The sequence below is a fragment of the Bacillus sp. SIMBA_154 genome (assembly GCF_046536015.1).
Classification (GTDB): Bacteria; Bacillota; Bacilli; order Bacillales; family Bacillaceae; genus Bacillus; species Bacillus pumilus_P.
The window spans coordinates 288358-346028 of sequence record NZ_JAWJBV010000002.1 but is presented as its reverse complement, the minus strand read 5'-3'; the positions used below and the strand labels follow the sequence as shown (position 1 = coordinate 346028).

Annotated in this window: 64 protein-coding genes and 1 pseudogene (2 of these 65 only partly in view); 49 read left to right on the top strand and 16 right to left on the bottom strand. The window is 40.6% G+C overall.

The window, feature by feature from the left end:
* The 14 genes from R0K30_RS05190 to R0K30_RS05125 all read left to right on the top strand — a co-directional run.
* Positions 1-1077, top strand: partial view of an EAL domain-containing protein gene (locus tag R0K30_RS05190; RefSeq protein ID WP_410609464.1) — the 3' portion only. 144 nt of this gene lie to the left of the window's left edge; the window shows 1077 of its 1221 coding nt (coding positions 145-1221); the start codon falls outside the window, past its left edge; its stop codon occupies positions 1075-1077.
* Between the two features lie 262 nt (positions 1078-1339).
* Positions 1340-2236 carry a manganese catalase family protein gene (locus tag R0K30_RS05185; RefSeq protein WP_034324437.1) on the top strand — a complete coding sequence of 299 codons (897 nt, stop codon included), beginning with the start codon at positions 1340-1342 and terminating at the stop codon, positions 2234-2236.
* A 184-nt stretch (positions 2237-2420) separates the two neighbouring features.
* The gene (locus tag R0K30_RS05180) at positions 2421-2663 is read left to right on the top strand and encodes a YkuJ family protein (protein ID WP_003212254.1); all 243 of its coding nucleotides are present in this window, start codon (positions 2421-2423) and stop codon (positions 2661-2663) included.
* A gap of 144 nt (positions 2664-2807) precedes the next feature.
* The gene (locus R0K30_RS05175; RefSeq protein ID WP_099728659.1) at positions 2808-3323 is read left to right on the top strand and encodes a ribonuclease H-like YkuK family protein; all 516 of its coding nucleotides are present in this window, start codon (positions 2808-2810) and stop codon (positions 3321-3323) included.
* Between the two features lie 149 nt (positions 3324-3472).
* Positions 3473-3664 (top strand): antirepressor AbbA, encoded by a 192-nt coding sequence (abbA, locus tag R0K30_RS05170; protein ID WP_003210802.1) that lies wholly within the window; start codon positions 3473-3475, stop codon positions 3662-3664.
* A 146-nt stretch (positions 3665-3810) separates the two neighbouring features.
* Entirely contained in the window at positions 3811-4254 is a 444-nt protein-coding gene (gene cbpB / locus R0K30_RS05165; RefSeq protein ID WP_034281593.1) for a cyclic-di-AMP-binding protein CbpB, read from the top strand.
* A gap of 97 nt (positions 4255-4351) precedes the next feature.
* Positions 4352-5233: a transcriptional regulator CcpC gene (gene ccpC / locus R0K30_RS05160; RefSeq protein ID WP_099728658.1), complete on the top strand. Its 882-nt coding sequence runs from the start codon at positions 4352-4354 to the stop codon at positions 5231-5233.
* A gap of 119 nt (positions 5234-5352) precedes the next feature.
* Positions 5353-5778 (top strand): DUF4275 family protein, encoded by a 426-nt coding sequence (locus R0K30_RS05155; protein WP_410609460.1) that lies wholly within the window; start codon positions 5353-5355, stop codon positions 5776-5778.
* A 182-nt stretch (positions 5779-5960) separates the two neighbouring features.
* Positions 5961-6437 (top strand): flavodoxin, encoded by a 477-nt coding sequence (locus R0K30_RS05150; protein WP_099728657.1) that lies wholly within the window; start codon positions 5961-5963, stop codon positions 6435-6437.
* Positions 6427-7320, top strand: a complete 894-nt coding sequence (locus R0K30_RS05145) for a WD40/YVTN/BNR-like repeat-containing protein (RefSeq protein ID WP_410609667.1) — start codon at positions 6427-6429, stop codon at positions 7318-7320. Before R0K30_RS05150 ends, R0K30_RS05145 begins: the two co-directional genes overlap by 11 nt.
* A 49-nt stretch (positions 7321-7369) precedes the next feature.
* Complete coding sequence (locus tag R0K30_RS05140) at positions 7370-7795, top strand: flavodoxin (protein WP_230031185.1); 426 nt, start codon at positions 7370-7372, stop codon at positions 7793-7795.
* Positions 7796-7904: 109 nt separating this feature from the next.
* A complete protein-coding gene (gene dapD, locus R0K30_RS05135) occupies positions 7905-8615 on the top strand; it encodes a 2,3,4,5-tetrahydropyridine-2,6-dicarboxylate N-acetyltransferase (RefSeq protein WP_099728654.1) in 711 nt (236 codons plus the stop codon).
* Positions 8616-8649: 34 nt separating this feature from the next.
* Entirely contained in the window at positions 8650-9828 is a 1179-nt protein-coding gene (locus R0K30_RS05130; RefSeq protein ID WP_099728653.1) for an N-acetyldiaminopimelate deacetylase, read from the top strand.
* Positions 9829-9878: 50 nt separating this feature from the next.
* A complete protein-coding gene (locus R0K30_RS05125; RefSeq protein ID WP_003211408.1) occupies positions 9879-10121 on the top strand; it encodes a YkuS family protein in 243 nt (80 codons plus the stop codon).
* A 23-nt stretch (positions 10122-10144) separates the two neighbouring features.
* On the opposite strand, the pseudogene R0K30_RS05120 reads toward R0K30_RS05125, so the two are convergent.
* Positions 10145-10841 (bottom strand): annotated as a pseudogene (locus R0K30_RS05120) (mechanosensitive ion channel family protein).
* A gap of 272 nt (positions 10842-11113) precedes the next feature.
* Here R0K30_RS05120 and ahpA point away from each other — a divergent pair.
* From ahpA to R0K30_RS05105, 3 genes are all read left to right on the top strand, one after another.
* The gene (ahpA, locus tag R0K30_RS05115; RefSeq protein ID WP_003211758.1) at positions 11114-11656 is read left to right on the top strand and encodes a biofilm-specific peroxidase AhpA; all 543 of its coding nucleotides are present in this window, start codon (positions 11114-11116) and stop codon (positions 11654-11656) included.
* Positions 11657-11935: 279 nt separating this feature from the next.
* Positions 11936-12394 carry a TlpA family protein disulfide reductase gene (locus tag R0K30_RS05110; RefSeq protein ID WP_327925459.1) on the top strand — a complete coding sequence of 153 codons (459 nt, stop codon included), beginning with the start codon at positions 11936-11938 and terminating at the stop codon, positions 12392-12394.
* 482 nt (positions 12395-12876) lie between these two features.
* The gene (locus tag R0K30_RS05105) at positions 12877-13458 is read left to right on the top strand and encodes a Rok-like winged helix domain-containing protein (RefSeq protein WP_099728736.1); all 582 of its coding nucleotides are present in this window, start codon (positions 12877-12879) and stop codon (positions 13456-13458) included.
* 63 nt (positions 13459-13521) lie between these two features.
* On the opposite strand, the gene R0K30_RS05100 is transcribed toward R0K30_RS05105, so the two are convergent.
* Entirely contained in the window at positions 13522-14439 is a 918-nt protein-coding gene (locus R0K30_RS05100) for a coiled-coil domain-containing protein (RefSeq protein WP_410609456.1), read from the bottom strand.
* Between the two features lie 83 nt (positions 14440-14522).
* Between R0K30_RS05100 and R0K30_RS05095 the strand changes: the two genes are divergently transcribed.
* From R0K30_RS05095 to moaD, 6 genes are read left to right on the top strand one after another with little or no spacing between them, the layout of a single operon-like run.
* Positions 14523-15104: a molybdenum cofactor guanylyltransferase gene (locus tag R0K30_RS05095; RefSeq protein WP_180275570.1), complete on the top strand. Its 582-nt coding sequence runs from the start codon at positions 14523-14525 to the stop codon at positions 15102-15104.
* 29 nt (positions 15105-15133) lie between these two features.
* Entirely contained in the window at positions 15134-16150 is a 1017-nt protein-coding gene (locus tag R0K30_RS05090) for a thiazole biosynthesis adenylyltransferase ThiF (protein WP_249704666.1), read from the top strand.
* Between the two features lie 9 nt (positions 16151-16159).
* Complete coding sequence (locus tag R0K30_RS05085; protein ID WP_410609453.1) at positions 16160-17437, top strand: molybdopterin molybdotransferase MoeA; 1278 nt, start codon at positions 16160-16162, stop codon at positions 17435-17437.
* A complete protein-coding gene (mobB, locus tag R0K30_RS05080) occupies positions 17419-17943 on the top strand; it encodes a molybdopterin-guanine dinucleotide biosynthesis protein B (protein WP_410609451.1) in 525 nt (174 codons plus the stop codon). Before R0K30_RS05085 ends, mobB begins: the two co-directional genes overlap by 19 nt.
* Positions 17940-18431 (top strand): molybdenum cofactor biosynthesis protein MoaE, encoded by a 492-nt coding sequence (locus R0K30_RS05075; protein WP_099728742.1) that lies wholly within the window; start codon positions 17940-17942, stop codon positions 18429-18431. The genes mobB and R0K30_RS05075 overlap by 4 nt, the downstream gene beginning before the upstream one ends.
* Positions 18424-18657, top strand: a complete 234-nt coding sequence (moaD, locus tag R0K30_RS05070; protein ID WP_041108823.1) for a molybdopterin converting factor subunit 1 — start codon at positions 18424-18426, stop codon at positions 18655-18657. Before R0K30_RS05075 ends, moaD begins: the two co-directional genes overlap by 8 nt.
* A gap of 46 nt (positions 18658-18703) precedes the next feature.
* On the opposite strand, the gene R0K30_RS05065 is transcribed toward moaD, so the two are convergent.
* Positions 18704-19081 (bottom strand): Rok-like winged helix domain-containing protein, encoded by a 378-nt coding sequence (locus R0K30_RS05065; protein WP_099728743.1) that lies wholly within the window; start codon positions 19079-19081, stop codon positions 18704-18706.
* 517 nt (positions 19082-19598) lie between these two features.
* Here R0K30_RS05065 and yknW point away from each other — a divergent pair.
* The 8 genes from yknW (at position 19599) to lepB (ending at position 27885) form a co-directional block, all read left to right on the top strand.
* Positions 19599-20225 carry a YknW family membrane protein gene (gene yknW / locus R0K30_RS05060; RefSeq protein ID WP_099728744.1) on the top strand — a complete coding sequence of 209 codons (627 nt, stop codon included), beginning with the start codon at positions 19599-19601 and terminating at the stop codon, positions 20223-20225.
* A 9-nt stretch (positions 20226-20234) separates the two neighbouring features.
* On the top strand, positions 20235-21344 hold the full coding sequence (locus R0K30_RS05055; RefSeq protein WP_099728745.1) for an efflux RND transporter periplasmic adaptor subunit: 1110 nt from the start codon (positions 20235-20237) through the stop codon (positions 21342-21344).
* Positions 21341-22042, top strand: coding sequence for an ABC transporter ATP-binding protein (locus R0K30_RS05050; RefSeq protein ID WP_249704673.1), 702 nt, complete (start codon positions 21341-21343; stop codon positions 22040-22042). Before R0K30_RS05055 ends, R0K30_RS05050 begins: the two co-directional genes overlap by 4 nt.
* On the top strand, positions 22029-23222 hold the full coding sequence (locus R0K30_RS05045; RefSeq protein WP_410609447.1) for an ABC transporter permease: 1194 nt from the start codon (positions 22029-22031) through the stop codon (positions 23220-23222). The genes R0K30_RS05050 and R0K30_RS05045 overlap by 14 nt, the downstream gene beginning before the upstream one ends.
* A gap of 309 nt (positions 23223-23531) precedes the next feature.
* Entirely contained in the window at positions 23532-24287 is a 756-nt protein-coding gene (locus R0K30_RS05040) for a DeoR/GlpR family DNA-binding transcription regulator (RefSeq protein WP_099728748.1), read from the top strand.
* Positions 24284-25195, top strand: coding sequence for a 1-phosphofructokinase (pfkB, locus tag R0K30_RS05035; RefSeq protein ID WP_410609444.1), 912 nt, complete (start codon positions 24284-24286; stop codon positions 25193-25195). Before R0K30_RS05040 ends, pfkB begins: the two co-directional genes overlap by 4 nt.
* Positions 25196-25208: 13 nt before the next feature.
* Positions 25209-27101: a PTS fructose transporter subunit IIABC gene (locus R0K30_RS05030; RefSeq protein WP_410609442.1), complete on the top strand. Its 1893-nt coding sequence runs from the start codon at positions 25209-25211 to the stop codon at positions 27099-27101.
* Between the two features lie 211 nt (positions 27102-27312).
* The gene (gene lepB / locus R0K30_RS05025; RefSeq protein ID WP_327925469.1) at positions 27313-27885 is read left to right on the top strand and encodes a signal peptidase I; all 573 of its coding nucleotides are present in this window, start codon (positions 27313-27315) and stop codon (positions 27883-27885) included.
* A 64-nt stretch (positions 27886-27949) separates the two neighbouring features.
* Here lepB and R0K30_RS05020 read toward each other — a convergent pair whose 3' ends face one another.
* Positions 27950-28225, bottom strand: coding sequence for a hypothetical protein (locus tag R0K30_RS05020; protein ID WP_230031175.1), 276 nt, complete (start codon positions 28223-28225; stop codon positions 27950-27952).
* Positions 28226-28368: 143 nt separating this feature from the next.
* Between R0K30_RS05020 and R0K30_RS05015 the strand changes: the two genes are divergently transcribed.
* Positions 28369-29988, top strand: a complete 1620-nt coding sequence (locus tag R0K30_RS05015; protein ID WP_034324367.1) for an ABC-F family ATP-binding cassette domain-containing protein — start codon at positions 28369-28371, stop codon at positions 29986-29988.
* Between the two features lie 36 nt (positions 29989-30024).
* Here the strand turns inward: R0K30_RS05015 and R0K30_RS05010 are convergent, their stop codons facing one another.
* The 3 genes from R0K30_RS05010 to mreBH all read right to left on the bottom strand — a co-directional run bounded on the left by R0K30_RS05010 (position 30025) and on the right by mreBH (position 32578).
* Positions 30025-31257: an aminopeptidase gene (locus tag R0K30_RS05010; RefSeq protein WP_410609439.1), complete on the bottom strand. Its 1233-nt coding sequence runs from the start codon at positions 31255-31257 to the stop codon at positions 30025-30027.
* A gap of 107 nt (positions 31258-31364) precedes the next feature.
* The gene (locus R0K30_RS05005) at positions 31365-31496 is read right to left on the bottom strand and encodes a protein YkpC (protein WP_003210922.1); all 132 of its coding nucleotides are present in this window, start codon (positions 31494-31496) and stop codon (positions 31365-31367) included.
* A 74-nt stretch (positions 31497-31570) separates the two neighbouring features.
* Positions 31571-32578: a rod-share determining protein MreBH gene (gene mreBH, locus R0K30_RS05000; protein ID WP_099728754.1), complete on the bottom strand. Its 1008-nt coding sequence runs from the start codon at positions 32576-32578 to the stop codon at positions 31571-31573.
* A 276-nt stretch (positions 32579-32854) separates the two neighbouring features.
* On the opposite strand from mreBH, the gene abhA reads away from it, so the two are divergent.
* The 5 genes from abhA to ade all read left to right on the top strand — a co-directional run bounded on the left by abhA (position 32855) and on the right by ade (position 38128).
* Positions 32855-33133 carry a transcriptional regulator AbhA gene (gene abhA, locus R0K30_RS04995; RefSeq protein WP_099728755.1) on the top strand — a complete coding sequence of 93 codons (279 nt, stop codon included), beginning with the start codon at positions 32855-32857 and terminating at the stop codon, positions 33131-33133.
* 145 nt (positions 33134-33278) lie between these two features.
* The gene (locus R0K30_RS04990; protein ID WP_249704678.1) at positions 33279-34571 is read left to right on the top strand and encodes an ATP-binding protein; all 1293 of its coding nucleotides are present in this window, start codon (positions 33279-33281) and stop codon (positions 34569-34571) included.
* A 22-nt stretch (positions 34572-34593) separates the two neighbouring features.
* Entirely contained in the window at positions 34594-35430 is an 837-nt protein-coding gene (locus R0K30_RS04985) for a gamma-glutamylcyclotransferase family protein (RefSeq protein ID WP_249704680.1), read from the top strand.
* Positions 35431-35467: 37 nt separating this feature from the next.
* Positions 35468-36136, top strand: coding sequence for a potassium channel family protein (locus tag R0K30_RS04980; protein ID WP_008345123.1), 669 nt, complete (start codon positions 35468-35470; stop codon positions 36134-36136).
* A 261-nt stretch (positions 36137-36397) separates the two neighbouring features.
* Positions 36398-38128 carry an adenine deaminase gene (gene ade / locus R0K30_RS04975; protein ID WP_410609435.1) on the top strand — a complete coding sequence of 577 codons (1731 nt, stop codon included), beginning with the start codon at positions 36398-36400 and terminating at the stop codon, positions 38126-38128.
* 263 nt (positions 38129-38391) lie between these two features.
* On the opposite strand, the gene rnjA is transcribed toward ade, so the two are convergent.
* The gene (gene rnjA / locus R0K30_RS04970) at positions 38392-40059 is read right to left on the bottom strand and encodes a ribonuclease J1 (protein WP_099725993.1); all 1668 of its coding nucleotides are present in this window, start codon (positions 40057-40059) and stop codon (positions 38392-38394) included.
* 5 nt (positions 40060-40064) lie between these two features.
* Positions 40065-40274: a DNA-dependent RNA polymerase subunit epsilon gene (locus tag R0K30_RS04965; RefSeq protein WP_099725992.1), complete on the bottom strand. Its 210-nt coding sequence runs from the start codon at positions 40272-40274 to the stop codon at positions 40065-40067.
* Between the two features lie 395 nt (positions 40275-40669).
* On the opposite strand from R0K30_RS04965, the gene R0K30_RS04960 reads away from it, so the two are divergent.
* Positions 40670-41449 (top strand): Cof-type HAD-IIB family hydrolase, encoded by a 780-nt coding sequence (locus tag R0K30_RS04960; RefSeq protein WP_230031179.1) that lies wholly within the window; start codon positions 40670-40672, stop codon positions 41447-41449.
* Positions 41450-41485: 36 nt separating this feature from the next.
* On the opposite strand, the gene def is transcribed toward R0K30_RS04960, so the two are convergent.
* Together def and R0K30_RS04950 are read right to left on the bottom strand one after the other, a co-directional pair.
* Entirely contained in the window at positions 41486-42043 is a 558-nt protein-coding gene (def, locus tag R0K30_RS04955; protein ID WP_099725990.1) for a peptide deformylase, read from the bottom strand.
* 112 nt (positions 42044-42155) lie between these two features.
* Positions 42156-42338 carry a YjcZ family sporulation protein gene (locus R0K30_RS04950; protein WP_142353653.1) on the bottom strand — a complete coding sequence of 61 codons (183 nt, stop codon included), beginning with the start codon at positions 42336-42338 and terminating at the stop codon, positions 42156-42158.
* Positions 42339-42571: 233 nt separating this feature from the next.
* On the opposite strand from R0K30_RS04950, the gene R0K30_RS04945 reads away from it, so the two are divergent.
* The 5 genes from R0K30_RS04945 to lpdA all read left to right on the top strand — a co-directional run bounded on the left by R0K30_RS04945 (position 42572) and on the right by lpdA (position 48613).
* Positions 42572-43240, top strand: coding sequence for a YkyA family protein (locus tag R0K30_RS04945; protein ID WP_410609432.1), 669 nt, complete (start codon positions 42572-42574; stop codon positions 43238-43240).
* 411 nt (positions 43241-43651) lie between these two features.
* Positions 43652-44767 (top strand): pyruvate dehydrogenase (acetyl-transferring) E1 component subunit alpha, encoded by a 1116-nt coding sequence (pdhA, locus tag R0K30_RS04940; protein WP_012009823.1) that lies wholly within the window; start codon positions 43652-43654, stop codon positions 44765-44767.
* A 3-nt stretch (positions 44768-44770) separates the two neighbouring features.
* The gene (pdhB, locus tag R0K30_RS04935; RefSeq protein ID WP_012009824.1) at positions 44771-45748 is read left to right on the top strand and encodes a pyruvate dehydrogenase complex E1 component subunit beta; all 978 of its coding nucleotides are present in this window, start codon (positions 44771-44773) and stop codon (positions 45746-45748) included.
* A gap of 107 nt (positions 45749-45855) precedes the next feature.
* Complete coding sequence (locus R0K30_RS04930) at positions 45856-47196, top strand: dihydrolipoamide acetyltransferase family protein (RefSeq protein WP_099725987.1); 1341 nt, start codon at positions 45856-45858, stop codon at positions 47194-47196.
* A 4-nt stretch (positions 47197-47200) separates the two neighbouring features.
* Entirely contained in the window at positions 47201-48613 is a 1413-nt protein-coding gene (gene lpdA, locus R0K30_RS04925) for a dihydrolipoyl dehydrogenase (protein ID WP_099725986.1), read from the top strand.
* 142 nt (positions 48614-48755) lie between these two features.
* On the opposite strand, the gene R0K30_RS04920 is transcribed toward lpdA, so the two are convergent.
* Entirely contained in the window at positions 48756-49136 is a 381-nt protein-coding gene (locus R0K30_RS04920; protein WP_230031187.1) for a hypothetical protein, read from the bottom strand.
* A gap of 316 nt (positions 49137-49452) precedes the next feature.
* Between R0K30_RS04920 and R0K30_RS04915 the strand changes: the two genes are divergently transcribed.
* On the top strand, positions 49453-49572 hold the full coding sequence (locus R0K30_RS04915) for a GapA-binding peptide SR1P (RefSeq protein ID WP_078061763.1): 120 nt from the start codon (positions 49453-49455) through the stop codon (positions 49570-49572).
* Between the two features lie 43 nt (positions 49573-49615).
* On the opposite strand, the gene R0K30_RS04910 is transcribed toward R0K30_RS04915, so the two are convergent.
* Positions 49616-51088 (bottom strand): aminotransferase class I/II-fold pyridoxal phosphate-dependent enzyme, encoded by a 1473-nt coding sequence (locus R0K30_RS04910; protein WP_410609428.1) that lies wholly within the window; start codon positions 51086-51088, stop codon positions 49616-49618.
* Positions 51089-51278: 190 nt separating this feature from the next.
* Between R0K30_RS04910 and R0K30_RS04905 the strand changes: the two genes are divergently transcribed.
* Positions 51279-51548, top strand: coding sequence for a UPF0223 family protein (locus R0K30_RS04905; protein WP_099725982.1), 270 nt, complete (start codon positions 51279-51281; stop codon positions 51546-51548).
* A 27-nt stretch (positions 51549-51575) separates the two neighbouring features.
* Here R0K30_RS04905 and R0K30_RS04900 read toward each other — a convergent pair whose 3' ends face one another.
* The gene (locus R0K30_RS04900) at positions 51576-52211 is read right to left on the bottom strand and encodes a DUF1054 domain-containing protein (RefSeq protein ID WP_410609425.1); all 636 of its coding nucleotides are present in this window, start codon (positions 52209-52211) and stop codon (positions 51576-51578) included.
* Between the two features lie 285 nt (positions 52212-52496).
* On the opposite strand from R0K30_RS04900, the gene R0K30_RS04895 reads away from it, so the two are divergent.
* From R0K30_RS04895 to R0K30_RS04885, 3 genes are all read left to right on the top strand, one after another.
* Complete coding sequence (locus tag R0K30_RS04895; protein WP_024424761.1) at positions 52497-52685, top strand: hypothetical protein; 189 nt, start codon at positions 52497-52499, stop codon at positions 52683-52685.
* Positions 52686-52818: 133 nt separating this feature from the next.
* Entirely contained in the window at positions 52819-53625 is an 807-nt protein-coding gene (locus R0K30_RS04890) for an inositol monophosphatase family protein (RefSeq protein ID WP_099725980.1), read from the top strand.
* 111 nt (positions 53626-53736) lie between these two features.
* Positions 53737-55278, top strand: coding sequence for a hypothetical protein (locus R0K30_RS04885; RefSeq protein ID WP_410609423.1), 1542 nt, complete (start codon positions 53737-53739; stop codon positions 55276-55278).
* A gap of 39 nt (positions 55279-55317) precedes the next feature.
* On the opposite strand, the gene R0K30_RS04880 is transcribed toward R0K30_RS04885, so the two are convergent.
* The gene (locus R0K30_RS04880; RefSeq protein WP_099725979.1) at positions 55318-55953 is read right to left on the bottom strand and encodes a hypothetical protein; all 636 of its coding nucleotides are present in this window, start codon (positions 55951-55953) and stop codon (positions 55318-55320) included.
* A gap of 275 nt (positions 55954-56228) precedes the next feature.
* Positions 56229-56408: a DUF5325 family protein gene (locus R0K30_RS04875; RefSeq protein WP_099725978.1), complete on the bottom strand. Its 180-nt coding sequence runs from the start codon at positions 56406-56408 to the stop codon at positions 56229-56231.
* Positions 56409-56521: 113 nt separating this feature from the next.
* On the opposite strand from R0K30_RS04875, the gene typA reads away from it, so the two are divergent.
* Positions 56522-57671, top strand: the 5' portion of a protein-coding gene (gene typA, locus R0K30_RS04870) for a translational GTPase TypA (RefSeq protein WP_034318093.1). Its footprint extends 689 nt past the window's final position; the window shows 1150 of its 1839 coding nt (coding positions 1-1150); it begins with the start codon at positions 56522-56524; the stop codon falls past the right edge of the window.

The window sequence follows — 57671 nt, the reverse complement described above, 5'->3', positions numbered from 1 at the left end:
TCCTTCTTTACGGATTCATCTATTCCTGACGAATATAAACTGGAAGTAGATCAAAAAGTACTTAGTCAAGCACTTGATCTCTTCACAACAGCTGATGAAGATTTGCTCATTTTTATTAATCATGATGCCAATGTTCTCATGCTTGATCATGGCGAAAGCTTTTTAGAGCTTTTAAAGGAATATGAAGCAAGAGGCATTCAGCTTAATCGGTTTGTCATTGAATTTACTGAACATACGTTTAGCGGCGACATTGAACAGCTTTACCATACGTTAACGTATTATCGTACATATGGGATCAAAATCGCCGTATCTAATATAGGAAAAGAAAGCAGTAACCTTGACCGGATTGGCCTGCTTTCACCCGATCTATTAAAAATAGATTTACACGCATTAAGGGCGTCCGCTCCTTCCCCTTCCTATGAGTATGTCTTGTACAGCATTTCATTGCTTGCGAGAAAAATAGGGGCGGCTTTAATTTATGAGGACATTGAAGCGAATTTTCAGCTGCAGTATGCATGGAGAAATGGCGGGAGATATTTTCAAGGGTTCTATCTGCATGAGCCTACGGCGGAATTAATCGACCGCAACAAACGAAAAGATCAGCTTAGAGAAGAATTTCAACAATTTATTGCCCATGAGAAAAAGAAGCTTCAAGCTGTTTACGAACATTCTGAAACATTTTATAAACGAATTCACCAAGCTGTTACGGCCTTGAAAAAATCATGCCGCACAAATGATGAACTCATACAAAAACTGGCACTCGAACTAACAGATTGCAGCTTTCGAATTTATATGTGTAATGAGGAAGGCTTTCAAATTACTGGAAATGTGTTTAAAAAAGAAAAAGAATGGCTGTTTCAGCCGGAGTATATAGAGAAAAACTGGAGCTGGCGCCCTTATTTCCTGGCGAATATTCTCCAAATGAGAATAAGCGGGAAAGGATTTTTCAGCGATATTTACAGTGATTTAGAAACAGGGGAGCGGATACGAACGTTTTCTTATCCGTTAGAGGGAGACATGTATTTGTTTATAGATCTTCCATATGCCTATCTATATGAGCAAGATGGATTAATTTAAAAGCAGCCAGAGCGGCTGCTTTTTTTGATAGAAAAAAGAAATAAAAAAATGGTTGACAATGAAACTGATAATCATTATCATTTAGTTATAGAGAGAAGCTACTCTCTGTTCCCCAACCCCTCTATCAGATCAAGATCCAAAAAACTTGGCGCTACCCCCGCCAAGTTTTTTTTGTGCTTCAATCTTTTCCTTTATGCATAGGACATCCCAAATCCTCCATACATCTTAAATGATGATAGTTAGACGGTAGGAGGGAAAAGTCATGATCAAACGTGACAAGCGGCTGCTGATTGATTTGCCAAGACCAGATCACCCAGATGCAAATGGGGCCGCTGCTGTGCAAGAATTACTCGGCGGGAAATTTGGTGAAATGTCCACATTAAATAATTATATGTTTCAATCCTTTAACTTTAGAGGGAAACGAAAACTCAAACCGTTTTATGACCTCGTATCAAGTATTACAGCTGAAGAATTCGGTCATGTAGAGCTTGTGACAACGGCTGTGAATCTCATGATTACGGGGACCACTCATGGCGGAGATCCAGATACGACACCGATGAAAGCGGCTGTCGATAAACGAAATACACAGCATTTTATTCAAACGGCACAAACAGGCTATCCGTTTGATTCAATGGCAAAACCTTGGACAGGAGAGAATGTGTTCTCAAGTGGTAACCTGATTCTTGATCTTCTTCATAATTTCTTTCTTGAATGCGGGGCTCGTACGCATAAAATGCGTGTGTATGAAATGACGGACCATCCTACGGCAAGAGAGATGATCGGATATTTACTTGTAAGGGGCGGTGTGCATGTTGTGGCATATGCAAAAGCGCTTGAGGTAGCCACAGGAGTAGATGTAGGAAAGATGCTGCCGATTCCAAACCTCGACAACAAATACTTTGACTCTGCGAGGAAATTTGAAGATCAAAACATGCATACGAAGCTGTACACATTTAGTGATACGGATTACAAGGATATCAATAAAATTTGGAAAGGCAGCCACCCGATTGATGGAAAGCCGCTGACAGTCATTGAGGGTACCCCGCAAGGTGCGCCTGTACCAGATTATAGAGAATTACCGGAAGAGTTTGCCCCGGGTATTTCAAAAGAGGATTTTGACGAAATTGCCAAACGGCTCATGAGATCTGCCGGTTTATAAAAAACATCGTGTATGAGATGAGAGAAAAGACTCAAAATAAAAAAACAGATTCTTTTTCTTTTTTTGAATTCAAGAGGAAAAATATCATCTGAGAACACTTTATGGTATGATGCTTTGTAGGACTTGTGTATAATCAATACGGGTTCATCTTGAGTTGTTTTTTTGAAAGGAGTCTTTTTTTAGAATGTCACAATTAATGGGTATCATTACAAGGCTGCAAAGTCTTCAAGAGACAGCAGAAGCTGCAAACGAGCCGGCACAGCGTTATTTTGAAGTGAACGGTGAGAAAATCTGTAGTGTTAAGTATTTCGAAAAGAATCAAACGTTTGAATTGACTGTTTTTCAACAAGGGGATAAGCCAAACACTTTCCCATTTGACAACATTGATATGATTTCGATTGAAATTTTTGAGCTTCTACAATCCTAAGCTGAATCGTATGAAATGTTTTTTCTGAGGATTCCTTCGCTTATTGCGGCAATATACACTTGTCATCATAGGTGATGTACAAATGGAAGATGATCAATCAGCGCATTTTTCGGAAAAGAGACCATTAAAAAGGAGTTCCTTTCTGTGAGTGATTCTTTTTTCTACAATCTTTCTGAAGATTATTTAGCGTTTTCTGATGTCGTCATGAGAATGAAAGACTTTATTCGAAAAGACCCTAGATCCGTCTATGTGTTATCAATCGGCACGGATTCTCAAGTCAATCAGAATATCACAACATTTATGACTGCAATTCATCTTCACCGGATTGGCAAAGGAGCTTGGGGCTGTCTCACACAACAAGTGATCAGCAGGCCTGTGCAAAGTCTTAGAGAAAAAATTTCATTAGAGACAGCGTTTACCCAAAAGGTATGTGCAGACATCCTGGAGGGTCCTTTAACAGAACTGATGGATTTGCTTCTTCCGTTTGCTGAGGAAGGGGCAGACCTTCGTTTTGAAGCCCATCTAGATATTGGCAAAAAAGGAAGTACGAAAGAGCTGATCCAGGAAATGACTGGAATGATCACAGCTATGGGAATTGAAGCAAAAATAAAACCCGACTCATATGCAGCATTTTGCTATGCCAATCGATACACAAAATAAATTCCGTCATTTTTCTCCAAACCTTGTCGAAACGTGCGGTTGACGATTCGATTCTAGTTCCTTATTCTAGCTGTATAGAGAGGAAGCAGACATTCAAAAGCCTGCTAATCAATATAAAAGCATATATGAAACAGGGGGCCTGATGTTGAATGAGCGTCATCGAAAATCGTTTTAATGAAGAAGAGAAAAAGCTATTATTAAACGTATTGCTGAATCAGGAATATGCTGTCGAATTACTAAGCAGTGAGATCAATGATATAGAATGTGGGACAAAAAATGTCGACGACAATACGTATAAGCAATTGATCACATTGTATGACAGAGTAAGGTTTGAGAATTAATATTGGTTTAACATTCTATTAGATACTCGAGGGCTGAGTATCTTTTTTATGCAGAAAAAATCTTTCGACAAATTTCGTTTTAGTTTATGCTTAATATTAAAGGGGAATGTATGATTGATGATCGAGAGAAAAGGGGTCGAAGAAACATGATAGAGATAGAACCGACTCAATTGCTTGAGTCAACAGTAGCGGAGCATATGATTGATGCAGATAAAGTGGCACATGTTCAAATTGGAAATAATCTTGAGCATGCCCTATTGGTCTTGACAAAAACAGGATATACAGCCATACCAGTATTAGATGCTTCTTATCATCTACACGGGTTAATCGGAACGAATATGATCATGGATAAAATTTTTGGTTTAGAACGAATTGAATTCGAGAAACTGGACCAGTTGAAGGTAGAAGAGGTCATGTTAACGGATATTCCAAGACTCAAAACAACTGATCCTGTGCTAAAAGGCGTTCACGCTGTGACGAATAATGGATTTGTTTGTGTAGAAAATGAGGAGCAAGTATTTGAAGGGATTTTTACTCGACGTGTTGTATTAAAGCGCTTAAATGAGGTCATTCATTCCGCGAAAAAATGAGCTGCAGCCCAGCTTATTTTTTTTTGCCTTCATAAGTTAAAATTTATATAATGATCATATGGAATAAGAAAAACTTATAGAGGGAGAGGGGACGCCCATGCAGCTTCAAGAGTTACATATGCTTGTTGTGCTAAGTGAAGAATTGAATATGAGAAAGGCTTCGGAGAGGCTCTTTGTCTCTCAGCCTGCATTATCTCAAAGGTTGCAAACGATCGAAAAGGAATGGGGAACTAAAATCTTTTTTCGTTCACAAAAAGGGCTGACCGTGACTTCAGCAGGTGAACAGATTATCCAGTTTGCAAAAGAGGTCACGACGGAGCAAGATCGAGTGAGAGAGAGAATCGATGAGCTTGAAGGAGAAATTCATGGCACACTCAAGCTTGCAGTTGCGTCCATTATTGGACAGCACTGGCTGCCAAAGGTGTTAAAGCGGTATGTCGAAAAATATCCAAATGCCAAAGTATCACTTGTTACCGGCTGGAGTAGTGAAATGCTCAAAAGCTTGTATGAAGACCATGTGCACATTGGCATTATTCGCGGAAACCCTGATTGGAAGGGGACAAAGGAATATTTGATGACTGATCATTTATATTTAGTTGATTCCGTGATCAAGGACGTGGATGAGTTAATTGAGACAGAACGGCCGTTTATTCAATTTAAAAGCGACAGCACCTATTATCAGGAAATCCAGCACTGGTGGCACCAAAAATTTAAAGTTTCCCCAAAGCAGACGATTCTTGTGGACCAAATTGAGACATGTAAACAAATGGCTTATCATGGCATCGGCTATGCCATTTTGCCTTCTGTCACCTTATATGACCACGAAAAAAGTGTTCATAAAACCCCGCTCGTTGATGTAAATGGAGAGCAAATTGGACGTGACACATGGCTTTTAGGCTATGAAGCATCTTTTCAGTTAAAACAGGTTCAAGCATTTGTTGGTGTAGTGAAAGAAATGCTTGAAAGTGATGCAGTGTAAGTACCTTCTGGAAGAGGAGGTGCTTTTTTAGGATAAGTGAACGTTCTTGGTTGAATTCAATTTCTGATAGATTCGCCTATTTATCATACTACGAAAAAAGCAGAAAGCTGGATCAAATGATGAGAAATAAACAAAGAAGAAAGATTGACATACCGAAGTGGGGAAAATATTTACGAGGGAGATGGCGTGAACGTTTTGCAAGCCATCTTTCATTAGAAGAACAAAAAGAGATCGGGATAGATGGTTTTCTATGGCACTTATGCAGCTGGAGAAAGGTTGCATGCCTTGAAAAAGAGGAAGCGATAAACGCATTTCTTCATCAAACAAAGCATAAATGTACAGTTTTTTATCAATTTGTGGACGAAGCATATCTTCTTGAAAACGCTAGTGCACTCTCAATGAATGAATTACCATATAAAGATGGTGATATGGATTACAGCGATATGTATGTCATGGATTGGGAGGGAAATTGGACATTTGTGATGACGCACGAAACCGATTGCGGTCCATATTTTATTCAGAAACATAAAACGAGTGAATCATAAAGCTATGATATCCTGATCATTTTAGAACCGCCTTCCAATTGGAATGAGCGGTTTTTTATGTGGGTTCTTTTTATCTTGAACAACGCTTATTCATAAAAACATTTGACAATGAAAATCATTATCATTTAAAGTGTACATATAATAATTGAAAATGATTATCATTTAGATGAGGTGACCAATAGATGAAAGCACTAATTGCATTTGCGAGTATGTCTGGCAATACGGAAGATATGGCAGCAATCTTAAAGCAAACATTTCAAGGAAAAGGGATAGATACAGAGATGATGGAATTTGATGATACGAGTGCAGAGGATCTTTCTTCATACGATTATGTATTGATCGGTTCCTATACTTGGGGTGATGGAGATTTACCTTATGAAGCAGAGGATTTTTATGAAGAGGTCTCTACTCTTGAACTTAGTGACATCAAAGCGGCTGTATTCGGATCTGGTGATTACAGTTATCCGAAGTTTTGCGAGGCTGTTCATACATTCCATGACATGCTGAAATCAACAGGTGCATCCGTATTTCCTGAAACATTGAAAATGGAGCTTGCGCCAGATACAGATGAGGATGTGGCGTGCTGTCAGGAATTTGCCACCAGCTTTTTAACGTGGGCCTCTTTGTCGGAGAAACGAGTTGAAAATCATGTTTCATAAAGGTGCAACGGCCGTTGCTGCATCTAAAAGTGGTGGATACTTTGTCGCGGTAAAACGAGAAGGTATTTTCCACTACAGTGTTGAGAGCGGGTGGCAGCAGCTGTTTAAGCTCAAGCATAAAATTCATGCCATCAGCTATATTGGGCCTTATTTATTTGGCGTTGGTGAAAATGGAACAGTGATCAGGTCAGGAGATGAGGGCAATACGTGGGCGCTATCATCATTTCCAACAAATGCAGTTGTTTGGTCTATTACAGGGCGCAAAGATGGTTTTGTGTGCGCACATGGAAAACACAGTATTTATGTGTCAGCCGATTTCGGGATTTCCTGGGAAATTATGAAGCCGTTTGCTCATGTGAATCAGCCTCCAGTGATTCGTTCGTTATGTGTTGCAGGTGATCACCTTTATATTGGAACACAGATTCATGAGGTTCATGGAGGAATATGGGTGTATGACTTGCAGAGTGAACAGATTTTTCTACTAAACAGAGAAGAGCATCGAATGACAGCTTCTATGCTGTTCTATGAGGAACATCTTCTTGTCTGTGCGTTAGGCTCAAAAAAAGGCAAGAAAGGATCAGTTCAAATTCTAGACTTACATACAAATATTCTACATGATATTCAATCACAGGCCTTCGCTAGAGAAGAATCGTTTTTGGATGTGTCAGAGGATAATGGCATTGTGTATGTGACCACCTCGCAAGACGAACACGGGTTTTCTAAAGTGTATCAGCTTGATATAGAGCAAAAAGAGCTCAAATGGTTTGATACGATCAAAGGACACGGTTTTCGTGTAGCCAATCAAAACGAAAATTTTTTCTGCGCGGGTTTATATGAAAGCAAGTTTGTCAGGCCTTATGAGGAGCCTGCGCTGATTCATTGATAAGGAGGAAGAAAAAGTGACAGAAAAGGTTTTATTGGTGTATGCCACGATGTCTGGGAACACAGAAGCAATGGCAGATTTAATTGAAAAAGGATTAAAGGATGCAGGAGCTAGCGTCGACCGGCATGAAGCGATGGATATTGATGCCGAGCTTCTGAATGATTACTCGCACATTATGTTAGGTGCGTATACATGGGGAGATGGTGATCTTCCAGATGACTTTATTGATTTATATGAAGAAATGGAAGAGCTTGATTTAACCGGAAAAGCGTTTGCTGTATTCGGTTCCGGAGATACATCGTATGAGCATTTTTGTGGAGCTGTTGACTTAATCGAAGAAAAAGTGAAGGATCTCGGCGGTGATATTGTCCTGCCATCAGTCAAAATTGAGCTGAATCCAGAAGGAGACGAAGAAGAGGAATTGATTTCTTTTGGCAAACAATTTATTCAACTTCACCAGCAAGAAGTGGGATAATCGGGCCCGCTTGTTTTATTTTCCATTGAAGAGTCAACTCTTTCACTTGTCATTAAAACTCTCCTTTGATACAGTAATGAAGTATAAATTAAGAGGAGGACATACATACATGAAACAAATGGACGCTAATGAAATTATTTCATTTATTCAAAATAGTACAAAATCAACACCTGTTAAAGTCTATATCAAAGGTGACTTAAAAGATATTGAATTTGGTGAACAGGCAAAAACGTTCATCACGGGCAACACAGGTGTTGTCTTCGGTGAGTGGAGTGAAATCCAAGAAGCTCTAGCATCAAACAAAGACAAAATTGAAGATGTTGTTGTGGAAAATGACCGCCGCAACTCTGCGATTCCTATGTTAGACTTGAAAAACATTAAAGCACGTATTGAACCGGGTGCAATCATTCGTGATCAAGTTGAAATCGGTGATAATGCAGTCATCATGATGGGTGCTTCTATTAATATCGGTTCTGTGATCGGTGAAGGTACGATGATTGACATGAACGTGGTGCTTGGCGGCCGCGCGACAGTAGGTAAGAACTGTCATATCGGTGCTGGATCTGTTCTTGCGGGTGTTATTGAGCCGCCATCTGCTAAACCAGTCGTCGTAGAAGATGATGTTGTCATCGGCGCGAACGCTGTTGTTTTAGAAGGCGTGACAATTGGTAAAGGAGCGGTTGTAGCAGCTGGTGCGATCGTTGTCAACGATGTTGAGCCTTACACAGTTGTAGCAGGTACACCTGCTAAGAAAATCAAAGACATTGATGAAAAAACAAAAGGTAAGACTGAAATTAAACAAGAACTGCGTCAGCTTTAATTCATACAATTCGCAGCAGAAGACATAGACGTGGATGATATATCCACGTCTTATTCGTATAGTGGAAAGGAAGCGAGTTCACTTGTTAAATCGTGAGCAATTAATATCCATTCGAAGAGATTTACACCAAATTCCCGAGCTTGGTTTCCAAGAATTTAAAACACAAGCGTATCTCATCAAGCATCTCGGCACGTATTCAAAGGATCGAGTAGAGATTGAAACATGGCGGACTGGACTTTTTGTGAAAGTGAAGGGAACAAATCCCGCGCGCGTATTTGCTTATCGTGCAGATATGGACGGTTTATCTATTCCTGAGGAAACTGGGTATCCATTTCAATCTGTGCATGAAGGGAAAATGCATGCATGTGGACATGACCTTCATATGACCATTGCCCTTGGTATCATTGATTATTTCGTTCACCAGCCAATCAAAGAAGATATCCTATTTATTTTTCAACCAGCAGAAGAAGGGCCAGGCGGAGCTGAACCGATGCTTGCAAGTGATGTTTTGAAAAAGTGGACGCCAGACTTTATTACAGCGCTGCATATTGCACCTGAGTATCCAGTCGGAACGATTGCAACAAAGCCTGGGCTATTATTTGCCAATACGAGTGAACTTGTGATCGATCTTGAAGGAAAAGGCGGACATGCCGCTTACCCTCATTTAGCGAATGATATGGTTGTCGCTGCAAGTGCACTTGTAGGTCAGCTGCAATCTGTCATTTCTCGTAATGTCGATCCACTTGATAGTGCAGTGATTACAGTCGGAACGATTACGGGAGGAACTGCTCAAAATATCATTGCTCACCATGCCAAACTTGACGGAACCATTCGCACGCTCTCACCAGAGTCTATGGAAAAGGTGAGAAAGCGAATTGAAGCGCTAGCAAAAGGAATTGAAATTGGCTACGAATGCAAGGCAACAGTTCGATACCCTTCATCTTATTACGAAGTGGATAATTCAAAGGACCTGACAGAAGAATTTATGTCATATGTAGCCAAAGAAGGGCTTGCGAATGTAATTGAATGTAGAGAAGCCATGACAGGAGAAGATTTTGGCTACATGCTGAAAAAATATCCTGGCTTCATGTTTTGGTTAGGGGTAGATTCAGAATATGGTCTGCACCATGCAAAACTCATGCCTGATGAAAAGGCCATCGAAACGGCTGTAAATGTCATGACGGCTTATTTTAAAAAGCAAGCGGGTGAATGAATAATCGTGCTTCCTCCTGTACACCTTATGACCAGGAGGTGTTCTTGATTATGACAAGAATTGGTGTAGAACCATCTTTATCCGATGTAGAAGAACTTTTGAAGCAAAAAGGGTATGACGTCGTACGTATTCAAAATGAACAACAAATGGATCAGTGTGACTGCTATGTGGTGACAGGACTAGATTCAAATGTTCTTGGCATTTCAGACACAACGACAAAGGCATCCGTCATTACAGCGTCAGGTATGACGGCTGATGAAATTTGTCAAGAAGTAGAACAGCGTGTTCAATAAAGCAAGCAAAAAGAACCGGTAGATTATGAACCCGGTTCTTTTTGCTTTTTCTCTATATCGAGTACTTCTTTCATTTTTTTGCGCAAGATTCGTTCTACCCGCCACTGCTCCATTGTTTCGGTTTTCGCAATGAGACGCAGCACGAGGGAAGACGAACCGAACGCCTCCACTCCGACCACTTGAGGTCATGGTCCCTCTTGAATGGTTACTAACATTCAGTATGCTTCGATTTGGAATGAAATGAAGGGTGCCATCAAAGCTTCGAAGCTGTGTAGTTCTAAGTCCGATTTGTTCTACGATGCCATCAAAGCCTGCAACCGTGATATACTCACCTACATCAAATTGTTTTTCTAATAGAATAAAAAATCCTGTCACAATATCACTTACTAGACCCTGTGCACCAAAACCGATTGCAAGCCCAACAACACCTGCTCCAGCTAGCAAAGCAGTCGGATTATAATGAAATAAGTCGAGGATCATGACAACTAGAATAAAAATCAATAAGTAGGCGAAGATATTTAACGTAAGACTTTGCAGCGACTGAGCTCTTGATAAAGAGACTTCATGCTTCTCAGAGAATGTTGAATAGGCACGCTTAATCATCTTGTTTCCTATAACTCTGATGATAAAATAAATCAAAAAAATAGCGATTAATTTTAGCGAAATTATACTGCTATTGAGGATGATGGAAACCCAATCTTCTTGTTCAAATGCTGTTATGATCTTCAAAATCTTTCTATGTATGCTCTAAAAGAGAAGCTAATCATTTGTTCCTTCGTGCAAGTCATGTTAAACTTTTGTTAGTTGGAGCGAGAGATTGTGACGAATCGTTAATTAAATTTATTATTAATTAATATTGACTAAAAATCGCTTAAGTATTATAATTATATTTGTGAAGTTATTAACTAAATGAGAATTTCATCTTTTGATTCTCATTTTATATACAGCTAAGAAGTCTGTATAAAGATATTATTTTATGGAGGGATTTACATATGGCAGAGCGTTTTGTAGGAAAACAAGCTCCACGTTTTGAAATGGAAGCAGTACTTGCTAACAAGGAATTTGGTAAAGTAAGTTTAGAGGAAAACATGAAGAATGACAAATGGACAGTTCTTTTCTTCTATCCAATGGATTTCACATTTGTTTGCCCAACTGAAATTACAGCAATGAGCGATCGTTATGATGAGTTTGAAGACTTAGATGCAGAAATCATTGGTGTATCTACTGATACAATCCATACCCATCTTGCTTGGATCAACACAGATCGTAAAGACAATGGTCTAGGTGAATTAAAATACCCGCTAGCTGCTGACACAAACCACACAGTATCTAGAGAATACGGCGTTTTAATTGAAGAAGAAGGAATTGCACTTCGCGGTCTATTCATCATTAACCCAGAAGGCGAACTTCAATATCAAACAGTATTCCACAACAATATCGGTCGTGATGTAGATGAGACATTACGTGTTCTTCAAGCATTACAAACTGGTGGACTTTGCCCAGCGAACTGGAAGCCTGGTCAAAAAACACTTTAATTGATAGCTGAAGAAACAGGAGGGTCTAACTGATGTTAGACCTCAGATTGTTGACAAAGGGCTAAAATGAACTTTATTTTAGCCCTTTGTCTTCTTTTCAGCGTGATAGAAAACCTTTGCAGTCTAGGAAGGACGAGTACCGGAGCAGAGCGAATGTGACATTCGTGAGCACCGGCACGCAGTACTGACACCGAATGCGAGGGTTTGTCTACACGCTGGGGTCTAACTGATGTTAGACCTTTTTGTTTCGACACATACAATGGATGGAGGCGCTTCATAATGAAATTACGTCAACCAATGCCAGAACTAACTGGTGCAAAAGAGTGGTTAAATGGAGAAGTAACAAAAGAAGATCTAATTGGTGATAAACCAACATTGATTCATTTCTGGTCAGTTAGCTGTCATCTTTGTAAAGAGGCAATGCCTCAAGTCAATCAATTCCGTGATGAATACAAGGATCAACTAAACGTTGTGGCTGTGCATATGCCGCGTTCAGAGGATGATCTCGATCTAGAAAAAATCAAAGAGGTTGCAAAAGAGCATGAAATCACTCAGCCAATCTTTGTGGACAGTGATCATCAATTAACAGAAGCCTTTGAAAACGAATATGTACCTGCGTATTATGTATTTGATAAAACAGGTGCTTTACGTCACTTCCAAGCTGGCGGAAGCGGTATGAAAATGCTTGAAAAACGTGTCAATCGAGTTCTTTCTGAGTCTGAAAAGACTGCAGAATAGGCTTTCCCCCCATGAATGGGGGTTTTTTCATGGGCAAAAATAGGCGACAGATTGCACAGGATGGACTGTTCATGTAGGTGTCTTTCCTAAGAAAAGAGAAAATGAGGGAGTTTATTAAAAAATATCCCTGAAACAAAAAGGTATTACGACCTATTTACATTTTTATTTTGAAATGAAAATGTAAAGATTTTAACTTTTTACTATTCAGAACGTTTTTGCACAAAAGAAATTTCAGTTTGGTAAATAACTATATAAATCAAGTAGTATAAGCATTTATTCAAATTTTTTACAATATTTTAAAGTTTGTCAAAAGCCTATAGTGGCAGTGAAATGGGTGCCGATTTTTCCTCTTTGGCAAAATTTTAGTTGAAAATACCTACCTGATAGCAAATTGTAAAATGATAAAAAAATAGTTGATAAAATTAGTTTTCTAATCTAATATTTACTATAGAATATTTTTTATATGATGAGGGGGAAATCCATTGTTTAATGAGAGGGAAGCGTTACGTTTACGATTGGAACAACTAAATGAAGCAGAAGTGAAGGTCATTCGTGAATATCAAATTGAACGAGATGCGATTTATGCAAAATTAAGAGAATTAGACCGTCAAGGAACAGGTCTAGTGGCAGATACAAAAAAAGAAGTGCGTACAGAGAGAAAGACGGATTCATTGCCTGTATTAGCTGAGCTAGCTGCACAAGAAATGAGAAGCTACCAGCAGCCGGCACAATCACAATCAAACGCTACATCACCTTTAGGAACAGGTCAGCTAAACGGTGCACCTGTAGGTATTCCTGAAGGATCTACAAGACGCAGAAGAGGCACAGCTCGACCTGGTTCAAAGGCAGCTAAGCTTCGTGAAGCTGCGATCAAAACGTTAAAGCGTCATAATGCGGCAATTAAAAGCTCAGAGCTTCAAAAAGAGATTGAAAAAGAGAGCGGTCTTGAAATCCCAAATATGACCACGTTTATGCAAAGCTTAATTAAAATGTACCCTGAAGTGAAGAAGCCTTATCGCGGACAGTATATTTTAGAAGGCGATATTCAAACAGAAGACGAATAAATAAAAAAGAAACTGCTGGGCGTAAAAGCCGGCAGTTTTTTTATTTCTTACATCATGAGCTGATCACTTCTTTTGATCAACTGTATAGACAACCTTTCGTTCTTTAGGCATGTGATCATGCTGTTTCTTGAATCCGTCGATCTTCACTGTCATGACTTCTCCATTACGCTGCACCGCATCGACTTGTGCCTGGAGTGTTTGAACTTGTTCATTTAGTTTTTTCAAAATAGGTTCAATTTCTTCCGTTGTTTGCAGGATGGTGTCTCGTGAGAATGGCTGTGGATTTGTTTGAGCTGACTGGTCAATATCAGCAAAATGAGATGCGATCCATTCCTCACTTTCTGCTAACTGTTTTTGATAGCTTGTGAGCGCTTCATAAAAAATCGCTTCCTTTGCCTTTTCAATTTGCAGTAATTTTTCTTGTGTTTCATAAAAACGCTCCTGAAGATGCCTGACGCCTTCCTGTAATAAATGGAGCTCTGCGTTTTTATCGTTTAGTGTTTGCTGCAGCTTTTCAATCACAGCTGATAATGTATTCCCTTTTTTCTCCTCTTTTGAAAGCAGCTGATCTTGATCCTGTAACCGTTCATTTAATTGTTGAGAGATTTCCTTATATTTTACAACTTTCAAATGCAGCCGGTGCTTTTCTTCTGTTTCTTTTCTTCTATGATAGGTTTCCTTTTGCAGCATCTCATGGAGAAGGACCATTTTATGTAATAATTCCGATTTACTATAGGAGAGATCCTGTATTTTAGATGCAGCATCGTCTTGATCAATGGTCATTTCATCCAATTGTTGTTTTAATTCAGTGAAATCCTTTTTCATCTCATGATATTCTTGAGTTAACTTCTTATTTTTAGAATACGTATATGTGGACTGTAAATCAGAAATCTTTTGTTGATATTTGGCAGTTTCAGCTTTTAAATATAAATTCTCTTGAGACAGATCATGGAATAGGGGAGAAGCATGGCGCCGGTTCATAGGTAGACCCTCCTTATTCATGTTACCAATAAAGTATGCGAAATGAGTGTAATTAGAACAACCATATCAAAGGGGATGAGATGATGAGCGTAGTGAATGTGATATTAGCTGGAGGAGCTTCCAGACGTTTTGGAGAACCAAAGGCAAGTCATATGTATCAAGGGAAACCACTGTATGAGCATGTTAAAAAGCAGCTATTGGATGGACAAACCATCATCATCAGTCATCCAGTGCTTCTGCCTTTTTTCGAAGCAAGAGGTGAACAAGCTGTCTGGTTAGATGATGAACAGATGCGCGGGTGCGGGCCGCTTGCCGGCATATATACCGCTATGCAAAAGCAAGATGCAGACTGGTATTTGGTGACTGCATGTGATATGCCTTTCATACGAAAAGAGACAGCCGAGGCATTATCGTCCTATTGCAACGAGCATACAGATGCCGTTGTCCCGCTTGTGCAGGGCAGGTTACAACCTTTGTTTGCGCTTTATCACCGCCGCTGTCTTCCGTTTATTCACGCGTGTTTAAAAGAGAAACAATTAGCGATTAAAGACTTGCTTCATAAGCTTAAGGTGCGCGTTGTTCCAGAGGACGAACTAAACGTGACATCAAACGAATTTCACAATATCAATAAAAGAAGCGATTTACCTGAAAACGGTATGATATGATACATAAAAACGGTGAGGAGAGAACAGCATTGAAGGAGCGATATTCAAGACAAATTTTGTTCCCTCCGGTAGGGGAAAAAGGCCAGCAGGCATTGGCTGAAAGTCATGTCCTGATCGTTGGAGCTGGTGCACTTGGAACGGCATCTGCTGAAGGGCTTGTCCGGTCTGGAATCGGCACTTTGACAATGATAGATCGTGATTATGTAGAGTTCTCAAATTTACAGCGTCAGCAGCTCTATACAGAACATGATGCAAAGGCGCATGTGCCAAAAGCGATTGCGTCAAAAAAACGTCTCCAAGAGATCAATCATGAAGTGACCATACACGCCCTTATTGAAGATGCTGGGGCCGAGCTGTTAAGACCATTATTTCAGAGAGCGGATATCGTCATTGATGCGACAGATAATTTTGAGACAAGAATGGTGATGAATGATTTATCACTAGAAACGAAGACGCCGTGGATATATGGCGCCTGTGTGAGCAGTCAAGGGATGTATATGACCATACTGCCGAATAAAACGCCTTGTTTATCATGTGTTTTCACAGCGATGCCTGTTGGTGGTCTGACGTGTGATACAGCGGGGATTATTTCACCTGCTGTTCAAATGGTCTCTGCTTATCAGCAAACAGAAGCACTAAAATATTTAACTGGGCATGAAGATCAAATCGAGCGGAAGTTTGTCACATTTGATCTATGGCAGTCCACATCGTTTAAAATGGATTTATCTCGTACTAAGCAGCAGGACTGTCCATCTTGCGGCACGAAAAGAACCTACCCATATTTACACGATCAGCGTAAAAAAGCGACGGTCCTTTGCGGGCGGGACACAGTTCAAATCGTGTCAAAGGATTTAACGAATCTATCATTTGAGCATTTAAAAGAACGTCTGTCCTCTATTTGTGAGGTGGAAGTGAATGATTTTTTAATCCATGTACGCTATGAAACATACCGTATTGTCTGTTTCAAAGGAGGACGTGCATTAATCCATGGGACAAATGATGAAAAAGTAGCAAATTCATTACTAGCAAGACTGCTAGGCGTATAGGAGTGAGACGTGATGGAAAGACGACAGCCAATTCCAGTAGAAGAGGCCATGAAAAAAATCAACCAATATCAAAAGCATGGAGAAGTAGAATGGCTCCCTTTAAAGAATAGCCTTGGGAGGTTCATTGCAGAGGATATTGTGGCAGACCATGATGTTCCTGCCTTTGATCGATCTCCGTATGATGGCTTTGCACTTCGGGCAGAAGATACAAAAGAAGCATCAAGCGAGCATCCGATTGAATTTGAGGTCATTGATCATATTGGGGCAGGAATGGTCTCACCAAAAACCATTGGCCCATTTCAAGCCATTCGTATCATGACAGGTGCAAAGATTCCAGATGGAGCAAATGTCGTCATCATGATCGAACTCACAAAGACCTTCGAAAAAGACAGGAAACCTTTTATGTCGTTAAAAAGGCCGCTTCAAAAGGGACATAATATTTCTCGTCAAGGAGAAGAGACGCTCAAAGGGAAAGTGATGGTCAAAAAAGGAACAAAAGTGACCCCAGGCGTTACTGCCATCCTGGCGACGTTCGGATATGCAGTGGTGCCAGTTGTCAAAAAGCCGGTCATCGGCATTATCTCAACAGGCACAGAGCTTCTACAGGTAAGTGATGCAATGATGGACGGCAAAATCAGAAACAGTAATCTCAGTATGGTCTTTGCGCAGATTTTTGAAGCCGGAGGAGAGCCGCTTGATTTAGGTGGTGTATCCGATGATTTCGATCAAAGCTATCATGCAGTAAAAGCAGCCTTGAGCAAGGTAGACATGCTCATCACAACAGGCGGTGTGTCAGTGGGTGATTTTGACTTTCTGCCTGCTATTTATGAAAAGCTAGGTGCAGAGGTTTTGTTTAATAAAGTGGCCATGAGACCGGGCAGTGTGACGACCGTTGCTGCGTTGCCAAATGGTCAATTACTGTTTGGGCTGTCAGGAAATCCAGCTGCCTGTTTTGTTGGATTTGAATTATTTGTGAAACCGATCATCTATAGATGGTGCTTGAAAGAAAATCCATATCCTTCTTTTGCTTTGGCGGAGCTGACACATGATTTTCCAAAGGCCAATCCTTTTACTCGATTTGTCAGAGCAGCACTTCAATTCACTGGCAGCCAGCTGAGTGTGACGCCAACTGGTCTTGATAAATCAAGTGCGGTGACTTCTATTGCTGATGCCAACTGTTTCATCGCTTTGCCTGGGGGAACAAGAGGTTTTCAAGCAGGTGATCAGGTCAATGTTCTGCTGTTTCAGCACGAAGGTGGTGGCTCTCCATGCTGGATGCCAAATTAAGCATATTACAGGTGGTTGGCTATCAAAATAGCGGCAAGACCAAACTGATCGAAAAGTTATGTCAGCTGGCTGAACATGAGGGGCTTAAGCTAGGCTGCTTTAAACATCATGGACATGGAGGGAAACCAGATCGTCTTTTTAAAGAAAAAGATACCGATCGATATGTTCAAGCGGGTGCATTTGCCGCAGGTGTCGAAGGAGAAGGTGAATGTCACTTTTCAATGCAGCACATGACGTTAGAACAATTGCTCATTATGTGTGAACATCTCCCGTTAGACGCCGTCCTGATAGAGGGATACAAACAGGCGCCTTATCGCAAAATCGTTTGCGTAAAGAATGAACAGGAGCTTATCGATCTTTCAACACTCTCCAATATACAAGCAGCCATTTATTTTTCTCAAGCGTTTCAGCTAACCGAAAATTACTCGTTTCCTGTGTTTTCAGCCTTTGAAAAGCGCGGGGTGACATGTGCTTTTAACTTATTGAAGGGGGGCAGCCTTGGTTGAATGAACTTTTTAAAATAACAAAAGGGCCAATTGATGTGAATGAATTGATTCAGCATGTGACAAGACGAAAGGCAGGAGCTATTACGACGTTTATCGGGACGGTCAGAGAGTGGACAAATGGCAAAAAAACATTGCGTTTAACCTATGAAGCATACATACCAATGGCCGAAAGCATGCTAAGTCAAATTGGACAAGAAATCAAGAAGCAATGGCCTGATACTGAAGTCGCCATTATGCATCGTATTGGGACACTTGAGATATCTGACATTGCTGTCGCGATAGCCGTTTCGTCTCCTCATAGGAAGGCCGCATACGAAGCCAATGAATATGCTATTGAACGAATCAAGGAAATCGTTCCAATTTGGAAAAAAGAATACTGGGAAGACGGAGAGGCCTGGATAGGTGATCAGCTTGAAACGGTTTCTTATCCAGAAGGAAAACCTAGCGATCTTCAACTGAACGAAAAAGAAGGTGATCGGCATGATTAACGTATTATTGTTCGCCGGCCTTGCTGAGAAGGCCGGTAAACAACAAATCATCATTCAAAAAGATCAAACAACGGTTGATGAGATTAAATTAGAATTACAGGAGGTATATGGTGTTGATGCTGCACAAAACGTGATGGTTGCAGTCAACGAAATATATACGAGGGAAAATGCTGAAGTGCGTAGCGGGGACACTGTTGCACTCATTCCTCCTGTAAGTGGTGGATAATAGTTATTAGAGGATTTGGTTATGGCCAGCGGCTGTAACCAATTTTTTATGTGTGAAAAGCTTGTAGAGGTACTTGGGTATGATCTTCGTAAATAAAACATCCCCTTCGTGCTTTAGAAATGTGAGGGTCGAGCTGCTGGATGAGATCATACAATTCGCTGATTCGTCTCACATTAAAATCTGTTTGGGCTTGAAGCTGTTCTTTTAATTCTTTTGTGCTCACAATGCTTCCCTTTTTCTCTTTAATAATATCTACACATCTTGCAGCGTAGTATATTTTGTCATTAGAGGGTCTGCTTTCTTTCATATCAAGTAATTTGAGCTCATGATAAATCTGTTCCCTTTCCTTTCGAAAGTATTGCCATGCTTCTTGTTCCTTTTCATAAAGTAAAATCAATTGCATTTTCAATTTTTCTCTTAACATTCACTTGACTCCATTTCCACTATCATTTAACCTACCTCTATTTTACATTATATGAAAAAATAACGTTTGATCAAGTAAAATCCCTTTATTTTTATTTTTTTAATATGAAAGTATTGATACTAAAGTCTCTGTTGTTCTGTAAAAGAAACCAATCATAGTCCTATAAAGCCGAGATTTGTCGAAATTACTAGGATTATTTTAACAAAAAATTGGTGTGTCTACCTGTGACCATCCGAATCCAAAGGAAAAGGATATTTATTCCGATAGGCATGTTGTTTATTTGATAAAATGTTTTTAGGTAAGTAAAATCAGCGTTTTTTGATATGAATATCGTCTGGTCATGGTGTCATTTGGAGGATGTCGTTCGTGAAAATAGAATAATAGAAATAGTCCTTCCTCTATGAAAATAAGAAAATCAAATGTTCTATTACTTATTGGCAATCTTTTGATAAAATAGAAAGAACAAGAGCGTGAATGTGCATTTCATACTTGCCTGACATAGAGAGGATGACATTTGATGAAAGAAAAAAGGCAAAAGCCCACGATCATAGGAGTGAGCACAAGACCAACAGAGCACCTGAAAAGAGTGTGGGAAAATCCGGTCGTTTGGCGGCCTTTATGCTGTGTGCTTGTTTTAACAGTCATTATCACTTATTTGTCTGAGCTGGTGAATGCAGGAATGTGGGCAGATTTAAGTTTGCCGATACCCGTTGTTTATGTGGTCACACTCATTGGTCTAATACTTGGGATTGTCATCAATGCTGCCATATATAGGTTCATCGTATTTTTAGCAAAAGGTGATGCTTCGTTTCAGCAGCTGTTTTCAGCGGTACTGTTTATTACACCAATTACGATCATTGGAACGATTATTTCTCATTTGGCGGTCATCCTTTTCCATGTTCCAAAAGATATCACTGTTACATCATTAAACGCACTGATTCAAGTCTCTGGTCCATGGCATGCTGTGTTAGCCAATTTCGATCTATTTGTGATCTGGAATCTTGTTTTAACAGGCTTTTTATTGATCCAAGTCGGCCGTATATCGCCGAGAATTTCTTGGATGATGATAGGAGTCTTTTATGTACTATCTTTCATTTTTCAATATGTAGGAACCACAATCAACATGTCAGTAAGCTGGGGGTAGAATGTCTTTATGAGAAAGAAAATCATCATCGGATCAATTTTTATCATTGTGATTGGTCTATTTATTGGATTTAACATTGCGAAAAATCAATCAAAGCCTGCTTCTACAGCAGCATTTAAAACAGTCAAACTCACGCCAAAAGAAATAACATCTACTGTGATGACACCTGGAACACTTTCATTCTCTGAAGAGCAATTCATTTATGTAGAAGAGGAAAAGGGAAAACTAAATGAAATTGCTGTTAAAGAAGGTGAAAAGGTAAAGGCTGGAACGCCGCTCCTTACATATGAAAATAAGGAACTGGAGCTTGAAGAGCAGCAGCAAGCACTAGCGGCTGAATCAAGTACACTAAAACGCGAACAACTGCAAAATAGGCTCAGTGAATTAGATAAAAAACAAGCAGGTGAGTCTGGCTCCAATTCCAAAAACGAGCGAGATCAGCTTGAATTAGAACTGAAAGCAGCTGAATTAGAGCAAAAACAAGCTGAGCTTAACCAAGAAAAAGTAAAAGCACAGTTAGAAGATTTAACGATACATAGTAAAATTGAAGGAACAGTCATAACCATTGAGCAAGAGGCTGGAGCAGGGAAGCTAGAAGAGAGACAGCCGATCATCCATATTGGCAATGAGAAAAAAATGATCGTGCGAGGTTTGATCTCTGAGTATGATGCCATAAAAATTAAAAAGAAACAAAAAGTAAAGGTAACATCTGATGTCATTCGCGGAAAAAGCTGGCAAGGAGTCGTGAAAAAAGTAGGGGCTGTTCCTGCACGGGCAGCATCCGATACAACTGATGGCAATCAAACTGTTCAATATCCAGTTGAAATAGAAATAAAGGGAAAAAAACCTGAGGCAAAACCAGGTTTTAAAATGATCATGGAAATTGAAACAGACAAGCGCCAAGCGCAAACGATTCCTGAAACAGCAGTAAAAAAAGAAAATGATGGACAACAATACGTTTATGTTGTTGAGAAGAATGTACTGAAAAAAGTAAAAGTAGGCCTGGGGGAAACGTCAGGTCATGTTCTTGAAGTAACAAAAGGTTTAACAACAGCCGATCAAATCATTGCAAATCCATCTGATGACATGTATGACGGAATGGAAGTGAATGCTGAATGATTCAGCTTTCAAACGTGACAAAAAGCTATGAGGTCGCACAAGAAACATTTGATGTATTAAGTGAGATTGACCTTGTCATTGAAAAGGGCGAGTATATGTCGATTATGGGGCCGTCCGGCTCTGGGAAGTCGACGTTAATGAATATCATTGGCTGTTTAGACCGCCCAACCTCAGGGCAATATCATTTTCAAGGAACAGAGCTGTCAGCAGCAAAGGATCAAGAGCTCGCAGTGATTCGAAATCAATCCATTGGGTTTGTTTTTCAGCAATTTCATTTGCTGCCTAGATTAAATGCGAGGAAAAATGTTGAACTCCCGATGATTTACGCTGGTATCGGTCAAAAGGAAAGAAAAGAACGTGCGGAAATTGCACTTCAAAAGGTTGGTTTGGCAGATCGAATGAAACATATGCCAAGTGAGTTGTCAGGAGGTCAAAAGCAAAGGGTGGCGATTGCACGTGCGATTGTCAATGAGCCTCAGCTTATCTTAGCGGATGAACCGACAGGCGCTCTTGACTCAAAAACAAGCTTCTCAATTATGGAACAGTTTACACAGCTGAATGAGGAAGGGACAACGATTGTGCTTGTGACTCATGAAGAAGAAATAGCTGCATATACAAACCGGACGGTCGTTGTGAGAGATGGCCGCCTTGTTGAAGATAGTTGGAAGCAAGGGGACGCTATGAATGAAACTCTTTGAAAATATCAAAATAGCGCTGAATTCTGTTTTAGCTCATAAATTACGTTCTATTTTAACGATGCTTGGGATTATTATTGGTGTTGGGTCGGTGATTGCAGTCGTTGCCATCGGTCAAGGCGGTGAGCAAATGTTGAAAGAATCGATTTCAGGGCCAAACAATACCATTGATATGACGTATACGCCTTCTGATGAAGAGTTAAATGCGAATCCAAATGCCTTATTTGAAGCCGTATTTACTGAAGAAGACATACAAAGCATTAAGACAATCGATGGGGTGAAACAGGTCGCCTCCTCGACTGCACAAGGAATGCAATTGAGATTTCAAGATACGACAGTTGATGCTACAGTTAATGGTATGAATGAAGGTTATATGAATGTGCATTCACTTCAAATAGCAGAAGGACAGGATTTAAAAGATATTGACTTTAGAAGCGGCAGAAGAGCAGCTATCATCTCAGGAGGTGTAAAAAAAGAACTGTTTCATGGACAAAAGGCATTAGGCGAGATGATTTGGATGAACGGACAGCCTGTTGAAGTCATCGGTGTTTTAGCAAAACAGAAAGGAATGTTTTCATTTGATATGAATGAAATATATGTCCCATTTGCGATGCTCACCTCAACATTTGGTTTAAATGAATATGATAAGTTGTCTATTCAAGTAGCGCATGCTGACCAAATGAAGGAAGTAGGGAAAAACGCCGCTGCTTTATTAAATGAAAATCACCATACAGAAGACGCTTACGAAATGATCAATATGGAAGAAATAGCTGCAGGCATCGGCCAAATTACGTCTGTTATGACAACGATCATTGGCTCAATTGCCGGTATCTCCTTACTTGTCGGCGGCATCGGTGTCATGAATATTATGCTCGTTTCTGTGACAGAGAGGACAAGGGAAATCGGTATTCGAAAGGCGCTTGGGGCAACCAGGGCTCAAATACTCGTTCAGTTTTTAATCGAGTCTGTTGTTTTAACACTCATCGGCGGGTTGATGGGGATCGCACTTGGCTTAGGCGGTGCCTCGCTAGTGTCACTATTTGCCGGCTGGCCGTCTCTTGTGTCGTGGCAAGTGGTGTGTGGAGGTGTACTGTTTAGTATGCTCATTGGGATTATTTTTGGGTTAATCCCTGCGAATAAAGCAGCAAGACTTGATCCTATTGAATCGCTCAGGTATGAATAATACTGAGAAGAAAAAGAGCAGCAAATAGTGTGACTTCACCATCTGAAGCTTTTATGCAAATCGCATAAAAGCTTTTTTTAGTTCCATTGAATGAAATGAAAAATGATAGAAATGCTAATACCATGACTTTCATCTTAATGTCACATATTTTTCAGTTTACAAATGGTACATATAAAGGTAAGATGACCATGGTGAAAGATTTTGATAGTTATTGAATGTATTTGATTGTTTTGTATTGATAATGTTGAAAAAAGCGATTACAATAAAGGTGCGCGCAAAATGAATACGTTTTCAAAAGGGGGTGTTTTCATGTTAACACCGGAAAGACATCAACTCATTATCGACTGTTTAGAAGAAAATGATGTCATCAAAATACAGGACTTAACGATTATGACGGATGCGTCGGAATCTACAATCAGAAGAGATTTATCAGCCCTTGAAGAAAAAGGATTCCTCAAAAGAGTTCATGGGGGAGCAGCCAAGATATCAAGTATCCGTCTTGAACCAGATGTATATGAGAAATCTGCCAAAAACCTTCAAGAAAAGTCATTGATTGCAGAGGCAGCTGCTTCACTTTTAAAACAAGGCGATTGTATTTATTTAGATGCTGGTACGACAACACAGCAAATGATTGAATATATCGATCCAGATCAAGATATTGTTGTGGTGACAAACGGTGTTATGCACATTGAAGCACTCATGAGAAAAGGGATTTCTTTTTACCTGATAGGCGGATCAGTAAAGCATCGAACAGGAGCCATGGTGGGGGCCGCAGCTTTGACAGCGATGGAAAATTACCGTTTTGACAAAAGTTTTGTTGGGACGAACGGCATTCATCCCGAGGCGGGGTTTACAACACCTGATCCAGAGGAAGCGCTCATGAAAAAAAGAGCCATGAAGCAGGCGAAAAAAACCTATATCTTATCAGATGCCTCAAAGTTTGGCGAAATATCGTTTTCAGCCTTTGCTAGTTTACAGGAAGCGACCATTATCACAAACGATGCAAAAGAGGATTCATTCGATAATTACCATGAAAAAACGGTTATAAAGGTAGTGAAAACATGATTTATACAGTTACTTTAAATCCATCAGTTGATTACATCGTACACGTGGAGGATTTTGCTGTCGGCGATTTAAATCGTTCAACCTATGACAAAAAATATCCAGGTGGTAAAGGAATCAATGTCTCAAGGCTTTTAAAACGTCACGGTGTTGAATCAAAAGTACTTGGATTCATTGGCGGATTTACAGGCACATATATTCAAAACTTTTTACAAAATGAACAATTACAAACAGCCTTTCACGAGGTGTCAGAAGATACACGAATCAATGTGAAACTAAAAACTGGTGAAGAAACAGAAATCAACGGACTGGGTCCAACTATTACGGAAGTGCAATTTGAGTCGTTTCTATCCCAATTTACTTCATTGACTGAAGGAGATGTCGTTGTATTAGCTGGCAGCATTCCTTCTTCATTACCTCATAACACTTATGAGCGTATTGCTGAAGTTTGTGAGCAGCAAGGTGTAAGAGTTGTCCTTGATATTTCTGGGGAAGCGTTAAAAAAAGCAGCACATATGAAACCGTTCTTAATGAAACCAAACCATCATGAGTTAGGTGAAATGTTTGAGACGAGTATTTCATCAGCGGCAGAAGCCATCCCTTATGGGAAAAAGCTGTTAGACCAAGGTGCTGAACATGTCATCGTATCCATGGCAGGAGACGGAGCCCTTTTGTTCAGTAAAGAAGGGGTCTATCAGTCGAATGTTCCGAAGGGTACACTCATCAACTCAGTTGGTGCAGGAGATTCAGTCGTTGCAGGATTTTTAGCCGGCGTTTCTAAAGGTCTTTCCATTGAAGAGTCATTTAAGCTTGGTGTTACATCAGGAAGCGCTACAGCGTTTTCTGAGGAACTTGGAACAAAAGAGCTTGTCGACACACTACTACCACAAGTAAAAGTCACACGCATTTAAAGGAGGAGTCATCATGAAAATTACAGAACTACTCACGAAGCATACGATTAAGCTTCAATTAGATAGCCAGCAGAAAGAAGCAGTGATTGAAGAGCTGGTGACTGTATTAGATACAGCAGGTAAATTAAATGATAAAGAAGGCTACAAAGAAGCTGTCATCAATCGTGAAAAACAGAGCTCTACTGGTATTGGCGAAGGAATTGCGATTCCGCACGCTAAAACATCAAGTGTGAAAGAACCTGCCATTGCATTTGGCCGCTCGACTGCTGGTGTAGACTATGAATCACTAGACGGACAGCCAAGTCATCTAGTCTTTATGATTGCAGCAACTGAAGGCGCAAACAACACGCATTTAGAAGCACTTTCTCGTTTATCAACACTTCTCATGCGCGAAGAAATCCGAAAGCAGCTGCTCGAAGCGGCTACTGAAGATGAAATCATCGACATCATCAATACGCATGATCAAGACGATGAAGAAGAAGAGGAAGTTATAGAAGAACCGGCAGCATCAGGAAAACCTGCTAAGATCTTAGCGGTAACAGCTTGTCCAACGGGCATTGCGCATACATTTATGGCGGCAGATGCTTTGAAAGAAAAAGCAAAAGAAATGGGCGTTGACATTAAAGTTGAGACAAACGGCTCTAGTGGAATTAAACATGCCCTTACAGCAAAAGAAATTGAAGAAGCGCCAGCCATCATTGTGGCAGCGGATAAGCAAGTCGAAATGGAACGCTTTAAAGGCAAACATGTCATTGAAGTACCTGTGACAGCTGGAATTCGCCGCCCGCAGGAATTGATCGAAAAAGCAATCAATCAGGATGCACCGATTTATAAAGGTTCAGGCGGAGGTTCTTCAAAAGACGAAAATGAATCATCAGGCATCGGAAGAAGTGGATTTTATAAGCACTTAATGAGCGGCGTAAGCAACATGCTTCCATTTGTTGTTGGAGGCGGTATCCTCGTTGCGATTTCATTCTTCTGGGGTATTAAGTCGGCGGATCCTAATGACCCTTCCTTCAATTCATTTGCAGCTGTATTAAAAGGAATTGGCGGAGATAATGCGCTTGCCTTAATCGTTGCTGTATTAGCTGGATTTATCGCCATGAGTATTGCAGACCGTCCAGGTTTTGCGCCAGGTATGGTCGGTGGATTTATGGCCTCTGCTGCAGGTGCTGGATTCTTAGGCGGACTAATTGCTGGTTTCCTTGCTGGTTACATCGTGGTGCTCTTGAAAAAAGTATTCACAATCGTACCGCAGTCGCTCGATGGCATTAAACCGGTTCTGCTGTATCCATTGTTCGGTATTTTCTTTACAGGCATTATCATGCATTATATTGTCAATACACCAGTTAAAATGGTGATGGACGGATTAACACACTGGCTTGAATCACTAGGTACTGGAAACCTTGTACTAATGGGCATTATTTTAGCTGGTATGATGGCGATTGATATGGGTGGCCCAATTAACAAAGCGGCTTACACATTTGGTCTTGCTATGATTGCTGCTGGCAACTATGCACCGCATGCTGCTATTATGGCAGGCGGAATGGTTCCACCACTAGGTATTGCTCTTGCGACAACGATCTTTAGAAATAAATTCTCAAAACGTGACCGCGAAGCAGGTATTACATGCTACTTCATGGGGGCCGCTTTCATCACCGAAGGGGCGATTCCGTTTGCAGCGGCAGATCCTCTGCGCGTGATTCCTTCAGCCGTCGTTGGCGCAGCAGTTGCTGGCGGATTAACGGAATTCTTTAGAGTCACGCTTCCTGCACCACACGGCGGACTATTCGTTTTCTGGGTAACAAATCATCCGGTTCTTTATATCATCAGCATCTTAATCGGTGCTGTTGTCACAGCGCTTTTACTTGGTATTTTGAAAAAACCAGTCAAACAAGAAGCGTAATTCAGAAGAGAAGCATCGTGAAGAGCGGTGCTTCTTTTTGTTTAATGATCAACAAATTAGGAAAAAATAGCTAAATGGATGGTTGTCTTGTGAATTTTTAATTGACATGTGATAAAGTAAAGTTATTCAATTCACGTTTCAAGTCTTTTAGCAGAAAGCCTTAGGAGGAAGCAGTATTTTGAACGAAGAAAACAAACAAAACGAAAATGACATTCAATCTGATGCGAAGCAAGCCAAAACAGAGAAGAAAAGTTCACTGTTTGAATGGATCAAAGCCATTTTGATTGCACTTGCACTTGTCTTTCTCATCCGTACGTTCATATTTGAGCCGTATGTGGTGGAAGGAGAGTCAATGGACCCAACCCTTCATGACGGGGAAAAGCTGTTTGTAAACAAAACCATTAACTATCTCGGTGGTGTCAAACGCGGTGACATCGTCATTATAAATGGAAAAGATGGTCAGAAAATTCATTATGTAAAACGATTGATCGGCCTTCCAGGCGACACGATTGAAATGAAGGATGATACCCTTTACATTAATGGCAAAAAAGTAAATGAGCCTTATTTAAAAGAGAACAAGGTGCATGCGAAAGAGTATGAGGTGCATTTGACAGGGGATTTTGGTCCGGTGAAAGTACCGAAAAACGATTACTTTGTGATGGGTGACAACAGACTTAATTCCATGGACAGCCGAAATGGACTTGGACTCATTGAAAAGGATCGTATTGTCGGGACATCAGAATTTGTTTTCTTCCCATTTGGTGACATTCGACAAACACAATAAAAGCACCCTTCTCAAGGCGTGAGAAAGGTGCTTGAATGGACGACCTTTAAAAGAAGGGTCGTTTTTAATTTGGCGTGAGCATCGTGACAATGATCACAATGGCCAAAACAGAAGCGAACACAGACCCGGTGATGGCTAAAACGGATCGAAACAATCCGATCTTTTGATTTTCTTTTCCCCGCTTTTGTAAAAAGCGTTTGGAAAAGAGGTGGACCAGAGTGTAAATGAGAACAAGCCCAATATAAAGACCAAAGTGCTTCGCGTTAAATCCTGTTGCAGATAAATAAATGCCCATAAAGAAAATCAATAAACAGTATTCCATGAGTGTGAGTAATCTCAAATTGCATGAACTCCTTCAACAAATCATTCCAACTTATTATACCATAATGGACAAAAAGCCTTTGTTCTGAGAGAGAGACGTTTCTATCAAACGTTATTCATGTTATACTTCATAATGATGAATGAGTGATGGAGGATTAATAAATGATTGCAGTAAATAATGTTAGTTTGCGCTTTGCTGATCGTAAACTATTTGAAGAAGTAAATATTAAGTTCACTCCTGGCAACTGCTACGGACTAATTGGTGCCAACGGAGCTGGTAAATCAACGTTCCTAAAGATTCTTTCTGGAGAAATTGATGCTCAAACTGGCGATGTTCATATGAGCCCTGGTGAACGTTTAGCGATTTTAAAACAGAACCACTTTGAATACGAAGAGTTTGAAGTGTTAAAGGTCGTCATCATGGGTCATAAACGTCTATATGATGTGATGCAGGAAAAAGATGCGATCTATATGAAACCTGATTTCTCAGATGAAGACGGGATTCGTGCAGCGGAGCTTGAAGGTGAGTTCGCTGAGTTAAACGGTTGGGAAGCAGAAAGTGAAGCAGCGATCCTATTAAAAGGTCTTGGCATTCCAGAGAGCCTTCAATCAAAGAAAATGTCTGAGCTTGGCGGTTCTGAAAAGGTCAAAGTATTACTAGCCCAAGCTTTATTCGGTAAACCTGACGTTCTTCTTCTTGATGAGCCAACGAACCACTTGGACTTACAAGCGATTCAGTGGCTGGAAGAATTCTTAATTAACTTTGAAAATACCGTTATCGTCGTATCGCATGATCGTCACTTCTTAAACAAAGTGTGTACTCATATTGCGGACCTTGACTTTGGAAAAATCCAAGTATATGTTGGTAACTATGATTTTTGGTATGAATCCAGCCAATTGGCACTCAAACTAAGCCAAGATGCAAATAAGAAAAAAGAAGAACAAATTAAGCAGCTTCAAGAGTTCGTTGCCCGGTTCAGTGCGAACGCTTCTAAATCGAAGCAAGCGACATCAAGAAAGAAATTGCTTGATAAGATCTCTCTAGATGACATTAAGCCATCGTCTCGTAAATATCCGTATGTTCATTTTGCGCCAGAGCGTGAAATTGGAAATGATGTCCTTCAAGTAGAAGGTCTATCAAAAACGATTGACGGCGTGAAAGTACTTGATAACGTCAGCTTTATTATGAACCGCGAAGATAAAATTGCGTTCTTAAGCCGTAATGAGCTTGCTGTGTCCACTTTATTTAAAATCCTTGCTGGTGAGATGGAGCCAGACAGCGGGACGTTTAAATGGGGCGTAACAACGTCTCAAGCCTTTTTCCCGAAAGACAATAGTGAATACTTTGAAGGAAGCGACTTAGATCTTGTGGATTGGCTGCGTCAATATTCCCCTAATGATCAAAGTGAAAGCTTCTTACGAGGCTTCTTAGGACGTATGCTTTTCTCTGGAGAAGAAGTAAAGAAAAAAGCAAGTGTCTTATCAGGAGGAGAAAAGGTTCGTTGTATGTTATCAAAAATGATGCTGTCTGGAGCGAATATTCTGCTGTTAGATGAGCCGACGAACCATTTAGACCTAGAATCCATTACAGCGCTGAATAACGGCTTAATGAGCTTTAAAGGGGCTATGCTCTTCTCATCTCATGACCATCAGTTTGTTGAAACGGTTGCAAACCGTATGATCGAAGTGACGCCAAATGGCATTGTTGATAAACAAACAACATATGATGAGTTTTTAGCAGATCAAGACATTCAAAAGAGACTCAACGAGCTTTATGCGTAAATAAGAAAAGACATCCACATGGATGTCTTTTTTTGATTAAAAAGCCCAATTTCCATTACGGAAGATCGGTTCACGCTTCCCGTCTTTTGTGATTCCATCAATATTCATTTCTTTTGAACCAATCATGAAATCGACGTGTGTAATGCTGCTGTTGACACCAGCTGCGTCTAATTCCTCTCGTTTCATCTCTTTTCCGCCTTCGATATTAAACGCATAACCGCTGCCGATGGCAAGGTGGTTCGATGCATTTTCATCGTAAAGTGTATTGTAATAGAGGATATTCGAGTTTGAAATCGGTGAATCATCTGGTACGAGGGCAACCTCGCCTAAATAATGAGAACCTTCATCTGTTTCAACCAGTGATGTTAAGATATCTTCGCCTGCTTTAGCTTTGACATCCACAATCCGGCCATTTTCAAAGGTTAATGTGAATTCATCAATGATATTTCCGGCATAGCTGAGCGGCTTTGTACTTGAGACAGTACCGTTCACACCATCTTTTTTAGGTACGGTAAATACTTCTTCTGTCGGCATATTGGCCATGAAAGATACACCGCGCTCACTCACGCTGCCAGCCCCTACCCAAATATGCTGCTCTGGGAGCTCGATCGTTAAATCTGTACCTGGTGCTGCATAGTGCAGCTTATGGTAGTGACGCTCATTTAATACTTTTACTTTTTCATTGAGTGACTCATCATGCTTTTTCCACGCATCAACAGGATCTGCTTGATCAGCACGTGCGACTTTAAAGATTTGATCCCATAATAAAGCGACAGCCTCTTCATCTGTATGGTCAGGGAAAATCTTTTTCGCCCAGTCTTTTGATGCAGCACCTACGACCGTCCAAGCGACTTTGTCAGATTGGACGTATTGACGGTATGTATGAAGTGCTGAACCAGCAGCCTTTTGCTGTGCAGCGATTTTTTTCGAGTCAATGCCTCGCAGAAGGTCAGGGCTTTCCGACAAGATGGTAATAAAAGCGCCGCCGCGTTTTGCGATGGTTTCCATCATCTGTGCTTCCCATTCCGGAAATTGCTCAAAAACATCCTGTGGTGCATGTTCGTATTTTAAACGGGTGAGAACACCATCACTCCAGCGGATATGTACGTTTTTCGCCCCGCGCTCATACGCGTGTTTTGCCACAAGACGAACAAGGTCTGCAGATTCCGTAAACGCCGATACGACCACTTCCTGTCCTTTTTGAACATTCACACCGACTTCAACGATGGTCTTTGCATATTGATCTAGTTGTTTTTTGAATGAACTCATAAAAAACCCTCCTTTAGTCATGTTTATCATATCAGATTTATGACCGAAAAGGAAAATGGGGATCCGCTTTGAAGCTAAAATAAAAAAGCCGCTTTCGTGCGGCTTTTTTAGCGGTTCAGTTGTTTCACAGGCTGTGCGTTAGAAGGGGGCATATGTGAAAATGACAGGCTCATTCCTCCTAAAATAATACCCGTTAAAATGACTGTGACAACGACCCGTTTACCTAAATCAAGCAACATGTTTTTCCTCCTTCACGTTTATCCATTTCTCACGATATGATCGAAATGAGGAAAAAAGAAGTAGAACAGGAAGATTATTTTAATGTTTTTTGCAATTTGTCGATGACTTCTAATGAACGCCCTGTTCCAATCGCTACACATTCCAGCGGATTTGCCGCAATATGAACCGGAACGACAATCTCTTGAGAGAGCCATTCTTGAATGCCATTTAAAAGAGCACCACCGCCAGTTAAAATCACGCCGCGGTCTACAATATCACCACTTAGCTCTGGAGGGCTGTCCTCTAACGTGGCACGAATTGCTTCTAAAATATGAAGAAGTGATTCTCGCAGGGCGCCTTGAATTTCATGAGAATCAAGCGTGATCGTTTTTGGAAGACCTGTGACAAGATCGCGTCCGCGCACTTCTAATGACTCAGGCTCATGTTCAATGAGTCCATACCCAATTTCCATTTTCACCTGTTCGGCTGTCCGCTCTCCGATCAATAGATTGTATTTCTTTCTTACAAACGTAATGATATCCTCATCCAGCTGATCTCCTCCAATTCGAATGGAATGACAAGAGACAACGCCGCCAAATGAAATGATCGCCACTTCGGTTGTTCCTCCGCCAATATCTACGACGACGTTTGCAACAGGCTCGTCTACCGGTAGATCAGCGCCGATTGCAGCTGCGACAGGTTCTTCAATTAAATGCACATGCTTTGCCCCGCAATTCTTTACAGCATCACTGATCGCGCGGCGCTCGACAGCTGTTGAACCAGAAGGTGTACATACAACGACGGTCGGCTTTCTAAAGGTAAATCCAATATTCTTTCCTGCTTTTTTCATAATTTGTTTTAGTAAATCTGTTGTCATATCATAATCAGCGATGACACCATCTTTCATCGGGCGGATCGCCACAATTTTCCCAGGGGTTTTCCCAATCATTTCTTTTGCCTCTGATCCGACTGCAAGTACAGTCTTTGTTTCTGTATCTACTGCCACGACGGACGGTTCATTTAAAATAATTCCCTTGTTTTTACTATAAACCAATATGTTAGCTGTTCCTAAATCAATTCCAATTTCGGCATTTTGAAACATGTTTTCACCCAATCTCTATTTTTGCTGTTTTAAACAATTTTACATTTAAAAGTTCAGAGGGCTGCTGTCATTTGTGGGGGTTTGTGATGACCTTGAAATGAATCTGTAAAATTCAAGTCTCATTTTGACAAACACAATAAATTTTCCCTTTGTTTTTTCTTTTATGAAAAAAATTTTTAAGCAGGAGAAACCTTTCGTGAATCTCTTACGTCTACGATATATCAATTGGTGAATACCAGATTGATCTTGAGCTAATGAAAGAAAGAGGGAACGAAATTGAAATCTATCGGAGTCGTAAGAAAAGTAGATGAACTAGGGCGTATTGTTATGCCAATCGAATTGAGAAGAGCACTTGATATCGCAATTAAAGACAGTATGGAATTTTTTATAGATGGAGATAAAATCGTCTTGAAAAAATATCAGCCTCAAGGTGTTTGTCTCATGACTGGTGAGATTACTTCTGAGAATCATGAATATGGAAATGGTCAAATTACATTAAGCGCTGAAGGAGCAGAACTACTGCTAAAAGAGCTGCAAGAAGCCCTTCAGCAGTAAATAAAAATAGCCTGCTCTCTTGCTTCGTGCTGAGAACAGGCTATTTTTTATGAAAAAAGTTCCTTAAAAATGCCCCATCTCCCTCAAAAAATAAGTGGAAAATGGTACAATTGACAAAGAATCTCAGGGCGGCAGGTGGAATCATTTGAACAAAACATATCAAGTGCGGATCGTGTTATCTGTTCTTGCATTTATATTAATCTTAAGCTGGGGTTTCTTTTATTATCTAGGCGGCTATCAAATTAATTGGCCGCTCGATCTAGCCTTTACAGTCGTTGTTTTAGCTGGTATTTGGGTCGTCTCAGGCTATGTGGACCGGTTAAATTTACTTGTGTCAGATTTAAACAAGCGAGAAAAAGAAGCACACGAACTGACGGAGCGGCTGAATCGAATAACAGATAACTTGCAAGAAATCGTCTTTGAAACAAATGAAAAGGGTCAAATCATTTTTTTAAATCAAGCATGGAAACAAATGACGGGCTACGATATAGATGAATGTCTAGGCACGATGTACAATCAGTACTTTGATCAAGAAGAGCGTGTTGTCAAGCATTTGTTATCTGTGATAAAAGAACATAAGGATGCGGGCCGAGTTGAACTGCAGCTCCTCCATAAAGAGGGAAAGAAGGTATGGGGAGACGTTCATTACAAGCTCTACTTTGATGAGCAGCACCAGTTTACTGGAGGTATTGGAACGGTTGCCGATATCACGAAACAAAAGCAGGCAAAGCTCGAGCTTGAAAAATCCAATCAACAATTGCAAATGCAGGCGCAAAAGCTCGCCGTTGCAGGACAAATAGCCGCTGGAATTGCCCATGAAGTCAGAAATCCGCTGACATCAGTAAACGGCTTTTTACAGCTGATGAAAACACAATATCCCGAAAGAACCGATTATTTTGACATTATCTTTTCCGAAATTAAACGGATTGATTTTGTTTTAAGCGAGCTGCTTGTGTTAGCAAAGCCTCAATCGGTCAATTTTCAAGAAGTCCGGCTTCATGAGCTGTTAGAACAGGTGATTACCCTGCTAAAAACAAATGCAGTTCTTTCTAATATTGACCTCAAGCAGCCATTTAAAAAGCAGGATGCTGGGGCTATCTTAGCAGATGCCAACCAAATGAAGCAGCTGTTCATTAATTTAATCAAAAATGCCATTGAGGCGATGCCTGAAGGCGGTAGCATATACATATCAACAGAGAAAGTGATGAATGAATGGAAAATCACCATTCAAGATGAAGGGAAAGGGATGTCTGAAGAGAATATTCAGAAAATATATGACCCTTTCTTCTCAACTAAAAAAGAAGGAACAGGGCTTGGTCTGACCATCTGTGCGACGATTTTAAAAGATCATCACGGAAGAATGGAAGTATCCAGTGAGCTGGGAAAAGGCACAGCTTTTCATATTTATTTACCTGTGTGTCAAAAGAGCAGACAGTAGCAAGGTGAGAGGACGTGATTTCATGACGAAGAAAACTTTATTTGTATATGGGGCGCTTCTAAAACATGAAGAGCACCATGAGGCGTATATGAAAGAAAACAGGCCATTAGCTAAATCAGCTTGGATAAATGGAAGGCTATACGATACTGGTGCAGGATACCCTGCGTGTATTCTCACGGGAAAAAGCACAGTATATGGGGAATTGTATGAGGTGACCGCTGAAACATTGAATAAGTTAGACGCGCTAGAGGAAGGGTATGACAAGCAGGAAATTGATGTCATGACGGATCAAGGACCAAAGGCAGCCATTGCATACACATTACCAGAGCAGATGGCATCAGGGCTGAAGGAAATTGAGAGCGGCAGCTGGAAAGAATACAGACTGTGGCAGCGTCAGCCGTCATCCTTCTATTATTTTGCCTATGGCTCCTGTATGGATGATGCAAGGTTTAAGCTAGCTAAAGTCGATCATTACTTCAAACGAATCGTCGGAGGCGGTGCACTTGACCGCTTTACAACTAGATTTACATTGGTGCGGCCTGATGGATCAAGAGCCGATATGGTAGAAGACGGCGGAGAAACAGAGGGCGTTTTATATGAGGTGCCTTTTGATGCCATTCGTTATTTGTACAAACGAGAGGGTGTATATGAGGGTACTTATCGTCCAGCTTTTGTCGATGTCAAAATGGGTGATCAAGTATATGAGGATTGTTTAACCTTTCTCGTCCTTCAAAAGAGCGAAGAAATCGCTCCGCCAGGTCATTATCGCAGTGAAATTGAAAAAGGAGCAGACCTTTACTTAAGTGAAGCGTTCCGCAAAAAAATTCGTTCGCATATGGATTCATTAACCAAATCGTAGTAAAATGCATGGTAAGTGATATAAAAGGAGTCTGAACATGAAAAAAGAATATGCAGTCATTGGTCTTGGACGCTTTGGCGGAAGTATTTGCAAGGCGCTGAGCGAAGAAGGACTTGAAGTGATGGCCATGGATATGAATGAAGATCGAGTGAACGAATACGCTAAAATTGCGTCACATGCGGTGATTGGTGATTCGACGGATGAATCTGTTTTAAAAAACCTCGGCATTCGCAACTTTGATCATGTCATCGTCGCGATTGGAGAAAACATTCAGGCAAGTATTTTAACAACGATTATGCTGAAAGAGCTTGGCGTCAAAATGGTCACAGTGAAAGCGCAAAATGACTACCATGAAAAGGTACTCAACAAAATTGGAGCGGATCGCATCGTTCATCCAGAGCGAGACATGGGCAGGCGGATTGCGCATAAAATCATTTCCAACAACGTGCTGGATTATCTCGAGCTGTCAGATGAGTATAGCCTCATTGAAATCGTTGCAAACAGCAGACTTGCCGGGCATTCTCTTTTAGATCTTGATATTAGAGCAAGATATGGCATCAATATTGTAGCGATTAAGCGCGGGAAAGAAGTCATTGTTTCCCCGCTGGCAGATGAAATGATCCAAAAAGAAGATATCCTCATTGTTATTGGGGCAGTAGCAGATATTGGACGCTTTGAAAAACGAGAAATGCAGAACGACTATTAAACACTCCGAGGGCGGGGTGTTTTTTTATGATTGTGTACACGACAGACGGACAGTGAAGAGGGGGAAGCAAATTGAAATAGGCTCATTTTGTTATGAATAACAGCAAAAGTGATCCCCAATATTTTTCATGCAATTATCACTATTCAGAAATAAAAATCAGTCCTTTTATATGGTTGATTTTCTCTAAATGTCATTGACTGGGCAAACAGATTCGTTTACGATAAGAAACATTATATTGTTTACTTGGAGGAGGCAGTGTCGTTGGATAAGGAGCTTTTCAGACATCAAATTGAGGTAGCTGCAAAGAGAAAAAAAGCAGCCCTAGTGATTAAACATGCGAAGGTTATGGACGTGTTTAACCAGGAATGGATAGACGCTGATGTCGCTGTTGAAAATGGAAAAATAGTAGGGATTGGAGAATACGAGGGAGAGCAGGAGCTGGATGCAGCCGGTCAAATGCTTATACCTGGCTTTATTGATGGGCACGTTCATATCGAGTCCTCCATGGTGACCCCTGCTGAATTCTCCAAAGCTGTCGTTCCCCGCGGTGTGACAAGTGTCGTAACAGACCCGCATGAAATTGCCAACGTTTCAGGTATAACAGGCATCCGTTTTATGCTGGAAGAAGCGAGAAAAGCTACCTTAAATATATATTTTATGCTGCCATCCTGTGTGCCGGCTGTCAGCTTTGAACGATCAGGTGCTACGCTAAAAGCGAAAGATTTAAAGCCTCTTTATCAAGAGAAAGAGGTTCTTGGTCTTGCTGAGGTGATGGACTATGTCGGTGTAGAGCAGGCAGAAGAAGATATGCTTCAAAAACTGCTCGATGCTCAAAACGAGAACAAATTAATTGATGGCCACCTAGCAGGCTTAACAGACCGATTAATAAACGTCTACCGGACAGCAAATGTCCAAACAGATCATGAGGTGACAACAGCTCAGGAAGCCCTTGAACGTGTAAAACGAGGCATGTATGTCATGCTGAGAGAAGGATCTGTTGCCAAAAACGTGAAAAATGTTTTACCAGCTGTCAATGAGAAAAATGCGAGACGCTTTTTCTTTTGTACCGATGATAAACATTTAGATGATCTCATGGCGCAAGGAAGTATTGATGAGCAGGTGCGTATGTCCATCAAAGAAGGATTGGATCCCTTTTTAGCGTATCAAATGGGGAGTTTAAATGCAGCGGAGTGTTTTGGTCTTAGCACAAAGGGAGCGATTGCGCCAGGCTTTGACGCGGATTTTATGCTCATTTCTGACCTTCATCAAGTAGACATCACAAGCGTATTTATTGCAGGCGAATTGGTCTCACAGCATGGAGATTACCAGCCAAGTGTTGAAAAGATATCACCGAGTCCTGCATTATTACAATCTGTCCATGCAGTGGATGTTCAAGATAAAGATCTTATACTGCCTATCACAGATGATCAAAAGATGAATGTCATTCGCATCATTCCGAATCAGCTTGAAACGAAATTAGAACAAGTATCTCCTTCAGAAATCAATGGACAATTTACTAGTGATACAGAAAGAGATGTATTAAAAATGGTGCTTGTCGAACGTCATCAAGGTTTATCTGAGATTGGGGTAGGGATTGTCAGTGGCTTTGGCTTAAAAGAGGGAGCCATTGCAACAACTGTGGCGCATGATTCTCATAACTTAATTGCTGTTGGCACAAATGATGCCGATATGATCAAAGCCATTGAGACGTTAAAAGAAGCAGGCGGCGGATTGACTGTTGTGAGGGACGGCCAGCCTCTTCATACACTTCCATTACCGATCTCTGGTTTATTATCAGATCAACCAGCACATCTAGTAAATGAAAGTCTTCATGCACTCCATGAAGCGTTGAAAGAAACAGGTTTTGCCTTAGATTTTAATCCATTTTTGACGCTATCCTTCTTGGCACTCCCAGTCATTCCTGATGTAAAAATGACGACAAAGGGATTGTTTGATGTCAGAAGCTTTCAGCATCTCCCAATTCAATCATAAAAGAATGAATGAGAAACCGCATGTATATTTGTATATATGCGGTTTTTTAATGCTGGACGAAAAAAAGAGACACAGCCAATGGCTTGTGTCTCTCAGCGTGAAGACAAACCCTCGCATTCGGTGTCAGTTCTGCGTGCTGGTGCTCACGAATGTCACATTCGCTCCGCGCCAGTACTCGACCTTCCTAGACTTCAAAGGTTTTCATATCACGCTGAAAAGAAGACAAAGGGCTAAAATAAAGATCATTTTAGCCCTTTGTCTGATTACACTTCCATAATGATCGGTAAGATCATTGGGCGGCGTCTTGTTTTTTCATAAAGGAAAGGTGCAAGTGTGTCAGTAATTTCGTTCTTAATTTCTGACCATTGTGTTGTCTTGCGTTCCATCACTTTTTCAAGATGCTTTGAAATCAAATCCTGTGCGTCATTGATGAGGTCTCCAGATTCTCTCATGTAGACAAAGCCTCTTGAGATCAAATCAGGACCAGCAGAGATTTTGAATTCGTTCATGTCCATGCTGACGACAACAATGACAAGACCTTCTTCTGAAAGAATGCGGCGGTCTCTTAATACGATGTTTCCGATATCACCAATGCCGCTTCCGTCGATATACACGTTACCTGATGGAATTTTGCCAGCGACACTTGCTTCGTCACCTTTCAGTGCAAGAACTTCACCATTATCCATGATAAAGCAGTTTTCCTCAGGAATTCCGCAATCATTCGCAAGTTTAATATGCGTTTTTTGCATGCGGTATTCACCGTGAATCGGCATGAAGAATTTAGGTTTAATTAAACGGAGCATTAGTTTTTGTTCTTCTTGTCCGCCGTGACCAGATGTGTGAATATTATTTAGTGAGCCATGAATGACCTCAGCGCCAGCACGATAAAGCTGGTTGATGGTACGGCTTACGCTAATATTGTTACCTGGAATCGGTGAAGATGAGAAGACAACTGTGTCTCCAGGATTAATGGAAATCTGGCGGTGAGTACCGTTTGCAATACGAGAAAGAGCTGCCATCGGTTCACCCTGGCTGCCAGTACAAAGAATGGTGACTTTGTTTGCTGGAAGACGGTTGATTTCATTATGTTCAATGAACGTGTTTTTTGGACATTTAATATAGCCAAGATCTTGTCCAATATCAATTGCGGACTCCATACTGCGCCCAAACACAGCGACTTTTCGGCCGTTGGCAACAGCGGACTCAATGACTTGCTGTAGTCTGTGAATGTTTGAAGCAAACGTTGCAAAGATAATACGTCCATCTACTTTTCTAAAGATGTCATCAATGCTTTCACCTACGCGTCTTTCAGACATCGTAAATTCTGGGATTTCACTGTTTGTACTGTCAGATAGAAGACAAAGGACGCCTTCTTTACCAATCTCAGCCATTTTCGTTAAATTGGCAGGCTCGCCAACAGGGGTAAAGTCAAACTTGAAATCACCTGTATGTACGATGTTGCCAGGAGGTGTCTTCACGACAATTCCGTAAGAATCTGGAATGCTGTGCGTTGTTCTAAAGAAAGACACAGCTGTTTTTCTAAATTTAATGGTATCTTCTTCTTCATAAATGTGAAGTTTAGTCTGTCTCAAGAGACCGTGCTCTTCCAATTTATTACGAAGTAGGCCGATTGCGAGTTTGCCTCCGTAAACTGGAATATTCACTTGCTTGAGAAGGTAAGGGATACCGCCGATGTGGTCTTCATGTCCGTGAGTGATGAATAGACCTTTGATTTTATCTTCGTTTTTAACTAAGTACGTATAGTCAGGGATGACGTAATCAATTCCGAGAAGCTCATCTTCAGGGAACTTAATACCAGCATCAATTAAAATGATTTCATCTTGAAATTGAACGCCATACGTGTTTTTACCGATCTCACCTAATCCGCCGAGCGCAAAAACTGCCGCCTGATCGTTTTTAACAAATTTCATTCCTCTCATAGCTCCAATACTTTAAAATTTTCACTTTCTCGTTCATAGTCTAAAAAAGCACCGTCTACAGCCTGAATGAATTCAATATTGTAGTTATGTTTTTTCAACTTATCGCGTACGTCTCTTTCAGAAACCGCTTCAACGTATAGTGAATCTGTGTGTTCTCTTACAGGTACCTCAGTAGTACTTGCCTGAAAAAATACCTTATATATCATCCAAATCTCTCCTTAAATACCGTATGTTACACTCGCTTATTCTATTATATTAAAAAAACGCGCATAAGAAAAGGCTCTGAGAAAAAAGGACCTTCAGCAAATGTGCGGAAGATCCTTTTAAGCAATCGATTTTTTACGAAGCATGTCCTTCCATTGTCTTCGAATTTTCTTACGCAGACGACGAAGCATCGCGGATCGCCTCCTTTCGGGATGATGTCATTTTAGGGCAGCAAGTCCGTTCTCTCTTTATACTTGTATTATATGATGTTTCCATTGAATGTTACATGGTTATATGTGGGAAATGGGCGTTTTAAAAGGAATTGGTTTCGAAAGCGGAAATCTTTCTGTATGATGAAGGGGAGAGTGTGTACATAACGAGAGACAGGAGACGAGATATGAATAAAAAAGTCATCTTTTTTGATATCGACGGTACTTTATATGATCATGATAAAAAAATACCTGAATCAACGAAGCGAGCAGTTCGTTTATTAAAAGAAAAAGGGCATCATCTTTTTATTGCATCTGGGCGTTCGCCTTTTTTGATTCAACCTATCTTACAAGAATTAGCACTTGACTCCTTTATTGCGTATAACGGTCAGTATGTCATGTATGAGGGAGAGGTCATTTACGGTAATCCGCTTAAACTGGAGCTGATGGAGCAAATTTATGAGACGGCGGATCGTCATGATCATCCTCTTGTTTTCATGGGGGAAAAAACGATGAAGGCTTCTGTGCCGAATCATCCGTTTATCCATGAAGGGATTGGGACTTTAAAAACAGAGCATCCTGAGCATGATTTGTCTTTCTTTAAAGAAAACGAGATTTTTCAAATGCTGCTATTTTGTAAGGCAGAAGAGGAAGTCCAATACGAGGCGTTCTGCGAAGAAATTGATCTTGTCAGATGGCACGAGCTGTCAACAGATGTCCTGCCAAAGGGCGGGTCGAAAGCTGAAGGCATCAAACGAGTTATCGAAAGACTGCCTTACGATCAAAAGGATACCGTTGCCTTTGGAGACGGTCTGAACGATAGAGAAATGATTTCATTTGTTGGAACAGGTGTTGCCATGGGAAATGCTGTGAGTGAATTAAAAACATTGGCTGATTTTGTGACAAAACCAGTAGATGAGGACGGCATATTCCATGCAGTGACCCATTTAGGCCTCATTGAAGAATAAAAAAGAAGACCCTGGCTAATGGGTCTTCTTTTTATTTTATGATCTGCCGATCGCAACAGAGTTGTCTGGCTCGGCGAATGGCTGATCCTTTTGAATATGATCATAAAACATAATGCCATTCAGGTGGTCAATTTCATGCTGAAAGACGATGGCAGGGAACCCTTTTAAGCGGATATCAATGTCCTCCCCTTCAACCGTTGTTGCCTTGACCCTGATTTTTTCATAACGCGGGACGAATCCAGGGATGGCTTCATCAACAGATAAGCAGCCTTCTCCAGTAGCCAAATAAGCTCTTTTGACTGAATGACTGACAATACGAGGATTGAACAGGGCATAGCTGTATTGCTGCCCATCCTCATCCTCACAGTGAACAGCGATCATACGTTTACTAATATTGATTTGCGGAGCTGCTAGTCCTACGCCGGGTCTCAGTCCATATTTTTCAGCAATGTCTTCATCCTGACTATTTTTAACGAATTCGATCATGTCAGCTAATTGCTGTTTTTCTTCTTCTGTTGGCGGGAGTTCGACCGCTTCAGCTGTTTGCCTCAAGACGGGATGCCCGTCCCTTACGATATCATCCATGGTAATCACAAAACTTCACTCCTATTTCCTTTGTATGTAAAGTATATAAAATGATACACAACATATGCAATGAAATAAAGAAGACCGGCCCTATGAGACCGGTCAAAGGCTTAGACAGCCATTAGCAGCAGCCGCCGCCACCGCCGCCTAAGAATGCTGCGCCTACAATGATCAATAGGATGAAAAGGACGACGATTAAAGCGAATGTACGTCCACCACCGTATCCGTATCCACCACCATAACTTGGATAACAGCAGCCACCACCGTATCCATATCCGCCGTATCCACCATATCCACCATACATACTTCCATGACTATAATTAGACATATTTTTGACCTCCTTTGGAAATACACTCGGCCTCTCAGAAGTGAAGGCGAAGCGTGTAATATAAACTATGTATGAATGCACTATTTGTATAGTCATGAGCCTATAGCTTGAAAAAAATCTTCTTCACCTAAAAAGGCTAACCTCTTTCCTTGTCACAAACGCCTATAAAAATTATAGTGGTATGTGGAGATATAAAGGGGGACCTTTTGATGAAACAGAGGAAAAGAAGCATCAAAGCAGGTGCTGCTTTAGCGGGGATATGTACCCTCTTGCTTGCGGGCTGCGGAGGTCAAAGTCCGTTCAATGAGATGCAAGATGCGATGACGAAAATGAGCGAAAAAGAGGCGACCTTTGAAAAAGAGCAAGGCGCACTGCACAACTATGAGAAAAAAGAGCAGAAGCTGTATACGAAAATGATTCAAACGACAAAGGACCATACAAAAACAGTGTCAAGCCTTTCTGATCAGGCGTTAGCATCAGCTACGAAACGAGAAGAACATTTAAAAACAGAAAAAGACAGCATGGATCAATCGAAAAAAGAATTGCAAACTGTAAAGGAATCTGCCGGGCGGATACAAGATGCGGCATTAAAGGATAAAGCAGATCAAACGGTGAAATCAATCGAGAAGAGATTTGCGTCGTACGATCAGCTTTACCGTGAGTATCAAAAGGCGTTGAAACAAGATCAGCATTTGTATCAATCTTTAAAGAAAAAAGACTTAGGATACGAGGAACTGAAATCCAAACTGAAGACAGTGAATCGTTCTTACAGCAAGGTCAGAAAAGAAAGCAAGAAGTTCAATCAATATACAGACCAATTGAATGAGCATAAACAGGCTTTGTACAAAGCTGCAGATAAAGAGTCAAAAAAGAGCTGAAAAAAACAGCTCTTTTCTTATTTTTCGACAAAAACAAACATTTGCTATTGTAGTACAGTAGTACACTCTATACTAGTACAGTTCATGCTGTTCGTTAAACAGATTGATACAGCTCACCATAAAAAGTAAAGCGAATACATTTATTTAAATAAAGCCGTTAAATCAATTGACGGACTATTTTTCTTGTTGTAAACTATTCCTTGTTAACAGAAGTTGTATTAGTATTTTGTGAACTATCGTTAATACAGTTAGAAGGACTCAAAAGTAAGCGATCATCCAATGTTTCGACAACACTCTTTGTGGCTATTATATACAGGAGTCATATGAGTATTTTGGGTTATCCTATATCTGTATGTATAAATGGATTCACGACAAATTGACTGTTAAAAGAAAGGAAGAGGTGACTTTAGAATGGCTGCAAAAACAAAAAAAGCAATTGTTGATAGCAAAAAGCAATTTGATGCCATCAAAAAGCAGTTTGAAACGTTTCAAATTTTAAACGAGAAAGGCGAAGTCGTAAACGAAGCGGCAATGCCGGATCTTTCAGATGACCAATTAAAAGAATTAATGCGCCGTATGGTGTTTACACGTGTATTAGATCAACGTTCAATTTCATTGAACCGTCAAGGACGTCTTGGCTTCTATGCGCCAACAGCTGGACAAGAAGCTTCTCAGCTTGCAACTCACTTTGCACTTGAGAAAGAAGATTTCATTCTTCCAGGATATCGCGATGTACCACAATTAATCTGGCATGGCCTTCCGCTAACAAAAGCATTCTTGTTCTCTCGTGGACATTTTGTTGGTAACCAAATGCCTGAAGATGTGTATGCACTTTCTCCGCAAATCATTATCGGTGCACAAATCATTCAAGCTGCTGGTGTAGCTCTTGGTTTGAAAAAGCGCGGTAAAAATGCTGTTGCAATCACTTACACTGGTGATGGCGGAGCTTCACAAGGTGATTTCTACGAAGGTATTAACTTTGCAGGGGCTTACAAAGCGCCAGCGATTTTTGTTGTCCAAAACAACAGATATGCGATCTCTACACCTGTTGAAAAGCAATCTGCTGCGCAAACAATTGCACAAAAAGCAGCTGCAGCTGGTATCGTAGGCGTACAAGTTGACGGTATGGATGCATTAGCTGTATATGCAGCGACTGCTGAAGCTCGTGAGCGTGCTGTAAATGGCGAAGGTCCAACATTAATCGAAACTCTTACATTCCGTTACGGCCCACATACAATGGCTGGTGACGATCCAACAAGATATCGTACAAAAGAAGATGAAAACGAGTGGGAGCAAAAAGATCCATTGGTACGCTACCGCAAATTCTTGGAAAACAAAGGCCTATGGTCTGAAGAAGAAGAGAATAAAGTCATCGAAGATGCAAAAGAACAAATCAAACAAGCGATCAAAGAAGCTGACGAACAGCCTAAGCAAAAAGTCACTGACTTGATTGAAAACATGTACGATGTGAAACCATTCAACTTAGTTGAACAGCTTGAAATTTACAAACAGAAGGAGTCGAAGTAAGCCATGGCGCAAATGACAATGATTCAAGCGATCACTGATGCGTTACGCACAGAACTGAAAAATGACGAAAACGTTCTCGTTTTCGGAGAAGACGTTGGTAAAAACGGCGGCGTATTCCGTGCGACTGAAGGATTGCAAAAAGAGTTTGGTGAGGATCGTGTATTCGATACTCCACTTGCTGAATCTGGTATTGGCGGTCTTGCAATTGGCCTTGGACTACAAGAATTCCGCCCAGTAATGGAAATTCAATTCTTCGGATTCGTTTACGAAGTATTAGATTCTGTTTCTGGACAAATGGCTCGTATGCGTTACCGTTCTGGCGGACGCTGGCATTCTCCAGTGACAATCCGTTCACCATTCGGCGGAGGGGTTCATACTCCTGAGCTTCACGCTGACAGCTTAGAAGGTCTTATCGCACAACAGCCTGGTATCAAGGTTGTCATTCCTTCAACACCTTACGATGCAAAAGGACTATTAATTTCTGCAATCCGTGACAACGATCCGGTTGTGTTCCTTGAGCATATGAAACTTTATCGCTCTTTCCGTCAGGAAGTTCCTGAAGAAGAGTACACAATTGAAATCGGTAAAGCTGACGTGAAACGTGAAGGTTCTGACCTTTCAATCATCACTTACGGTGCAATGGTTCACGAATCACTTAAAGCTGCTGAAGAACTTGAAAAAGAAGGCGTTTCTGCTGAAGTGATCGACCTTCGTACAGTAAGCCCGCTTGATATTGAAACAATCATCGCTTCTGTTGAAAAAACAGGTCGTGCGATCGTTGTTCAAGAAGCACAAAAACAAGCTGGTATTGCTGCAAACGTAGTAGCTGAAATCAATGACAGAGCAATTCTTAGCCTAGAAGCACCAGTACTTCGTGTAGCTGCACCTGATACTGTATTTGCTTTCTCTCAAGCTGAGAGCGTATGGCTTCCAAACCATAAAGACGTGCTTGAAACAGCTAAGAAAGTTCTTGAATTTTAATTAAATGACAGAGGGGAAAAGAATTTATTTCTCTTCCCCTTTATCAATTACAAGACCGTGTAAACATACACAACAAGGATTCAACAAAATCTAGGAGGCGAAAAACAGTGGCATTTGAATTTAAACTTCCGGACATCGGAGAAGGTATCCACGAAGGTGAGATCGTTAAGTGGTTTGTAAAACCAAACGACGAAATCAATGAAGATGACGTTTTAGCAGAGGTACAAAACGATAAAGCAGTTGTAGAAATTCCTTCACCTGTTAAAGGAAAAGTATTAGAATTAAAAGTTGAAGAGGGAACAGTTGCAACTGTAGGACAAACAATCATTACGTTCGATGCACCTGGTTACGAAAATCTTCAATTTAAAGGCAACGAAGAAGAAGGCGAAGCAAAAACTGAAGCTCAAGTACAAGGTACTGCTGAAGCTGGTAACGAGCCAGAGAAGAAAGAAGTAGCACAAGAAGAAGCGGCAGCAGCAACTGGCGCAGGCGCACAAGAGCAAGTAGATGCTGATCCAAACAAGCGCGTAATTGCTATGCCATCTGTACGTAAATATGCTCGTGAAAAAGGCGTTGAAATTTACAAAGTTGCAGGTACTGGTAAAAACGGCCGCGTGCTAAAAGAAGATATCGACAGCTTCGTTAATGGTGGTTCTGCAACTCAAGAAGCAGCACCTCAAGCAGCTGAAAGTGCGAAAGAAGAAGCGGCTCCAAAAGCGGCAGCAGCTCCAGTTCTAGAAGGAGAATTCCCAGAAACTCGCGAGAAAATGAGCGGAATCCGCAAAGCGATCGCGAAAGCAATGGTGAACTCTAAGCATACAGCTCCTCACGTAACATTAATGGATGAAGTTGATGTAACAAACCTTGTTGCACATCGTAAACAATTCAAACAAGTTGCAGCTGATCAAGGAATCAAGTTAACTTACTTGCCTTACGTTGTAAAAGCTCTAACTTCTGCTTTGAAAAAGTACCCAGTACTTAACACTTCTATCGATGATAAAACAGATGAAGTTGTTCAAAAGCATTACTACAATATCGGAATTGCAGCTGACACTGAAAAAGGCCTGCTTGTTCCAGTTGTGAAAAATGCAGATCGCAAAGCGATTTTCGAAGTGTCTAACGAAATCAATGAGCTTGCAACAAAAGCACGTGATGGTAAATTGGCTCCAGCTGAAATGAAAGGTGCATCTTGCACAATCACAAACATCGGTTCTGCTGGTGGACAATGGTTTACTCCAGTCATCAACCACCCAGAAGTAGCGATCCTTGGTATTGGCCGTATCGCTGAAAAAGCAGTTGTTCGTGATGGCGAAATCGTTGCAGCTCCAGTCTTAGCTCTTTCCCTAAGCTTTGACCACCGTATGATTGACGGAGCTACTGCGCAAAATGCCCTTAACCACATCAAGCGTTTATTGAATGATCCACAATTAATTTTAATGGAGGCGTAATATCATGGTAGTAGGAGATTTCCCAATCGAAACAGATACTCTTATCATCGGTGCAGGTCCTGGTGGATATGTAGCTGCTATTCGTGCTGCACAGCTTGGACAAAAAGTAACAATCGTTGAAAAAGGAACGCTTGGCGGCGTATGCCTAAACGTCGGCTGTATCCCTTCAAAAGCATTAATCAATGCTGGTCATCGTTTCGAGAATGCAAAGCATTCTGAAGACATGGGTATCAAAGCTGAAAACGTAACAGTTGATTTCACAAAAGTTCAAGAGTGGAAAGCTTCTGTTGTGAGCAAATTAACAGGTGGAGTTCAAGGTCTTCTAAAAGGAAATAAAGTAGACATCGTCAAAGGTGAAGCTTATTTCGTAGACAGCAACTCTGTACGTGTAATGGATGAAAATTCAGCACAGACTTACACTTTCAAAAACGCAATTCTTGCAACTGGATCTCGTCCAATTGAATTGCCTACATTTAAATACACGGACCGCGTGATCAACTCAACTGGTGCTTTAGCGCTTAAAGAAGTACCTAAAAAGTTAGTTGTTATCGGTGGTGGATACATCGGTACCGAGCTTGGAACTGCTTATGCAAACTTTGGAACAGAAGTTGTCATCCTTGAAGGTGGAGACGAAATCCTTCCAGGTTTCGAAAAGCAAATGAGCTCTTTGGTTAAACGTAACCTGAAGAAAAAAGGAAACGTTGAAATCCATACAAACGCTCTTGCAAAAGGCGTTAAAGAAACATCTGATGGTGTCACTGTTACTTTCGAAGTAAAAGGTGAAGAAAAAACAGTTGATGCTGATTACGTACTTGTAACGGTTGGTCGTCGTCCAAACACTGATGAGCTTGGTCTTGAACAAGTTGGTGTTGAATTGACAGACCGTGGAGTTGTCAAAACTGACAAACAATGCCGTACAAGCGTATCTAACATCTATGCAATTGGTGACATCGTTGATGGACCACCACTTGCACACAAAGCTTCTTACGAAGGTAAAATTGCAGCTGAAGCCATCGCTGGAGAGCCAGCTGAAATTGATTACCTTGGTATTCCTGCTGTTGTATTCTCTGAGCCAGAACTTGCAACTGTTGGATACACTGAAGCAGAAGCGAAAGAAGAAGGAATCGAAATCGTTGCAGCGAAATTCCCATTTGCAGCTAACGGACGTGCACTTTCTCTTGACGCAACTGATGGCTTCATGAAAATGATCACTCGTAAAGAGGATGGTCTAGTCATCGGTGCACAAATTGCAGGTGTTGGCGCTTCTGATATGATTTCAGAGCTTAGCCTTGCAATTGAAGCTGGAGTGACTGCTGAAGATATCGCAATGACAATTCATGCTCACCCAACATTAGGTGAAATCACAATGGAAACGGCTGAAGTAGCAATTGGAAGCCCAATCCATATCGTGAAATAACGAACCTAAAAAACCCTCTCCAAAAAGGAGAGGGTTTTTTAAACCGTTTAAAGAAAGGCTGCTCAAATGTCTCCATATGAAAAACCCCTCATGAGGTGAGGGATTTTTTCATATGGTTATCTATAAGTGCAAGGTCGAATCGTTAATTTGTATTCACGCGGTCTAATGCATGACATAAGGGTGATAAGATATCCTCTTTACTGCGGACATTTCCTTCAATCTTTACAATGACTTTTTCATCATTGACAAGTAAAATAGCCGGTAATTCCTCTACTTCATTTTTCCAGCCTTTACGATCTTCTTTTACAATCATCTTTGACATTTCCTTTGGGTACTCATTTTTTAAATCGAGTACTGCATCATAATATGGACTTTCTTTATCAAGATTTTCTGCATCAGTAAAAAAGAGAATTCTTGGTTTTTGAATATGACTGACTTGGTCTGTCTGATTCGGTATGATATAAGCAAAAGAGCATGAACTAAGTACAAAGAGCATGGGGAATATAATGAGAAGTGTCCTCATAAAATTCAATCTATTCACCTCAAAATCCTTTGGGGTTATACCAACATTTTTAGGAGCCGGTTCCCTGTTAGTCACTCTAGTGTATCATGTCCTTTTTGACAATTTTCGATTGTTACTCAATTGTTACAGAATTGATATGAAGCAAAATACAATTGAAACGTTCCCTCAATATGATGAGGAAAAAGCATATATTGATAAAAAATGATTAAATGTGTCATACAATTAACCGTTGACAACTTAAATGTGACATCATATTATAGAGATAAGAAATAGATTAAACGCTTTCAAACTATAAGTGAAGAAAAGGGGAATGTACGTGGGTACAATTATTTGTCAAGATTGCAATGAAACCATTGATCAATTTGAGAATGAAAAAGTGACAACGCTATATGGAACGTGTGGTCACTGTCATTGCGGTGATGAAGCCTCTGAATAAATAAAAAAGCATGCAGCTCCATTTGGGGCTGCATGTTTCTTTTTTATAAAATTGGTTTTTGTTCCTTAATGACACGGATCATCTCTAGTGTTGAATCTTCAGGTCCTTGGACAGGGAGACCAATTTCAATATTTTTAAAGATATACGAGACATTTTCTTCTGTGATAATTTCGCCTGGGATAAAAATCGGAATGCCTGGCGGGTATACCATGACAAACTCTGCAATGATGCGGCCAGCCGCTTCTTTAAATGGAATCACTTCTGTTGTGGCGTAAAAGGCGTCACGCGGCGTCATTGCTAGCGATGGGATCTCAGGCAGTAACACTTCCGTCACGGCTTGTTTGCCTCCCTCACATGTTGAAGTTGCGGCAATTTCCTTCATAGCCGTTACAAGCGTATCAATCGTCTCATCAGAATCGCCAGGGGTCACGATACATAAAATGTTGTAAAGGTCAGAGAGTTCCACTTCAATTCGGTAGCTTTCTCTCAGCCATTTTTCGACATCATGGCCATTTAGCCCCAGGTCTTTAATCGAGATAATTAATTTCGTTGGGTCATAATCGTAAGTAGAAGCTGAACCGAGTATTTCCTGACCAATACAGGTAATGCCGTAAATTTGATTCAGACGGTTTCTCGCTAATTCAGACAAACGAATCGCTTCATCTGCGAGCGCCTTTCCTTCAGTGGCTAAACGCTTTCTAGCGACATCTAGTGACGCTAAGAGCAAATAAGAAGTGGATGTTGTCGTCAGCATGCTCAAAATCGATTGCACGCGGTCCTTTGAAACAAGTCCTTCCTTCATATTTAAAATAGAGCTTTGGGTGAGTGAGCCGCCGAGTTTATGGACGCTTGTTGCCGCCATGTCGGCACCTGCCTGCATCGCAGACAGCGGAAGCTCATCGTGAAAGTGAATATGCACACCGTGCGCTTCGTCCACAAGGACAGGTACATTAAATGAATGGGCAATCTCTACGATCGTTTTTAAGTCAGCAGAAATGCCAAAATACGTTGGGTTAATCACAAGTAAACCTTTTGCATCTGGGTGCTCGGTCAGTGCTTTTTTTGCTGAGTCTGGTGTAATGCCGTGTGAGATACCAAGCTCTTTATCGATTTCTGGGTGAATAAAAACAGGAACTGCCCCAGAAAATACAATAGCGGACATAATTGATTTATGGACGTTACGAGGAACAATGATTTTATCTCCAGGTCCACAGACCGTCATCACCATTGTCATGATCGCGCCGCTTGTTCCTTGAATGGAGAAAAACGTATGATCAGCACCGAATGCTTCAGCAGCTAGCTCTTGTGCTTCTTTTATCATCCCTCGAGGCGAATGTAAATCATCGAGAGGTTCTATATTAATGAGATCAATGCTTAATGCATTATCACCAATGAATGCTCTAAATTCAGGATCCATTCCGGCTCCTTTTTTATGGCCTGGAATGTGAAATTGGACTGGATTGGTTGCAGCGTGTTTTTTTAGTCCAGTGTATAAGGGTGTATCATGTTGTGACAATTGCTTTCCCACCTTCATCGAAATACCTGCTATTATTGTGCCAATAACGACAGGTTTCATTGCATAAAACAAAAGAATTATATTATGAACTGATCGGAATGTAAAGCATAAAATCGATCGGTTTCTGATAGATCAAGTGCTATAATGAAAGTTCAAATAAGAAATGAGTGTTAAAGTGAGGGACAAGTAAATGGAATATCAATATCCAATGGATGTCGACTGGACAACAGAGGAAAAGATTGCGGTCATTTCGTTTTTTCAAGCCGTTGAAAAAGCGTATGAAAAAGGAATTGCCAAGCAGGAATTATTAAATGCTTATAAACGATTTAAAGAGGTTGTGCCATCGAAAGCAGAGGAAAAGACGCACTCTGCGGCGTTTGAAAAAGGAAGCGGGTATTCTCCTTATCGCACAGTGAAAAGGGCTAGAGAGGCAGAAGAAGCAGCGATTATACGCATGTAAAAAAACGAGCCGTGATAGGCTCGTTTTTTATACAGATTCTTTCTGTGTAAAGCGGTATAGATAAGTCAACGTGCGGAAGGCTTCTTCGATTTTCGATAAAAACTCTTCATTATTCATTTGAATGACTTCTTCTCTAGGCAGTTGAATGCCGCAAAGGAGTTCGGCTTTCTTTACCGTTTGAACACGTTCAAATAGTGTTTTCAGCTGTTCAGCATCAAGCTCACTGTGACGCAGTACGTCTGGTTTCATATGATCTTTAGACCAAACGAAATCTTGCGGTATTTTCTGCTGGATGGTGTCTAGCTCTTTTTCGAATAATTGTCCATACTCACCTTTAACCGGAGATTCATAAATAAGCGCAAACCATACAAATACATGAGTTTTCCAAAGCCCAATTTGAAAATGAGGGAGCTTTTTATACCCGCGCTTACTGTTTGCAAAAGCAACCCACGTATCATTTGGCGGGTTGACTGATCTTCTCGCATGCTTTGCTACGTGTACAAACATCTCATCTCCTGTAATAGAAGAAAGAAGCGGTGCAAAATGATCGCCAAGTGCCTCAAGCTTTGGACGGACTCTTTCTTTTAATACGGTCATTCGTTCATCTAAACCGTCAACTGTGAATGTCTCAAAATCTTCATCTCTAAAACGCATCTCACTCATGTTATGCCTCCTGTATCTTTTCGCTGTTCATAATTTATCATAGCTTTGGTCAAGCTCAAAAAAAGATGCACCATGAGGAGAAAGATTGCAGAACATGATGCAGCGTTTAAAAACATCGAATTTGTGGTACATAACAAATAGGTAAAAACACAATTTTCAGAATGTCGTTGCGGTTATGCGATCGCTTCATACGATATAAGCAAGAACCAATTCTCCTATCGATTGTATTTTTTATCAATGAAAACTGACAAGGAATGAATCATTCTCTGGAAGGGGCGTTGACCAATGAAGCAAATCGTGAAGCAGGGGTATAGACAAGAGAAGAAGAATCGCATCGCTGTGTGGAGATTAGAGGTTGATTATGAGCTTTCTACGCTTCATGAAGCCATCGAGCAAAAAGATGATATCCAAATTGAACGCAGCAAACGAAAGCTTGAGCGCCTAAGAAAAGAATGGGAGCAGCTTCAAGGGTAAAACAAGGTGAGGTAAAAACGAACCAATTCATCGGTTCGTTTTTGTATGAAGCTGCTTTTTTCTTGCTTTTACGTACATAATATCAGTATGCTAATACAAATAGGTACTACATAGAAAAGAGGTTTACAGTCTGATGACAAACTGGGTGGAAATTGACCGTCTTGCAAAGCTTTGGGTAAAAGAAGCAGGAAGCCGCATTAAAGCGTCCATGCAGGAAGGTCTATCAATTGAAACAAAATCAAATCCAAATGATCTTGTCACAAATATCGATAAAGAAACAGAGCGTTTTTTCATTGAAAAGATTCAGTCGACATTTTCAGATCATCATATTTTAGGAGAAGAGGGACAAGGGGAAGAGGTGACCTCACTGGGTGGGATTGTGTGGATCATTGATCCGATTGATGGCACAATGAACTTTATCCATCAAAAACGCAACTTTGCCATTTCAATTGGGATATTTGAAAATGGTGTTGGAAAAATCGGACTTATTTATGACGTGATTCATGACGAGCTATACCATGCAGTCAAAGGAAAAGGCGCCTATATGAACGATACCTTACTCCCGCCTTTAAAAGATGTAGCGATTGAAAAAGCCGTTGTTGGCATAAACCCGACATGGGCGATTGAAAGCCCGCATTTTGACGCCAAACCATTTGCCCGTCTCGTACGTGATGTGAGGGGGACACGAACCATAGGGTCAGCTGCGCTTGAGCTCGCTTATATTGCAAGTGGCAGAAGTGACGCATACGTCACGTTAAGGCTTGCGCCATGGGATTATGCAGCAGGCTGCGTGCTGCTTGATGAAGTAGGGGCTGTTTACTCAAATATTCACGGAGACCGGCTTACGTTCCTAGAGAAAAATAGCATTGTTGCCGGAAATCGATCCATTTGTGAAAAGATCTTGCACGATTACATAAAAGGAAGCGAAAATAATAGATAAGCACCATCACTTCATGAGAATGAAGTGATTTTTTGTGTTTTATGAAACTTTTAGGTAAGACAAATGTCTATACGAACGAGGCCTTAATTTGATGTAAAGGATTGTGTATCGATGTTTGATTTGTTTAGTGATGTATCCCTCCACTTTGAAAGGTATTTGATTTTAAATGAATACAGCATCAAGATCATTCAATGGTGTGTTTTTGGACTGTTTGTTCTCTTTGTCACTTATGCAGGTGTCGTATTGCGTGTGGTTCTGCTAGGCGGAATGACAATTGAAATGGTTCACCAAGTCATGGCGAGACAATATACGATTGAAACATTTGAAGTACTGACCGATTTTATGCAATTTCTCATCTATGGTTATGTATTGCTTGCATCCCTTTATTATGTGATTTCTCTTCCTTATTTAAAAAATAAAGGCGTGTTTTTTGCTTTTGATTTATCTGTGTTACTTCTGCCTTTATGTCAAACTGTGTTTATTATTTTTGCTGAAAGCAAAATGTTCTTTATCGGTGGAGATACTGGGCTTGTGTGGAGAGATCTTATCACCGCTGCGCTCATGGTTGGCTTTGCCGCATCTCTTTTGTATTTTTTCTTCCGCTCGTTTTGGCATCAGAAGTGGAAGGAATTGTTTTTGTTCTATGGCCTGATTTTCGCTGCACTGCTTTATATATTTTATCCTTCTATCTCGAGGTATGAGCTTCAATCTTCATTTAAATCAATTGTGATTTTAGCGACAGCAGCAGGAAGCTTTATGACGATTTATTTGTTAAGTGCTTTATTACAAGACAAGATGAGGTTGAGACAGTGGTGCGCAGGGAGTATAGCCGTCTTTTTTCTGCTATTACTCAATCCGATCGTAAATGTCCCTCATACAATGTTCCAATTCACCAAAACGGAACTGGTAGATAATTTCTCAGAAGAATATCGCCCTTTATCTGCAACAAGTGCAAAAGAATTCGCCTCAAAGTTTGTACCAGCGGATCAGTCGTTATATTTAAAATCTAGTCACCAGCCTATCCCTTATCTCTACGTGTTTGCAGGTGATCAGTATGAAGTGAATATTTCTGCGTTTACAGGCGAATTAAGCGGCTATTCCTACCGGGGTCGTATCGTGGGTAAGGATTTGACCGATAAAGAATATAGGGAAAAAACCATTGAATTTTTCGAAAGAAGCGGACGATCAATAGATCTAGATCGCATTCATGTAGCGATAAAAAAAGAAGGCGGAGAGACAAACGTTCTTCTTCTGCCAAAAATGTCTCAGAATGAAAATGAGAGCTTAGCATTCGCCACCTGGAAAAAAGGGACGCTTCGACAAGCGCAATACGGGAACGCCATCTTTCAATTGAAGGATATAGACGGAATCAATTTAACAGAAACTGAGATGAAAAACACGATAAACAGTATTTATAAAAACTTAAATCTACAGCCACCTGCTTATCAAATCTGCGAGAGTTGCCGTCATCTTTATCAAGAAATGAAAGAGCCAATTTCTCTCATGAAGACACCGGATCCCATCCCATATTTAAATGAAAAGGAAGAAAAAAGAAAATTCGAGAAGCGCTACTATGGAAAGCTCTTATGCCGAGCGAGTATCGTGTTTAGTGTAGTGTATGTCATCATGATCATTCTATATTGGCTGAAATAAAAACCCCCATCTGGACGAACCAGGTGGGGGTTTTCGAGATTAGTTTAATTTTTCTTTTGCAAGTTGAACTGCATCATAGAAAGTTTTTAATTGCTCTTGAGGAATTTTCTTAAGCAATTGGTTGAAAATAAGTAATTCAGTAGATTTGAATCCAAGACCTTTTGCGATTTTTGAATCAATTACAACGTTTCCTTTTTTGTCTAGAACAAGTGCATCACCAGCAAGATCAGCAATTCTGATCACTGATTTGAAAAGCTTTTCGAATTTAGTTGCTTCTTCTTTAGTAAGACCAAGTTCAATCGCTTTTTCTGCATCAAAAACTAATTTTCCTTTTTCGTTTTTAGTGATGCTTTCACTGAAAACGATTGTAAGAACAGCTGCGCGATCTAAGAATTTCTCAGCAGTCGCCGCTTCTTCTTCAGTCAAACCGAGCTCAATCGCTTTTTTCACATCGAATGTGTAGCTGTTGTCTTCCTCAACAAATGAATTGATGAGAATGTTGATGACACGCTCGTTTTTCTCCAATAAATCTTTAATAATTTGTTGCTGCTCAAAAGGAATCCCTTTGAAAGTTGCAGCGCTTGCTTGCCCAGGAGCTACTGTTGTGAAAGTAAGAATGATAGCTAAAGCGAAAAATACAACAGAGCTGAGCGATTTGCTCAAAAACTTCTTCATGCTTCTTTTCTCTCCCTTTTCTGTTAAATTTTGTTGCAAGAACAGCATACCATGAGAAAGTTTGTGGAAGAATAGGAAAAATGTAACTTTGTGTTTGATTTTGGAGAACTATAAAAGTTCTTGTCGAAAAATAGAGAGGTTCAGATTGCTTATATTTGCCAAGTCTATATGCTATTTTCAGTCTGATTACTCGGTTTTTCATGGGTGGTTGGTCTTGTTTTTGCTCAAAATAAAAAGCCTTCTACATGTAGAATGTAAAAGGCTTTTGAAAAAATTTATGATTGCACGTTTAATTTTCTTTTTAATGTAAATCCTGTACCCATGAAAATTAAGGCGAACACGATACTAAGGCATGTTCCCAGTATGCTTTTTTCTGCAACAGATACCCCAATAAACGCCATACTGACGACTGCAAGTAATGCACATAATAATAGAAGCCATTTGATTTGTTTCATTTGTCTCCATCCCTTTTTTTAGAGTTAATATAAGTTTACAGAAAAACGATCGGATTTTAAAGGGGATTGTGATATAATATGAAAGTTATCTAATTATTTTAGGAGATGAAAATGTGAAACTTCGAAAAGATCTTCGCAACATCGCAATTATTGCCCACGTTGACCATGGTAAAACGACGCTTGTTGACCAATTGCTCCATCAAGCTGGTACTTTCCGTGCGAATGAAAATATCGCTGAGAGAGCCATGGATTCAAATGATTTAGAGCGAGAGCGTGGTATTACGATTTTAGCTAAAAATACTGCGATCCATTATAAAGATACACGCATTAATATTTTAGATACACCAGGACACGCCGATTTCGGTGGTGAGGTTGAGCGTATCATGAAAATGGTAGATGGTGTACTTCTCGTGGTGGACGCTTATGAAGGCTGTATGCCTCAAACACGATTTGTGCTGAAAAAAGCACTTGAGCAAAACTTAACACCAATTGTTGTTGTCAATAAAATTGACCGCGACTTTGCTCGTCCGGCTGAAGTAGTCGATGAAGTCATTGACTTGTTCATTGAATTGGATGCAACAGAAGAACAGCTTGAATTCCCAGTTGTGTATGCATCAGCAATCAATGGTACGGCAAGTAATGATGCGAGCAAGCAAGATGAAAACATGGAATCTTTGTTTGAAGCAATTGTCAACCATATTCCAAGCCCAATTGATAACCATGAAGAGCCGCTTCAATTCCAAGTGGCGCTACTTGATTACAATGATTATGTTGGAAGAATTGGAATCGGCCGTGTATTCAGAGGAACAATGCAAGTAGGACAGCAAGTGGCCCTGATGAAAGTTGATGGCAGTGTGAAACAATTCCGTGTGACAAAGATTTTTGGTTTCCAAGGGTTAAAACGAGTGGAAATCAATGAAGCGAAAGCTGGAGATCTTGTCGCTGTATCTGGTATGGAAGACATCAACGTAGGTGAAACAGTTTGTCCGGTAGAACACCAAGAGGCACTGCCAATCCTTCGTATTGATGAGCCGACACTTCAAATGACGTTTGTTGTCAATAACAGCCCATTTGCAGGCCGTGAAGGGAAATACGTGACTTCACGTAAAATAGAAGAGCGTTTAGAGCAGCAGCTTCAAACAGACGTAAGTCTTCGCGTGGATCCAACTGATTCACCTGATGCTTGGGTTGTATCTGGACGCGGAGAGCTTCACTTATCGATTCTGATTGAGAATATGAGACGTGAAGGGTTTGAATTACAAG

Bases quoted from the DNA above. Each gene is read 5' to 3' on its own strand.
- R0K30_RS04895 (WP_024424761.1), top strand. From the start codon at position 52,497: ATGAAGCAAATCGTGAAGCAGGGGTATAGACAAGAGAAGAAGAATCGC.
- R0K30_RS05040 (WP_099728748.1), top strand. From the start codon at position 23,532: ATGTTAACACCGGAAAGACATCAACTCATTATCGACTGTTTAGAAGAA.
- yknW (WP_099728744.1), top strand. From the start codon at position 19,599: ATGAAAGAAAAAAGGCAAAAGCCCACGATCATAGGAGTGAGCACAAGA.
- mreBH (WP_099728754.1), bottom strand. From the start codon at position 32,578: ATGTTTCAAAATGCCGAAATTGGAATTGATTTAGGAACAGCTAACATA.
- R0K30_RS05125 (WP_003211408.1), top strand. From the start codon at position 9,879: ATGACAAGAATTGGTGTAGAACCATCTTTATCCGATGTAGAAGAACTT.
- R0K30_RS05180 (WP_003212254.1), top strand. From the start codon at position 2,421: ATGTCACAATTAATGGGTATCATTACAAGGCTGCAAAGTCTTCAAGAG.
- R0K30_RS05015 (WP_034324367.1), top strand. From the start codon at position 28,369: ATGATTGCAGTAAATAATGTTAGTTTGCGCTTTGCTGATCGTAAACTA.
- R0K30_RS04965 (WP_099725992.1), bottom strand. From the start codon at position 40,274: ATGATATATAAGGTATTTTTTCAGGCAAGTACTACTGAGGTACCTGTA.
- pfkB (WP_410609444.1), top strand. From the start codon at position 24,284: ATGATTTATACAGTTACTTTAAATCCATCAGTTGATTACATCGTACAC.
- mobB (WP_410609451.1), top strand. From the start codon at position 17,419: ATGCTGGATGCCAAATTAAGCATATTACAGGTGGTTGGCTATCAAAAT.
- R0K30_RS05030 (WP_410609442.1), top strand. From the start codon at position 25,209: ATGAAAATTACAGAACTACTCACGAAGCATACGATTAAGCTTCAATTA.
- rnjA (WP_099725993.1), bottom strand. From the start codon at position 40,059: ATGAAATTTGTTAAAAACGATCAGGCGGCAGTTTTTGCGCTCGGCGGA.
- R0K30_RS04920 (WP_230031187.1), bottom strand. From the start codon at position 49,136: ATGAGGACACTTCTCATTATATTCCCCATGCTCTTTGTACTTAGTTCA.
- abbA (WP_003210802.1), top strand. From the start codon at position 3,473: ATGAGCGTCATCGAAAATCGTTTTAATGAAGAAGAGAAAAAGCTATTA.
- R0K30_RS05065 (WP_099728743.1), bottom strand. From the start codon at position 19,081: ATGTTAAGAGAAAAATTGAAAATGCAATTGATTTTACTTTATGAAAAG.
- pdhB (WP_012009824.1), top strand. From the start codon at position 44,771: ATGGCGCAAATGACAATGATTCAAGCGATCACTGATGCGTTACGCACA.
- pdhA (WP_012009823.1), top strand. From the start codon at position 43,652: ATGGCTGCAAAAACAAAAAAAGCAATTGTTGATAGCAAAAAGCAATTT.
- R0K30_RS05100 (WP_410609456.1), bottom strand. From the start codon at position 14,439: ATGAACCGGCGCCATGCTTCTCCCCTATTCCATGATCTGTCTCAAGAG.
- R0K30_RS04875 (WP_099725978.1), bottom strand. From the start codon at position 56,408: ATGAAACAAATCAAATGGCTTCTATTATTATGTGCATTACTTGCAGTC.
- R0K30_RS04960 (WP_230031179.1), top strand. From the start codon at position 40,670: ATGAATAAAAAAGTCATCTTTTTTGATATCGACGGTACTTTATATGAT.
- R0K30_RS04950 (WP_142353653.1), bottom strand. From the start codon at position 42,338: ATGTATGGTGGATATGGTGGATACGGCGGATATGGATACGGTGGTGGC.
- R0K30_RS05140 (WP_230031185.1), top strand. From the start codon at position 7,370: ATGTCTGGGAACACAGAAGCAATGGCAGATTTAATTGAAAAAGGATTA.
- R0K30_RS05010 (WP_410609439.1), bottom strand. From the start codon at position 31,257: ATGAGTTCATTCAAAAAACAACTAGATCAATATGCAAAGACCATCGTT.
- R0K30_RS05145 (WP_410609667.1), top strand. From the start codon at position 6,427: ATGTTTCATAAAGGTGCAACGGCCGTTGCTGCATCTAAAAGTGGTGGA.
- ccpC (WP_099728658.1), top strand. From the start codon at position 4,352: ATGCAGCTTCAAGAGTTACATATGCTTGTTGTGCTAAGTGAAGAATTG.
- R0K30_RS04945 (WP_410609432.1), top strand. From the start codon at position 42,572: ATGAAACAGAGGAAAAGAAGCATCAAAGCAGGTGCTGCTTTAGCGGGG.
- R0K30_RS05110 (WP_327925459.1), top strand. From the start codon at position 11,936: ATGAAATTACGTCAACCAATGCCAGAACTAACTGGTGCAAAAGAGTGG.
- R0K30_RS04900 (WP_410609425.1), bottom strand. From the start codon at position 52,211: ATGAGTGAGATGCGTTTTAGAGATGAAGATTTTGAGACATTCACAGTT.
- R0K30_RS04985 (WP_249704680.1), top strand. From the start codon at position 34,594: ATGACGAAGAAAACTTTATTTGTATATGGGGCGCTTCTAAAACATGAA.
- R0K30_RS04890 (WP_099725980.1), top strand. From the start codon at position 52,819: ATGACAAACTGGGTGGAAATTGACCGTCTTGCAAAGCTTTGGGTAAAA.
- R0K30_RS05095 (WP_180275570.1), top strand. From the start codon at position 14,523: ATGAGCGTAGTGAATGTGATATTAGCTGGAGGAGCTTCCAGACGTTTT.
- moaD (WP_041108823.1), top strand. From the start codon at position 18,424: ATGATTAACGTATTATTGTTCGCCGGCCTTGCTGAGAAGGCCGGTAAA.
- dapD (WP_099728654.1), top strand. From the start codon at position 7,905: ATGAAACAAATGGACGCTAATGAAATTATTTCATTTATTCAAAATAGT.
- R0K30_RS05045 (WP_410609447.1), top strand. From the start codon at position 22,029: ATGAAACTCTTTGAAAATATCAAAATAGCGCTGAATTCTGTTTTAGCT.
- R0K30_RS04885 (WP_410609423.1), top strand. From the start codon at position 53,737: ATGTTTGATTTGTTTAGTGATGTATCCCTCCACTTTGAAAGGTATTTG.
- R0K30_RS05155 (WP_410609460.1), top strand. From the start codon at position 5,353: ATGAGAAATAAACAAAGAAGAAAGATTGACATACCGAAGTGGGGAAAA.
- R0K30_RS05150 (WP_099728657.1), top strand. From the start codon at position 5,961: ATGAAAGCACTAATTGCATTTGCGAGTATGTCTGGCAATACGGAAGAT.
- R0K30_RS05005 (WP_003210922.1), bottom strand. From the start codon at position 31,496: ATGTTGCTTGATTTAGGTAAACGGGTCGTTGTCACAGTCATTTTAACG.
- ahpA (WP_003211758.1), top strand. From the start codon at position 11,114: ATGGCAGAGCGTTTTGTAGGAAAACAAGCTCCACGTTTTGAAATGGAA.
- R0K30_RS04980 (WP_008345123.1), top strand. From the start codon at position 35,468: ATGAAAAAAGAATATGCAGTCATTGGTCTTGGACGCTTTGGCGGAAGT.
- R0K30_RS05185 (WP_034324437.1), top strand. From the start codon at position 1,340: ATGATCAAACGTGACAAGCGGCTGCTGATTGATTTGCCAAGACCAGAT.
- R0K30_RS05130 (WP_099728653.1), top strand. From the start codon at position 8,650: ATGATATATCCACGTCTTATTCGTATAGTGGAAAGGAAGCGAGTTCAC.
- cbpB (WP_034281593.1), top strand. From the start codon at position 3,811: ATGATAGAGATAGAACCGACTCAATTGCTTGAGTCAACAGTAGCGGAG.
- lpdA (WP_099725986.1), top strand. From the start codon at position 47,201: ATGGTAGTAGGAGATTTCCCAATCGAAACAGATACTCTTATCATCGGT.
- R0K30_RS04880 (WP_099725979.1), bottom strand. From the start codon at position 55,953: ATGAAGAAGTTTTTGAGCAAATCGCTCAGCTCTGTTGTATTTTTCGCT.
- R0K30_RS05050 (WP_249704673.1), top strand. From the start codon at position 21,341: ATGATTCAGCTTTCAAACGTGACAAAAAGCTATGAGGTCGCACAAGAA.
- R0K30_RS05055 (WP_099728745.1), top strand. From the start codon at position 20,235: ATGAGAAAGAAAATCATCATCGGATCAATTTTTATCATTGTGATTGGT.
- R0K30_RS04905 (WP_099725982.1), top strand. From the start codon at position 51,279: ATGGAATATCAATATCCAATGGATGTCGACTGGACAACAGAGGAAAAG.